Origin of the sequence: Pseudonocardia adelaidensis (assembly GCF_039543345.1) — a bacterium.
Lineage (GTDB): Bacteria > Actinomycetota > Actinomycetes > Mycobacteriales > Pseudonocardiaceae > Pseudonocardia > Pseudonocardia adelaidensis.
In genome coordinates, this window is sequence record NZ_BAABJO010000008.1 from 112,866 (window position 1) to 167,748 (window position 54,883).

General features: G+C 74.2%; 59 protein-coding genes (2 of these 59 only partly in view). 39 read left to right on the forward strand and 20 right to left on the reverse strand.

Annotated elements, in window-relative coordinates:
- On the reverse strand, positions 1-65 hold the 5' portion of the coding sequence (locus ABEA81_RS12585; protein WP_345605167.1) for a sensor histidine kinase. Its footprint begins 1,255 nt before the window's first position; only the first 65 of its 1,320 coding nucleotides appear in the window; it begins with the start codon at positions 63-65; its stop codon lies beyond the left edge, outside the window.
- A gap of 159 nt (positions 66-224) precedes the next feature.
- Here ABEA81_RS12585 and ABEA81_RS12590 point away from each other — a divergent pair, with 159 nt between their 5' ends.
- The 7 genes from ABEA81_RS12590 to ABEA81_RS12620 all read left to right on the forward strand — a co-directional run bounded on the left by ABEA81_RS12590 (position 225) and on the right by ABEA81_RS12620 (position 7,058).
- The gene (locus ABEA81_RS12590) at positions 225-1,718 is read left to right on the forward strand and encodes a potassium/proton antiporter (protein ID WP_345605168.1); all 1,494 of its coding nucleotides are present in this window, start codon (positions 225-227) and stop codon (positions 1,716-1,718) included.
- An 8-nt stretch (positions 1,719-1,726) separates the two neighbouring features.
- Positions 1,727-2,353 (forward strand): signal peptidase II, encoded by a 627-nt coding sequence (gene lspA / locus ABEA81_RS12595; protein WP_425570533.1) that lies wholly within the window; start codon positions 1,727-1,729, stop codon positions 2,351-2,353.
- Between the two features lie 37 nt (positions 2,354-2,390).
- Entirely contained in the window at positions 2,391-3,275 is an 885-nt protein-coding gene (locus tag ABEA81_RS12600; protein WP_345605363.1) for an RluA family pseudouridine synthase, read from the forward strand.
- 73 nt (positions 3,276-3,348) lie between these two features.
- Positions 3,349-4,029 (forward strand): hypothetical protein, encoded by a 681-nt coding sequence (locus ABEA81_RS12605; protein ID WP_345605169.1) that lies wholly within the window; start codon positions 3,349-3,351, stop codon positions 4,027-4,029.
- 88 nt (positions 4,030-4,117) lie between these two features.
- Positions 4,118-4,828 (forward strand): DUF998 domain-containing protein, encoded by a 711-nt coding sequence (locus ABEA81_RS12610; protein WP_345605170.1) that lies wholly within the window; start codon positions 4,118-4,120, stop codon positions 4,826-4,828.
- Positions 4,825-5,838, forward strand: a complete 1,014-nt coding sequence (locus tag ABEA81_RS12615) for a DMT family transporter (protein WP_345605171.1) — start codon at positions 4,825-4,827, stop codon at positions 5,836-5,838. The genes ABEA81_RS12610 and ABEA81_RS12615 overlap by 4 nt, the downstream gene beginning before the upstream one ends.
- 41 nt (positions 5,839-5,879) lie before the next feature.
- A complete protein-coding gene (locus tag ABEA81_RS12620; protein ID WP_345605172.1) occupies positions 5,880-7,058 on the forward strand; it encodes a glycosyltransferase in 1,179 nt (392 codons plus the stop codon).
- 61 nt (positions 7,059-7,119) lie between these two features.
- Here ABEA81_RS12620 and ABEA81_RS12625 read toward each other — a convergent pair whose 3' ends face one another.
- On the reverse strand, positions 7,120-8,187 hold the full coding sequence (locus ABEA81_RS12625) for a glycosyltransferase family 4 protein (protein ID WP_345605173.1): 1,068 nt from the start codon (positions 8,185-8,187) through the stop codon (positions 7,120-7,122).
- Positions 8,188-8,197: 10 nt separating this feature from the next.
- Positions 8,198-9,088: an alpha/beta fold hydrolase gene (locus tag ABEA81_RS12630; protein WP_345605174.1), complete on the reverse strand. Its 891-nt coding sequence runs from the start codon at positions 9,086-9,088 to the stop codon at positions 8,198-8,200.
- 461 nt (positions 9,089-9,549) lie between these two features.
- Here ABEA81_RS12630 and dnaE point away from each other — a divergent pair, with 461 nt between their 5' ends.
- Positions 9,550-13,092 carry a DNA polymerase III subunit alpha gene (dnaE, locus tag ABEA81_RS12635; protein ID WP_345605175.1) on the forward strand — a complete coding sequence of 1,181 codons (3,543 nt, stop codon included), beginning with the start codon at positions 9,550-9,552 and terminating at the stop codon, positions 13,090-13,092.
- The gene (locus ABEA81_RS12640; protein WP_345605176.1) at positions 13,089-13,334 is read left to right on the forward strand and encodes a hypothetical protein; all 246 of its coding nucleotides are present in this window, start codon (positions 13,089-13,091) and stop codon (positions 13,332-13,334) included. The genes dnaE and ABEA81_RS12640 overlap by 4 nt, the downstream gene beginning before the upstream one ends.
- 156 nt (positions 13,335-13,490) lie before the next feature.
- On the opposite strand, the gene ABEA81_RS12645 is transcribed toward ABEA81_RS12640, so the two are convergent.
- The 8 genes from ABEA81_RS12645 to ABEA81_RS12680 all read right to left on the reverse strand — a co-directional run bounded on the left by ABEA81_RS12645 (position 13,491) and on the right by ABEA81_RS12680 (position 24,157).
- Positions 13,491-14,867 (reverse strand): amidase, encoded by a 1,377-nt coding sequence (locus ABEA81_RS12645; protein ID WP_345605178.1) that lies wholly within the window; start codon positions 14,865-14,867, stop codon positions 13,491-13,493.
- A 175-nt stretch (positions 14,868-15,042) separates the two neighbouring features.
- Entirely contained in the window at positions 15,043-16,416 is a 1,374-nt protein-coding gene (locus tag ABEA81_RS12650; RefSeq protein WP_345605179.1) for an acetyl-CoA carboxylase biotin carboxylase subunit, read from the reverse strand.
- Positions 16,413-16,979 (reverse strand): acetyl-CoA carboxylase biotin carboxyl carrier protein, encoded by a 567-nt coding sequence (locus ABEA81_RS12655; protein ID WP_345605180.1) that lies wholly within the window; start codon positions 16,977-16,979, stop codon positions 16,413-16,415. Before ABEA81_RS12655 ends, ABEA81_RS12650 begins: the two co-directional genes overlap by 4 nt.
- 1 nt (position 16,980) lies before the next feature.
- Positions 16,981-18,513 (reverse strand): hypothetical protein, encoded by a 1,533-nt coding sequence (locus ABEA81_RS12660; protein WP_345605364.1) that lies wholly within the window; start codon positions 18,511-18,513, stop codon positions 16,981-16,983.
- Positions 18,514-18,518: 5 nt separating this feature from the next.
- Positions 18,519-19,946 carry a 3-oxoacid CoA-transferase gene (locus ABEA81_RS12665; protein ID WP_345605181.1) on the reverse strand — a complete coding sequence of 476 codons (1,428 nt, stop codon included), beginning with the start codon at positions 19,944-19,946 and terminating at the stop codon, positions 18,519-18,521.
- Positions 19,947-19,975: 29 nt separating this feature from the next.
- Positions 19,976-21,628: an ABC transporter substrate-binding protein gene (locus ABEA81_RS12670; protein ID WP_345605182.1), complete on the reverse strand. Its 1,653-nt coding sequence runs from the start codon at positions 21,626-21,628 to the stop codon at positions 19,976-19,978.
- Positions 21,629-21,781: 153 nt separating this feature from the next.
- Positions 21,782-22,999: an MFS transporter gene (locus ABEA81_RS12675; protein WP_345605183.1), complete on the reverse strand. Its 1,218-nt coding sequence runs from the start codon at positions 22,997-22,999 to the stop codon at positions 21,782-21,784.
- Between the two features lie 306 nt (positions 23,000-23,305).
- Positions 23,306-24,157 (reverse strand): PaaX family transcriptional regulator, encoded by an 852-nt coding sequence (locus ABEA81_RS12680; protein ID WP_345605184.1) that lies wholly within the window; start codon positions 24,155-24,157, stop codon positions 23,306-23,308.
- A 298-nt stretch (positions 24,158-24,455) separates the two neighbouring features.
- On the opposite strand from ABEA81_RS12680, the gene ABEA81_RS12685 reads away from it, so the two are divergent.
- A complete protein-coding gene (locus ABEA81_RS12685; RefSeq protein WP_345605185.1) occupies positions 24,456-26,771 on the forward strand; it encodes a SulP family inorganic anion transporter in 2,316 nt (771 codons plus the stop codon).
- Here the strand turns inward: ABEA81_RS12685 and ABEA81_RS12690 are convergent.
- A complete protein-coding gene (locus tag ABEA81_RS12690; protein ID WP_345605186.1) occupies positions 26,714-27,628 on the reverse strand; it encodes a Dyp-type peroxidase in 915 nt (304 codons plus the stop codon). The two genes, ABEA81_RS12685 and ABEA81_RS12690, sit on opposite strands and share 58 nt — an antisense overlap.
- The gene (locus ABEA81_RS12695) at positions 27,625-28,302 is read right to left on the reverse strand and encodes an HAD-IA family hydrolase (RefSeq protein ID WP_345605187.1); all 678 of its coding nucleotides are present in this window, start codon (positions 28,300-28,302) and stop codon (positions 27,625-27,627) included. Before ABEA81_RS12695 ends, ABEA81_RS12690 begins: the two co-directional genes overlap by 4 nt.
- A gap of 36 nt (positions 28,303-28,338) precedes the next feature.
- Between ABEA81_RS12695 and ABEA81_RS12700 the strand changes: the two genes are divergently transcribed.
- From ABEA81_RS12700 to ABEA81_RS12730, 8 genes are read left to right on the forward strand one after another with little or no spacing between them, the layout of a single operon-like run.
- Positions 28,339-29,487, forward strand: a complete 1,149-nt coding sequence (locus ABEA81_RS12700) for an 8-amino-7-oxononanoate synthase (protein ID WP_345605188.1) — start codon at positions 28,339-28,341, stop codon at positions 29,485-29,487.
- Positions 29,484-30,176 carry a dethiobiotin synthase gene (bioD, locus tag ABEA81_RS12705; protein ID WP_345605189.1) on the forward strand — a complete coding sequence of 231 codons (693 nt, stop codon included), beginning with the start codon at positions 29,484-29,486 and terminating at the stop codon, positions 30,174-30,176. The genes ABEA81_RS12700 and bioD overlap by 4 nt, the downstream gene beginning before the upstream one ends.
- Positions 30,173-31,180, forward strand: coding sequence for a biotin synthase BioB (gene bioB, locus ABEA81_RS12710; protein WP_345605190.1), 1,008 nt, complete (start codon positions 30,173-30,175; stop codon positions 31,178-31,180). The genes bioD and bioB overlap by 4 nt, the downstream gene beginning before the upstream one ends.
- Complete coding sequence (gene bsaP / locus ABEA81_RS12715; protein ID WP_345605191.1) at positions 31,180-31,359, forward strand: biotin synthase auxiliary protein BsaP; 180 nt, start codon at positions 31,180-31,182, stop codon at positions 31,357-31,359. The genes bioB and bsaP overlap by 1 nt, the downstream gene beginning before the upstream one ends.
- A gap of 13 nt (positions 31,360-31,372) precedes the next feature.
- Positions 31,373-31,582 (forward strand): GNAT family protein, encoded by a 210-nt coding sequence (locus tag ABEA81_RS42655; protein ID WP_425570543.1) that lies wholly within the window; start codon positions 31,373-31,375, stop codon positions 31,580-31,582.
- The gene (locus ABEA81_RS12720; RefSeq protein WP_345605192.1) at positions 31,513-31,701 is read left to right on the forward strand and encodes a GNAT family protein; all 189 of its coding nucleotides are present in this window, start codon (positions 31,513-31,515) and stop codon (positions 31,699-31,701) included. Before ABEA81_RS42655 ends, ABEA81_RS12720 begins: the two co-directional genes overlap by 70 nt.
- Before the next feature lie 41 nt (positions 31,702-31,742).
- Complete coding sequence (locus ABEA81_RS12725; RefSeq protein WP_345605193.1) at positions 31,743-32,009, forward strand: type II toxin-antitoxin system Phd/YefM family antitoxin; 267 nt, start codon at positions 31,743-31,745, stop codon at positions 32,007-32,009.
- 1 nt (position 32,010) lies between these two features.
- Positions 32,011-32,412 (forward strand): PIN domain-containing protein, encoded by a 402-nt coding sequence (locus tag ABEA81_RS12730; protein ID WP_345605194.1) that lies wholly within the window; start codon positions 32,011-32,013, stop codon positions 32,410-32,412.
- A gap of 6 nt (positions 32,413-32,418) precedes the next feature.
- Here ABEA81_RS12730 and ABEA81_RS12735 read toward each other — a convergent pair whose 3' ends face one another.
- The gene (locus tag ABEA81_RS12735) at positions 32,419-32,616 is read right to left on the reverse strand and encodes a CGNR zinc finger domain-containing protein (protein WP_425570535.1); all 198 of its coding nucleotides are present in this window, start codon (positions 32,614-32,616) and stop codon (positions 32,419-32,421) included.
- A gap of 24 nt (positions 32,617-32,640) precedes the next feature.
- On the opposite strand from ABEA81_RS12735, the gene ABEA81_RS12740 reads away from it, so the two are divergent.
- Complete coding sequence (locus tag ABEA81_RS12740; protein ID WP_425570536.1) at positions 32,641-33,078, forward strand: EamA family transporter; 438 nt, start codon at positions 32,641-32,643, stop codon at positions 33,076-33,078.
- Here the strand turns inward: ABEA81_RS12740 and ABEA81_RS12745 are convergent.
- Both ABEA81_RS12745 and ABEA81_RS12750 read right to left on the reverse strand, forming a co-directional pair.
- The gene (locus ABEA81_RS12745; protein WP_345605195.1) at positions 33,051-33,740 is read right to left on the reverse strand and encodes an LON peptidase substrate-binding domain-containing protein; all 690 of its coding nucleotides are present in this window, start codon (positions 33,738-33,740) and stop codon (positions 33,051-33,053) included. The two genes, ABEA81_RS12740 and ABEA81_RS12745, sit on opposite strands and share 28 nt — an antisense overlap.
- A gap of 4 nt (positions 33,741-33,744) precedes the next feature.
- The gene (locus tag ABEA81_RS12750; protein WP_345605196.1) at positions 33,745-34,464 is read right to left on the reverse strand and encodes an NUDIX hydrolase; all 720 of its coding nucleotides are present in this window, start codon (positions 34,462-34,464) and stop codon (positions 33,745-33,747) included.
- Positions 34,465-34,616: 152 nt separating this feature from the next.
- Here ABEA81_RS12750 and nadA point away from each other — a divergent pair, with 152 nt between their 5' ends.
- From nadA to nadC, 3 genes are read left to right on the forward strand one after another with little or no spacing between them, the layout of a single operon-like run.
- On the forward strand, positions 34,617-35,624 hold the full coding sequence (gene nadA / locus ABEA81_RS12755; protein WP_345605197.1) for a quinolinate synthase NadA: 1,008 nt from the start codon (positions 34,617-34,619) through the stop codon (positions 35,622-35,624).
- Positions 35,621-37,207 (forward strand): L-aspartate oxidase, encoded by a 1,587-nt coding sequence (locus tag ABEA81_RS12760; protein WP_345605198.1) that lies wholly within the window; start codon positions 35,621-35,623, stop codon positions 37,205-37,207. The genes nadA and ABEA81_RS12760 overlap by 4 nt, the downstream gene beginning before the upstream one ends.
- Entirely contained in the window at positions 37,204-38,064 is an 861-nt protein-coding gene (gene nadC, locus ABEA81_RS12765) for a carboxylating nicotinate-nucleotide diphosphorylase (RefSeq protein ID WP_345605199.1), read from the forward strand. Before ABEA81_RS12760 ends, nadC begins: the two co-directional genes overlap by 4 nt.
- A gap of 48 nt (positions 38,065-38,112) precedes the next feature.
- On the opposite strand, the gene ABEA81_RS12770 is transcribed toward nadC, so the two are convergent.
- Together ABEA81_RS12770 and ABEA81_RS12775 are read right to left on the reverse strand one after the other, a co-directional pair.
- Positions 38,113-38,376 carry an SDR family oxidoreductase gene (locus ABEA81_RS12770; protein ID WP_345605200.1) on the reverse strand — a complete coding sequence of 88 codons (264 nt, stop codon included), beginning with the start codon at positions 38,374-38,376 and terminating at the stop codon, positions 38,113-38,115.
- Entirely contained in the window at positions 38,298-38,918 is a 621-nt protein-coding gene (locus ABEA81_RS12775; protein WP_345605201.1) for an SDR family NAD(P)-dependent oxidoreductase, read from the reverse strand. Before ABEA81_RS12775 ends, ABEA81_RS12770 begins: the two co-directional genes overlap by 79 nt.
- 151 nt (positions 38,919-39,069) lie before the next feature.
- On the opposite strand from ABEA81_RS12775, the gene ABEA81_RS12780 reads away from it, so the two are divergent.
- The 12 genes from ABEA81_RS12780 to hisH all read left to right on the forward strand — a co-directional run bounded on the left by ABEA81_RS12780 (position 39,070) and on the right by hisH (position 50,218).
- Entirely contained in the window at positions 39,070-40,077 is a 1,008-nt protein-coding gene (locus ABEA81_RS12780) for an Lrp/AsnC family transcriptional regulator (RefSeq protein ID WP_345605202.1), read from the forward strand.
- Positions 40,074-40,973 carry a polysaccharide deacetylase family protein gene (locus ABEA81_RS12785; RefSeq protein WP_345605203.1) on the forward strand — a complete coding sequence of 300 codons (900 nt, stop codon included), beginning with the start codon at positions 40,074-40,076 and terminating at the stop codon, positions 40,971-40,973. The genes ABEA81_RS12780 and ABEA81_RS12785 overlap by 4 nt, the downstream gene beginning before the upstream one ends.
- Positions 40,970-42,262, forward strand: coding sequence for an MFS transporter (locus ABEA81_RS12790; RefSeq protein ID WP_345605204.1), 1,293 nt, complete (start codon positions 40,970-40,972; stop codon positions 42,260-42,262). The genes ABEA81_RS12785 and ABEA81_RS12790 overlap by 4 nt, the downstream gene beginning before the upstream one ends.
- The gene (locus ABEA81_RS12795; RefSeq protein ID WP_345605205.1) at positions 42,259-43,269 is read left to right on the forward strand and encodes a ketopantoate reductase family protein; all 1,011 of its coding nucleotides are present in this window, start codon (positions 42,259-42,261) and stop codon (positions 43,267-43,269) included. The genes ABEA81_RS12790 and ABEA81_RS12795 overlap by 4 nt, the downstream gene beginning before the upstream one ends.
- Positions 43,266-44,441 (forward strand): M20 family metallopeptidase, encoded by a 1,176-nt coding sequence (locus tag ABEA81_RS12800; protein ID WP_345605207.1) that lies wholly within the window; start codon positions 43,266-43,268, stop codon positions 44,439-44,441. Before ABEA81_RS12795 ends, ABEA81_RS12800 begins: the two co-directional genes overlap by 4 nt.
- Before the next feature lie 36 nt (positions 44,442-44,477).
- Positions 44,478-44,759 carry a FitA-like ribbon-helix-helix domain-containing protein gene (locus tag ABEA81_RS12805; protein WP_345605208.1) on the forward strand — a complete coding sequence of 94 codons (282 nt, stop codon included), beginning with the start codon at positions 44,478-44,480 and terminating at the stop codon, positions 44,757-44,759.
- Entirely contained in the window at positions 44,759-45,199 is a 441-nt protein-coding gene (locus ABEA81_RS12810) for a type II toxin-antitoxin system VapC family toxin (protein ID WP_345605209.1), read from the forward strand. The genes ABEA81_RS12805 and ABEA81_RS12810 overlap by 1 nt, the downstream gene beginning before the upstream one ends.
- A 146-nt stretch (positions 45,200-45,345) precedes the next feature.
- Complete coding sequence (gene hisD, locus ABEA81_RS12815; protein ID WP_345605210.1) at positions 45,346-46,680, forward strand: histidinol dehydrogenase; 1,335 nt, start codon at positions 45,346-45,348, stop codon at positions 46,678-46,680.
- Complete coding sequence (locus ABEA81_RS12820; RefSeq protein ID WP_345605211.1) at positions 46,677-47,807, forward strand: histidinol-phosphate transaminase; 1,131 nt, start codon at positions 46,677-46,679, stop codon at positions 47,805-47,807. Before hisD ends, ABEA81_RS12820 begins: the two co-directional genes overlap by 4 nt.
- Positions 47,804-48,403: an imidazoleglycerol-phosphate dehydratase HisB gene (gene hisB / locus ABEA81_RS12825; protein ID WP_345605212.1), complete on the forward strand. Its 600-nt coding sequence runs from the start codon at positions 47,804-47,806 to the stop codon at positions 48,401-48,403. Before ABEA81_RS12820 ends, hisB begins: the two co-directional genes overlap by 4 nt.
- A gap of 17 nt (positions 48,404-48,420) precedes the next feature.
- Positions 48,421-49,269, forward strand: a complete 849-nt coding sequence (locus ABEA81_RS12830) for a PHP domain-containing protein (RefSeq protein ID WP_345605366.1) — start codon at positions 48,421-48,423, stop codon at positions 49,267-49,269.
- A 313-nt stretch (positions 49,270-49,582) separates the two neighbouring features.
- Entirely contained in the window at positions 49,583-50,218 is a 636-nt protein-coding gene (gene hisH / locus ABEA81_RS12835; RefSeq protein ID WP_345605213.1) for an imidazole glycerol phosphate synthase subunit HisH, read from the forward strand.
- A gap of 10 nt (positions 50,219-50,228) precedes the next feature.
- On the opposite strand, the gene ABEA81_RS12840 is transcribed toward hisH, so the two are convergent.
- On the reverse strand, positions 50,229-50,804 hold the full coding sequence (locus tag ABEA81_RS12840) for an HD domain-containing protein (protein ID WP_345605214.1): 576 nt from the start codon (positions 50,802-50,804) through the stop codon (positions 50,229-50,231).
- A gap of 182 nt (positions 50,805-50,986) precedes the next feature.
- On the opposite strand from ABEA81_RS12840, the gene priA reads away from it, so the two are divergent.
- The 4 genes from priA (at position 50,987) to ABEA81_RS12860 (ending at position 53,731) form a co-directional block, all read left to right on the forward strand.
- On the forward strand, positions 50,987-51,754 hold the full coding sequence (gene priA, locus ABEA81_RS12845; RefSeq protein ID WP_345605215.1) for a bifunctional 1-(5-phosphoribosyl)-5-((5-phosphoribosylamino)methylideneamino)imidazole-4-carboxamide isomerase/phosphoribosylanthranilate isomerase PriA: 768 nt from the start codon (positions 50,987-50,989) through the stop codon (positions 51,752-51,754).
- A complete protein-coding gene (gene hisF, locus ABEA81_RS12850; RefSeq protein WP_345605216.1) occupies positions 51,754-52,527 on the forward strand; it encodes an imidazole glycerol phosphate synthase subunit HisF in 774 nt (257 codons plus the stop codon). The genes priA and hisF overlap by 1 nt, the downstream gene beginning before the upstream one ends.
- 8 nt (positions 52,528-52,535) lie before the next feature.
- Positions 52,536-52,889 carry a phosphoribosyl-AMP cyclohydrolase gene (gene hisI, locus ABEA81_RS12855; RefSeq protein WP_345605367.1) on the forward strand — a complete coding sequence of 118 codons (354 nt, stop codon included), beginning with the start codon at positions 52,536-52,538 and terminating at the stop codon, positions 52,887-52,889.
- Positions 52,890-53,002: 113 nt separating this feature from the next.
- Entirely contained in the window at positions 53,003-53,731 is a 729-nt protein-coding gene (locus ABEA81_RS12860; RefSeq protein ID WP_345605217.1) for an alanyl-tRNA editing protein, read from the forward strand.
- Between the two features lie 48 nt (positions 53,732-53,779).
- Here the strand turns inward: ABEA81_RS12860 and ABEA81_RS12865 are convergent, their stop codons facing one another.
- Entirely contained in the window at positions 53,780-54,694 is a 915-nt protein-coding gene (locus ABEA81_RS12865) for a hypothetical protein (protein ID WP_345605218.1), read from the reverse strand.
- Between the two features lie 108 nt (positions 54,695-54,802).
- On the opposite strand from ABEA81_RS12865, the gene ABEA81_RS12870 reads away from it, so the two are divergent.
- On the forward strand, positions 54,803-54,883 hold the 5' end (the start) of the coding sequence (locus tag ABEA81_RS12870) for a sensor histidine kinase (protein WP_345605219.1). Its footprint extends 1,149 nt past the window's final position; the window shows 81 of its 1,230 coding nt (coding positions 1-81); it begins with the start codon at positions 54,803-54,805; its stop codon lies off the right edge, out of view.

A 54,883-nucleotide genomic window follows, 5' to 3' on the forward strand; every position in this document is an offset into this window, starting at 1 on the left:
CGCAGCGGGTCGCTGTGCGGCGGGCGTGCCGCGGGGGCGCCCTCCACGGGCGGCGCGATCACCATGCGAGCAGGCTAAGGAGCCGCGTCCGGGGTACGCCATCCCGTTGGTGCCCCGCCCGGGGTGGGGCCAGCCCCCCGCCCCCGGCCCGCCGTCGCCCGGTAGGGCGGGTTACGGCAGGGCCCACGACCTGCGCCGATACCGTGTGCGGGGCGGAGGTGGGCATGGCGAGCCTGGAGATGGCGCTCGGCGTCGCGGCCGCCGTGGTGCTGCTCGGGGTGTTCGCCGTGCGGATCTCGGTGCGGCTCGGCCTGCCGTCGCTCCTGCTCTACCTGGCGATCGGGATCCTGCTCGGCGAGTCGGTGCTCGGCATCCAGTTCTCCGACGCCCGGCTCACCGAGTCGCTCGGGCTCGCCGCGCTGGTGCTGATCCTCGCCGAGGGTGGGCTCACCACGCGCTGGTCCGCGGTGCGGCCCGCGACCGGGGTGGGGATCGCGCTCGCGACGGTCGGGGTGGCCGTCAGCATCGGGGTGGTCGGCGTGGGACTGCACCTGCTGCTGGGGCTGGACTGGCGCGCGGCGTTCCTCTGGGGTGCGGTGCTCTCGTCCACCGACGCCGCCGCGGTGTTCTCGGTGCTGCGCGGGGTCGGCGTCTCCCCGCGGGTGGCCGGGGTGCTGGAGCTCGAGTCCGGCTCCAACGACGCGCCCGTCGTGCTCGCGGTGGTCCTGCTGGCCTCGGCCGACCCGATCACGTGGCTGACCCCGCTGCTCGTCGGCTACGAGCTGGTCGCGGGCGGCCTCGTCGGCGGGCTCTTCGGGATCGCCGGGGCGTGGGCGCTGCGCCGGGCGGCGCTGCCCGCCACCGGCCTCTACCCGCTCGCCACGCTCGCGGTGTGCGTCCTCGCCTACTCGGCCGCGCAGCTCGCCCACGCGTCCGGCCTGCTCGCCGTGTACGTGGCGGCGCTGGTGCTCGGCAACGCCGACCTCCCGCACCGCGGCGACGTCCGCTCGTTCGCAGAGGGGATGGGCTGGCTGGCGCAGATCGGGCTGTTCGTCCTGCTCGGCCTGTTCGTGTCGCCGCCGAGGCTGGTCGATGCGATCGTGCCGGCACTCGTCGCGGGGGTGGTGCTCATCGTCGCCGCGCGCCCGCTCTCGGTGCTGGCGGCGGCGGCGCCGTTCCGGGTGCCGTGGCGCGAACAGGCGTTCCTGTCCTGGGCCGGCCTGCGCGGGGCGGTGCCCATCGTGTTCGCGCTGGTCGCGTTGATCGAGGGGGCGCCCACCGGACGGGCGCTGGTGGACGTCGTGTTCGTGCTGGTCGTCGGGCTCACCCTGATCCAGGGCACCACGCTGCCGTGGGTCGCGCGGCGGCTGCGCGTGTCGCGGGCGGCGCAGCCGCGCGAGATCTCCGTGGACGCAGCCCCGCTCGACGAGCTCTCCGCCGACCTGCTGCAGGTCCAGGTTCCGGTCGGGTCGCTGCTGCGCGGGGTGTACCTGCGCGAGCTGCGCTTGCCGCGGGGTGCCATGGTCAGCCTCGTCGTGCGGGACGGCCAGGGTTTCACCCCCACCGAGGACACCCGGCTGCGCGAGCACGACCAGCTGCTCGTCGTCACCACGGCCAAGGCGCGGAAGGCCGCGGAGGCCCGGATCCGGGCCGTCGACCAGCACGGGCGCCTCGCGCGGTGGCACTCCGGACGGGAGGCGAGCGACGGTAGGGGATGATGGACGGTGTGAGCGAGCAGGCGAGTCAGCGACCGGGGCCCGGATCGGGACCGGGACCGGAGCCGGGTGAGGCGCCGGCGAACCCGGCCGCGCCCACGGTTCGGCTGCTGTCCCTGATCGCCGTCGCCGTGCTCGCCCTCGACATCGTCACCAAGGCGGTCGCGGTCGCGCAGCTCGAGAACAGGGCGCCGGTCGAGATCCTCGGCGGCCTGGTCTACCTGCAGCTCGTGCGCAACCCGGGCGCGGCCTTCTCCCTCGCCACCGGCTACACGTGGGTGCTCACGATCGTCGCGATCGCCGTGGTCGTGGTGATCGTGCGGGTGGCCCGGCGGCTGCGGTCCACGGGGTGGGCCGTCGCGCTCGGGCTCGTGCTCGGCGGCGCGCTGGGCAACCTCACCGACCGCCTGTTCCGCGCGCCCGGGCCGCTGCACGGGCACGTCGTCGACATCGTGTCGCTGCTCGCCCCGAACGGGCGGGTGTGGCCGGTGTTCAACCTCGCCGACTCCTCGATCGTCACCGGTGGCGTGCTGCTCGTGCTGCTCGCATTGCTCGGTAGGGAGCTCGACGGCACGCGCAGCGCAGCCGAACGCCGCGGCCGCGAGCAGGCCGGGAAGGACGAGCCCGCCGGTGAGTGACACCCGCCAGCTGCCGGTGCCCGACGGGCTCGACGGCATGCGCGTCGACGCCGGCCTGTCCCGCCTGCTCGGCCTCTCCCGCACGGCGGTGGCCGCGCTCACCGAGGACGGTCGGGTGGCCGTCGACGGGCGCGCGGCCGGCAAGTCCGACCGGCTGACCGCGGGCGCGTGGCTGGAGGTGCGGCTGCCCGACCCGGAGCCGGTCACCCCCATCACCGGGCCGGAGGAGGTGGTGGCCGGGCTCACCGTGCTGCACGCCGACGACGAGATCATCGTCGTCGACAAGCCGGTCGGCGTCGCGGCGCACCCCAGCCCCGGCTGGACCGGCCCCACCGTGCTCGGCGGGCTCGCCGCGCTCGGCTACCGCGTCTCGACGTCGGGCGCCGCCGAACGGCAGGGCATCGTGCACCGGCTGGACGTCGGCACCACCGGGGTGATGGTCGTCGCCGCCGCCGAGCACGCGTACACCGTGCTGAAGCGCGCGTTCAAGGAGCGCACGGTCGACAAGCGCTACCACGCCGTGGCCCAGGGCCACCCCGACCCGTCGAGCGGCACCATCGACGCCCCGATCGACCGGCACCCGCGCCACGACTACAGGTTCGCGGTCGTGGCCGGCGGGAAGCCCAGCATCACCCACTACGACACCGTCGAGGCGTTCCGCGCGGCGTCCCTGCTGGACGTGCGTCTGGAGACCGGGCGAACGCACCAGATCCGGGTGCACCTCGCGGCCCTGCGGCACCCCTGCGTCGGCGACCTCACCTACGGGGCCGACCCGGTGCTCGCGAAGCGGCTCGGACTGCAGCGGCAGTGGCTGCACGCCCGCTCGCTCGGATTCGAACACCCGGCCGACGGGCGCTGGGTGGAGTTCACCAGCCCCTACCCGCCCGACCTGGAGCATGCCCTCGATCTGCTGCGTGACTAGGAGCCCGAACCCCCGGCGGTGCCCGTCCGCCGCGCCGTGGACACTGGATGGCCGAACGGCGTCGTGGACAGGGGTGAGCGTGACCGGGCGGGCCAGGACGGGGGTGCTGCTGGCGTGCGCCGCAGTCGTGCTGGTCACGGCCTGGTACGCCGGGTCGCGGGTGCCTGCCTCCGCGCCCGCGCCCGCCCCCGGATCGGTGCGACTGGGCCCGGAGCCGGGGGAGGAGGTCGCCGCGTACCTGCACCGGCTGCCCGTGGAGCTGCCCGCGCCCGGGGTGGAGGCGCTCGCGCTCGTCCAGTTCGCGGCCGAGCTGCCGGCAGCTGCCGCGGTGCCGGCGGTCGCGGGCACGGTGCCCGTGACGGCGGTGCTGCGGGTGCCGCTGCCCCGCGTGCAGACGGCCCTGCGCTTCGAGCCCCTCGAGCAGGGTGCACCGGTGCGGGCCGCCCTCGACGCCGCGCGGCAGCGGGCCCGGGAGACGGCGGCCGCCGACGCGCAGCGGCAGACCGGACGGGCGGCGCAGGTGGCCGCGGCGGAGGCCACGGCGCTCGCCGACCCGGCAGCGCCGTGCGTGCTCGCGGTCGTCGTCCGCGCGCAGCGGGCGGGCCTGGACGCGGTGGCCGCACGGCCGGGGGTGCGCGCGGTGCAGGCGGCGCCCGCCGGGGTCACCGCTCGCGAGCTGGCACTCGCCCCGCTGCTGCCCGAGCAGGTGGAGCGGGCCGACCCGCCGCCCGACGACGGACCGGTCCCGTCATGAGACCGACGGGCGGGTGGGGGATTACCCCCGGATGGACTCGGTGGAGATCCTGATGTCCGTCTCGGAGCTGGGCTGGCACGGTATGCCCATGACGTCGACCGGGGGGCACGGGCGCGAGCCCGCGGGAGTCGCGTGGCCGGGGGAGTCGATCGTGACCGCGGCTGTGATCGTCGCGCTCCTCCCCCTCGGGTTCCTGCACGTGAGCAGCATCGGGTCGCTCGACCCGCTCACGGCCGTGATCAGCGACTACGTCTTCCAGCCGGGTGGCTACGCGCTCCTCGGGGCCGCTGCCATCAGCATGGCCGTGGCGTGCACCGTGCTCGCCACCGGTCTGCGTCGCGCCGGCCTGCCGGCCGCGCGGGTTCCCACCGCGTTGCTCGTCAGCGCCGCGGTGGCGCTCGTGCTCGTGGCGCTCTTCCCGACCCACACCCCGGGCACCACGCCCGGTCTGGTCTCCACCGTGCACCGCGTCGCCGGCGGGTGGGCGTTCACGGCGCTGCCGCTCGCGGCGTGGCTGGTGGCGGTGCGCGCCCGGACGGCGGCGCCGTGGCAACCCGCGGCCGCACCACTGACCTGGGCGGCCGGGATCGCCGGCGCCGTCAGCGGGTTCTTCCTGCTGAATCATGTTCCGATCGTTATCGCCGGTTCACCGTTTTCACCCTTCCTCGGCGGCGTGCAGCGTGTTCTCTGTGTAGCGGTGATGGTGGTGCTGGTGATGACGGCCCGGGCGACCCGGCTCGCGACGGAGAGCGTCGAGAGCCCGGTGCCCGCCGCCGGGAGCCTGCGAGGTGCCGCATGATCGGCATGTTCGGCGATCTCGCCGGACCGGGTCTCGCGATCGTCCTCGCCCTCCTCGGCGCCGTGTGCTTCGCCGGGGCGGCGGTGCTGCAGCACAGCGCGGTCACCGCGGGCTCCCGCCCGGACGAGGACGACCAGCCCGGCAAGGTGCTGTCCCTGCGCGGCCTGCGCGAGATCACCCGGAGGCCCGGTTGGCTCGCCGGCCTCGCCCTCGCCGGCGGCGGCTCCGTGCTGCACGCCACGGCGCTCGTGCTCGCGCCGCTGTCGGTGGTGCAGCCGCTGGGCGTGCTGGCCGTCCCGATCGCGGTGCTGCTCACCGCCATGCGCACCGACCGCAGGCCGGCTCCGGGTGTGGTCGTGGGCGTGCTGCTCAGCGTCGCGGGCGTCGCCGTGTTCGTCGGCGCCGCGGCCGGCACCGCCGTCAGCTCGCCGCCGCCCGACCAGTCCACCATGATCGCGAGCCTCATCGTCGCCGCCACCGTGCTCGCGCTCGCCGCGCTGGGCCTCGCCCGCTCCGGCTGGGTGCGCTGCGTGGCATGCGCGATGGCGGGGGCCACGGCGTTCGGCCTGGTCTCGGCGCTCGTGCGGGCCGTGTCGCAGTCCGTCGTCGCGGGCGACGTCGGGCCGCTCGAGCCGCCGGTGCTCGCTGCGGTGGCGGGGATCGCTGCCGCCGTGCTCGTCGGCGGGTGGCTCGTGCAGCAGGCGTTCGCGGCCGGCCCGCCCGAGGTGGTCATCGCCTGCCTCACGGTCGTCGACCCGATCGTCGCCGTGCTGCTCGGTGCCGTGCTGCTGGGCGAGGGGGTGGCCACGCCGGCCGAGACGTGGTTCCTGCTGGCCGGGGCCGCGATCACCGCCACCGCCGGCGTGATCGCGCTCGCCCGCCACCACCCCGACGCCGCGGCCGCTCGCGCCGCCCGTCTCGGTCCGGGGGCGGCGGCGTCGCCGCTGCCGGCCCCACCGTCCCCGCCGGCCGCGCCGCTGCGCCCGGCCGACCCCGTGCACCGCCGGTGATCCCCAGCGCCGGCCCTTTCCACTCGAGAGGACACAATCCCGTGAAGCCGCTTCGGATCCTGATCGGCGCGGAGACCTACCCGCCCGACGTCAATGGCGCCGCACGCTTCGCCGAACGCCTCGCCACCGGGCTCGTCGGGCGGGGACACGAGATCCACGTCGTCGCCCCGTCGCCCACCGGTCCCGCGTCGCGCGAGGTCCGCGACGGCGTCGTCGTGCACGGTGTGCGCTCGCACCGCTACTACCAGCACGACGGCTTCCAGGTCTGCATGCCGTGGGAGGCGTTCCCGGCGACGGCGGCGCTGATGGGCGAGATCGACCCCGACGTCGTGCACACCAACGCGCACATGGTCGTGGGGCGCGGGATCGTGCGGGCCGCGCACCGCACCGGCCGCCCGCTCGTGGCCACCAACCACCTCATGCCGGAGAACCTCATCGGCTACAGCCCGATCCCGCGGCCGCTGCGGCGCGCCTTCAACAAGTGGGCGTGGCGCGACCTCGGCCGGGTCTTCGGGAAGGCCCAGGTCGTCACGGCGCCCACCCCGCGCGCGGTCGAGCTGCTCGTGCGCCACGCCGGGCTCGTCGACGCGTTCCCGGTGTCGTGCGGGATCGACGCCGACCGCTACCGCACCATCCCGCACACCTCCGGGCCCGTCCCCACCGTGCTGTTCGTCGGCCGCCTCGACCAGGAGAAGCGGGTCGACGAGCTGATCAGGGCGTTCGCCGCCCTGCCCGACGGCGTGCCCGGCCGCCTGGAGATCGTCGGCGACGGCGCGCGCCGCGAGGAGTGGAGCGCGCTCGCCGCCGGCCTGGGCCTGGAGGAGCGCGTGCGCTTCCGCGGCTTCATCTCCGAGCAGGAGCTGCTCGAGGCGTACGCGGGAGCCGACCTGTTCTGCATGCCCGGGATCGCGGAGCTGCAGAGCCTCGTCACGCTCGAAGCGATGGCCGCGGGCCTGCCGGTGATCGCCGCCAACGCGATGGCACTTCCCCACCTCGTGCGCCCCGGCCGCAACGGCTGGCTCTACACCCCGGGCGACGTCCCGGAGCTCACCACCCGGCTCGCCGCGCTGCTGGGCGACGCCGCCACCCGGCGCCGGATGGGTGCCGCGAGCCGCGAGATCGTGGCGGCCCACGGGTCCGAGGCCACCCTCGACCGGTTCGAGGGCATCTACGCCCGGGTGCTCGGCCGCGAGGCGGTGGGGATGCGCCGGGCGGCTTGACCCCCTTGCCGCAAATGCCACTTCCGTGCAAAGAGGTGGCGTGGAAGTGGCTTTGCTGCGATCAGCGCCGGGACGGGGCCACGCGTTCCAGGAGCGCCAGGAGGATCCTCGCCGAGGCCTCCCAGCTGTAGTGCTCCGCGCGGGCACGGGCGGCCGCGGAGCGCCGCTGCCAGACCTCCGGGTCGTCGAGCTCCTTCACGGCGCGGACGAAGCCGTGCACGTCGTCCGGGTGGACGTACGCCGCGGCGTCCCCGCCGACCTCCCGGAACACCGGGATGTCGCTCACCACCAGCGGCGTGCCCAGCGCCATCGCCTCGACCAGCGGGATGCCGAATCCCTCGTCACGTGATGCGGAGACGAGCGCGGTGGCGCCGCGCAGCACGTCCCGGTAGGTCTCGTCGCTCGCGCCGTCGTGGAACACGATCCGGCCGCCGGGCGCGAGCGCGGTGAGCCGGGCGCGCTCGTCCGGGCCGATGCGGCTCATGAGGTGCAGCTCGTGGTGGGGGAGCGCCGGCATCGCGCCTGCGAGGGTGCCGACGTTCTTGTAGGGCATGAACGAGCCCATGTAGACCAGCGCACCGGTGCGCGGGAGGCGCGGGAGGTCGGGAGCCGGGTCGGGCGCGTTCGGCACCACCGTGACGGGCCGGCGGGTCAGCCGGTGCTGCGCCATCAGGGCCGCGGTCGTCTCCGAGACGGTGACGACCGCGTCCGCGCGGTTCAGCAGCACCCGCTGCGGCCACCACGCGAGGTGGTAGAGCCGCCACAGCAGCCGGATCGGCAGCGCGAACTCCGGCGGCGGGGTGCGGTTGCGGTAGTAGATGAGGTCGTGCAGCGTGAGGACCAGCGCGTAGTCGCGGCCCCAGCTCCCCATCGTCTGCATCGGGGAGAACACCACATCGGCCCCGAGCCCGCGCACCTGCCGGGCGACGAGGGGCTCCCGGATGCTCGTCGGCGCGCTCACCCGGTGCCACGGCAGGTCCGGCAGCGCGGCGAGCTGGCGTTCGTCGCTCACGAGCAGCTCGACGCCCGGGTGCAGCCGCGCGAGCTCGGCGGCAAGGCCCACCGTGTAGCGGCTGATGCCGTCGTGGTGGCCGGTGCGCACGTACCGGCAGTCGAAGAGGATCTTCACGGCGGCATCGTCAGCGCAGTGCCGCGATGAAGGCGTCGATCTCACGCGCGACGGCCGAGGGGGCCTCGTAGTGGGCGAGGTGCCCGGTGGCGGGCACCACCGCGAGGCGGGCGTCGGCGAACCGTGCGGCCAGCGCCCGCTGGGCGGCGAGCGGCGCGATGTCGTCGCGCTCGGCCGCGACGAGCAACGTCGGCACGCCGACCGCCCGCGCCGACTCGGCGACGTCGTGGCGCACCGACGCGTGGAACGCCTCCAGGAGCGTGCGCCGGTCGGCGAACGTGGAGAAGTACCGGCCGTGCTCGGCGTGGATCCACCGGCGCAGCGCGGCGTCCGGGGTGGTGGCCATGGCGACGCTCGCGATCCGCGTCATCAGCGGGTGGCGCAGCAGCCACGTGCCGGCAGCCTCCGGGAGCGCCCCGGCGAACCGGTGGTAGAGCACGGTGAGCCCGGTCAGGAACCGGCGTGGACCCGCGAGCGCCGACGCCGCGATCGGGTTGACGAGCACCAGGCCCCGCACGGTCGCACCGCCCGCGACGGCGGCGGCCGTGACGATCGAGCCGAAGGAGTGGCCGGCGAGCACCGCGTCGCCTCCCGGCGCGACGGCGGTGAGCAGGTCGCGCGTCCACGCCGAGTAGCCGGCGATGTCGTGCCGGTCGGACGGCAGCGGCGGGGACGCCCCGAACCCCGGCAGGTCGGGCACGACGACCTGGACGCCGTCGAGGTGGGCGACGATCGGTTCGAGGCCGTGGTGGTCGCCGCGCAGCCCGTGGACGAACACCACGCGGTGGGCGGCGTCGTCGGGCCCGTACACCCACAGCCGCGTGCGCCCGCCCCGCAGCTCGAGCTCGTCGGGGCGCACCGGTACGCGCGCGACGAGCTCGGCGTAGGGAGAGGCGGACATCGCGCACGAGTCTAGAGAGGGCTTGCACCCGTAGGCGCTCCCGCACCGGGGCTTGATCACGTGCGGCGCACTGGACGAGCGGCGCTCTCGTCCGATGGGTATGGACGAACGTGCCGCTCGTGCGATGTGCGGTGAACCGGCACCGCCTCCGGTGGCGCCGCGCGCCCCATCGGGCAGGCCCCGGCCAGCCCGCCCAGCCTGCCGGAGGGGTGGCCCCGCATCATGGGCGGCCGCCGGAGGCCCTCGAGGCGGGCGGGGTGGGGCCGACACGCCGGTCGGCGGGGTGAGCAGGGGGTTCGGTGGGGGCGGGGACCGGGTTCTCGGAACTGTCGGGGACCGGAGCTAATCTGAGCCGTCCCCAGCGTCCTCGTCGCCCGGCGGGTCCGAGGCCGGGCGACGAAGGTCAGGTCCTGCGTGTTCGCGCGTCGCCCCGGCGGCGCCAGGAGGGAGCTCCCCACCCCATGGCGGCCAGCAGCACCGACAGCTTCGTCCACCTGCACACCCACACCGAGTTCTCCATGCTCGACGGGGCGGCGCGGCTGGACGACCTGTTCACAGAGGCCGCGCGGATGGAGATGCCGGCGCTGGCGATGACCGACCACGGCAACGTGTACGGGGCCTACGAGTTCTGGCGCAAGGCCAAGGCCCACGGCGTCAAGCCGATCATCGGGATGGAGGGCTACCTCTCGCCCGGCTCCCGGCACGAGCGCAAGCGCGCCACGCTGGGTGGGCAGCAGGTCAGCGACGACAACCCGGGTGAGATGTACACCCACATGACGTTGCTGGCCGAGAACACCGAGGGGATGCACAACCTCTTCCGGCTCTCGTCCCTGGCGAGCCTCGAGGGCTACTACTACAAGCCCCGCATGGACCGGGAGCTGCTGGAGACCTACGGCAAGGGGATCATCGCCACCACCGGCTGCCCGTCCGGCGAGGTGCAGCGGCTGCTGCAGCAGGACCGCTTCGACGATGCCTGCCAGGCCGCGAGCGACTACCGCGACATCTTCGGCAAGGACAACTTCTTCTGCGAGCTGATGGACCACGGCATCGCGATCGAGAAGCAGGTGCAGGAGGACCTGTTCCGGCTGAAGAAGCTGCTCGACCTGCCCGGCCTCGCCACCAACGACCTGCACTACACCTACGCCGAGGACGCCAAGCCGCACGAGGTGCTGCTGTGCGTGCAGACCGGCAAGACCCTCGCCGACCCGGGCCGGTTCAAGTTCGACGCGCAGGACTTCTACCTGAAGTCGGCCGCGGAGATGCGCGCCCAGTGGGACCCGCAGTTCCCCGAGGCCTGCGACAACACGCTGCTGGTCGCCGAGCGGGTCGACGTCGGGTTCACCGAGGGCCAGGACCTCATGCCGCGCGCGCCCGTCCCCGAGGGGGAGACGGAGGAGAGCTGGCTGGTCAAGGAGGTCGAGCGGGGCCTGCACCGGCGGTTCCCCAACGGGATCACCGACCGGTACCGCAAGCAGGCCGAGTACGAGGTCGGCGTCATCATCCAGATGGGTTTCCCCGGCTACTTCCTCGTGGTGGCCGACCTCATCCAGCACGCCAAGTCCGTCGGCATCCGGTGCGGCCCCGGCCGCGGCTCGGCGGCGGGCTCGCTGGTGGCGTACGTCCTCGGGATCACCGACCTCGACCCGATCGAGCACAAGCTGATCTTCGAGCGGTTCCTCAACCCCGAGCGCATCTCGATGCCCGACATCGACATGGACTTCGACGAACGCCGGCGCGGCGAGATGATCCGCTACACCACGGAGAAGTACGGCGAGGACCGCATCGCGCAGATCATCACGTACTCCACGATCAAGGCGAAGGCCGCGATCAAGGACTCCGCGCGGGTGCTCTACGGCCAGCCGGGCTACGCGGTGGCCGACCGCATCTCCAAGGCGATGCCGCCCGCGGTGATGGGCAAGGACATCCCGCTCTCGGGCATCTTCGACCCGTCCCACAAGCGGTACTCCGAGGCCACCGAGGTTCGGGCGCTGTACGAGGCCGATCCTCAGGTCAAGGAGATCATCGACACCGCGCGGGGCCTCGAGGGCCTGAAGCGGCAGTGGGGCGTGCACGCCGCCGGCGTCATCATGTCGAGCAAGCCGCTGATCGACGTCATCCCGATCCAGCGCCGCGAGGCCGACGGCGCCATCATCACGCAGTTCGACATGGGCGCCTGCGAGACGCTCGGGCTGCTGAAGATGGACTTCCTCGGCCTGCGCAACCTCACGATCATCGACGACGCGCTGGACAACATCGAGCTCAACGGCAAGCCGAAGCTCGAGATCGAGAGCGTGCCGCTCGACGACCCGAAGACCTACGAGCTGCTCGGACGCGGCGACACGCTCGGAGTGTTCCAGCTCGACGGCGGCCCGATGCGCGACCTGCTGCGGCGCATGGCGCCCACCGAGTTCGACGACATCTCCGCCGTCGGCGCGCTGTACCGGCCCGGCCCGATGGGCGCCAACGCCCACAACGACTACGCCGACCGCAAGAACGGCCGGCAAGAGGTCACCCCCATCCACCCGGAGCTGGCGGAGCCGCTCAAGGACATCCTCGGCGAGACCTACGGCCTGATCGTCTACCAGGAACAGGTCATGGCGATCGCCCAGAAGCTCGCGGGCTACACGCTCGGCAAGGCCGACCTGCTGCGCCGTGCCATGGGCAAGAAGAAGAAGGAGATCCTCGACAAGGAGTACGAGGGTTTCGCCCAGGGCATGAAGGACCACGGCTACTCGGCCGACGCGGTCAAGACGCTGTGGGACATCCTGCTGCCGTTCTCCGACTACGCGTTCAACCGCGCCCACTCGGCCGCGTACGGCGTGGTGTCGTACTGGACGGCCTACCTCAAGTCCAACTACCCGGCCGAGTACATGGCCGCCGTCCTCACGTCCGTCCGCGACGACAAGGACAAGGCCGCGGTCTACCTGGCCGAATGCCGGCGCATGGGCATCACGGTGCTGCCGCCGGACGTCAACGACTCGGTGCGCAACTTCGCACCGGTCGGCGACGACATCCGGTTCGGCCTGGGTGGCATCCGCAACGTCGGCGAGAACGTGGTCGACGCGATCGTGGCGGCGCGCAAGGAGAAGGGCGCGTTCACCGACTTCTCCGACTTCCTGCGCAAGGTCGACGCGGTGGTCTGCAACAAGAAGGTCATCGAATCGCTGATCAAGGCCGGGGCGTTCGACTCGCTCGGCCACCCGCGCAAGGGCCTGCTCCTGGTGCACGCCGATGCGATCGACGCGGTGATGACCACCAAGAAGGCCGCCTCGATGGGCCAGTTCGACCTGTTCGGGTCGATGGACGGCTCGGCGCCCTCCGAGCTGGACGCCGTGTTCGACGTGAAGGTGCCCGACGACGAGTGGGACAAGAAGCACCGGCTCGCCGTGGAGCGGGAGATGCTGGGGCTCTACGTGTCCGGCCACCCCCTGCACGGGGTGGAGCAGGTGCTGCTGTCCAAGTCGGACATGTCGATCTCCACGATCCTGGAGGGCAACGTCCCGGACGGCCACCAGGTCACCATCGGCGGCATTCTCACGGGCGTGAACCGGCGGGTGAACAAGAACGGCGAGCCGTGGGCGTCGGCGCAGCTGGAGGACCTCGCGGGCGGCATCGAGGTGCTGTTCTTCCCGCGGTGCTACCAGGTGGTCGGCGTCGACGTGGCCGAGGACGCGATCGTGCTGGTCAAGGCCAGGGTCAACAAGCGCGACGACCGCCTCTCGCTGATCGTGGCCGACCTCGCGGTCCCCGACCTCTCGGCCGGGGCGGGCGGTGCCGGCGCGCCGGTGAAGGTGAGCATCCGCACCGAGCTCGTCACCCCGCAGCGGGTGTCGAAGCTCAAGGAGGTGCTGTCCCACCACCCCGGCACGTCCGAGGTGCACCTGAACCTCGTCTACGGCAGCAAGACCACCACGTGGAAGCTCGACGACGGCCTGAAGGTCACCCACTCCTCGGCGCTGATGGGCGACCTGAAGGCGCTGCTGGGGCCGGGGTGCCTGGGATGAGTGGTCCGTTCGGCCCGCCGGACCCCCAGCAGGGGATGAACGCCGACGAGCACTTCCGCAACGCCCACCGCTACCTGGCGGAGGCGAAGCGGCGCACGTCGCAGCTGGGGAAGGACGACCACGGCGCGGCCGAGGAGATCCAGATCCTGCTGGGGATCGCGCAGGTGCACGCCACGCTCGCCGCGGCGCCGCAGGCGCAGCGGATCCCGCCGTCGCCCGGGCAGCCCGGCGCGCCGCGGTAGGCGCGAGCCCAGACCTCGGCGAGGGTGCGCGCGGTTCTGGTGGTGGCACACCAACAGCGGCGCTGACACACGAACTGCAGTTGGTGTGTGGGCGCCACGGTTGGTGTGTCGCGGTCGGGCCCACCACGGTCGTATTCGGGCAGCGGGCTGGGCGGGTCAGGGCGGCGCCGGGCTGAACCCGACGAGGCGCTCCACCACCTCGGCCACGGCGAGCAATCCGAGGTCGTCGTGGTCGCGGCCGACGAGCTGCAGGCCCATGGGCACGCCCGCTGCGCGGCCCATCGGCAGGCTGATCGCGGGGTGCCCGGACTGGTTCACCACCGCGGTGTTGCGGGGGAGCGGGGCCACCGCGGGGGAGCCGGGCTCGCAGTCGGCGAGCAGCGGCGGCAGCACCGGGAGCGTCGGCATCGCGAGCACGTCCGCCTCGCTGAGCGCGGCGCGCATCGCCTCGACGACGAGCCGGCGGGCGCGCAGCGCCCGGATGTAGTCCTGCGCGAGCACGTACCGCCCTGCGAGCAGCCGGTGCCGCAGCTCGGGGGAGTAGCGCTCGGGGTGGGCGTCGAGCGTCGGCTGGTGGAACACGTAGGCCTCGGCGAACATCGCCACCCGCAGGAGCGGCACGAGGTGCCCGACACCCATCGGCACCGGCACGAGCCGCGCCCCGGCGCCCGCCGCGAGATCGAGCGCGTCGCGGGCCGCCTCCTCCACCCGCGGGTCGAGGTCGGACCAGAACCAGTCCGCCGGCACGCCGATGCGCACGCCGCGCAGGTCGGCACGGGCGGCCGCGGGTGCGGCCCGCCGGGAGGACGAGTGCGGGTCGTCCGGGTCCGGCCCGGCGAGCACCTCGAGCACCGCGCGCGCGTCGGCCACGGTGCGGGCGAGCACCCCGACGTGGTCGATGTGCTCCATGCTGGTCGGCGCGACCCCGCGCAGCGGCACCAGCCCGTGGGTCGGTTTCAGACCGACCAGCCCGCAGCAGCTCGCCGGCATGCGCACCGAGCCCGCGGCGTCGGTGCCGAGGGAGGCGTACCCGACGCCGAGCGCGACGGCAGCGGCCGAGCCGCCGCTGGAGCCGCCGGCGATCCGGTCGGGGCACCACGGGTTCGGCACCGTCCCGTGGAACGGGTTGATCGACGTGGAGCCGAAGGCCAGCTCGTGCAGGTTGGTCTTGCCGAGCACGATCGCCCCGGCGGCCTCGCTGCGGGCCACCGCGGGCGCGTCGGCCACTGCGACCCGGTCGGCGAGCACCGGCGACCCCGCGGTCGTCGTCAGGCCGGCCATGTCGATGTTGTCCTTGACGGTCACCGGCACGCCGTGCAGCGGGCCCGGCGGTGCGCCCGCCGCGAGAGCCCGGTCGGCGGCCACGGCGGCCTCCCGCGCCCGGTCGGCGAGCGGGGTGACGAACAGGTTCGATCCGGCGAACCGGTCCGCGCGCTCCAGCGCCGCGTCGACCACCTCGGTGGCCGAGACCTCCCCGGCCGCGAGCGCGTCGCGGATCCCGACCAGCGGGAGGTCGGCGAGCTCGCCCGTCACTTCCGGCCGCCGGCGGCGAGCACCAGCGCGTTCGGCACCTCGCCGAGCGGAAGGGCCCGCAGCGCGTCGGCGACATCGCGGTTCTCCCGCACGTACGGGAGCAGGGCGTCGAGCTCGTCGTCGGGCGGGAGGTCCCCGAAGAGCAGTGTGTGCAGGACGCGCAGGTCGTCGCGGGTCAGCTCGCCACCTCCAGGCCGGACGTGTACTCGCCGAGCACGTCGGCGATCAGGTGCGTGGTGACCGCGCCCGAGCCGAACTCGGGCCGGCCGACGAGGAACCCGAGCACGTCGACGGTCGTCTCGATGCCCTCCACGCGGAACCGGTGCAGCGCGCGGCGCATGCGCTGCACCGCCTCCTCCCGGGTGGAGCCGTAGACCACGACCTTCGCCAGCAGGGAGTCGTAGTACATCGGCACGAGGTAGCCGGGATAGCAGTGCGTGTCGACCCGCACGTTGGGGCCCGCGGGCGGCTCCCAGCACGTGATCCGCCCCGCGTTCGGCCGGAACCCCTCGGCCGCGACCTCCGCGGTGACCCGGCACTCGACGGCGTGGCCGCGGAACACGACGTCGTCCTGCCCGAACCGCAGCGGCTCGCCCGCCGCGATCCGGAACTGCTCCTGGACCAGGTCGATGCCGGTGATCAGCTCCGTGACCGGGTGCTCGACCTGGATGCGCGTGTTCATCTCCAGGAAGAAGAACTCGTGGGTGGCGGCGTCGTAGAGGAACTCCACCGTGCCCGCGTTCTCGTAGCCGATGCCGGCCGCGAGCCGCACGGCCGAGTCGCGGATCGCCGCGCGCACCGGCTCCGGGATCCCCGGTGCCGGGGCCTCCTCGACGACCTTCTGGTTGCGCCGCTGCAGCGAGCAGTCCCGTTCGCCGAGGTGGACGACGCTGCCGTAGCGGTCGCCGAGCAGCTGCACCTCGACGTGGCGGGCGTCCGCGACGAACCGCTCCACGTACAGGGTGGGGTCGCCGAACGCGGCCTTCGCCTCCGCCGCGGCCGCCGCGAGCACGTCCGGCAGGTCGGCCGCGTCGGTCACGATCTTCATCCCGCGCCCGCCGCCGCCCGCCGACGCCTTGACGATCAACGGCAGCCCGATGCGGTGCGCGGCCGCGACGGCGTCCTCCGGCGAGTCGATCCGGCCCGATCCCGGCAGCGTCGGCACGCCCGCCGCCCCCGCCTGCGCGCGGGCCCGGATCTTGTCGCCCATGCGGCGCATCTGCTCGGCGGTGGGGCCCACGAACACGATCCCCGCGGCCGCGCAGGCCTCGGCGAGCGCGGGCGACTCCGCGAGGAACCCGTAGCCGGGGTGCAGGGCGTCGCAGCCGGTGGCGGTGGCCGCCGTCACGAGCGCGCCGACGTTCAGGTAGCTGTCGGTCGCCCGGGCGGGGCCGATGCAGACCGCCCGGTCGGCGAGCCGGGCGCCGAGCGAGTCGCGGTCGGCGTCGGACACCGCGAGCACGGTCTCCAGCCCGAGCTCGTGGCACGCGTGCAGCACCCGCACCGCGATCTCGCCGCGGTTCGCGACGAGCACCCGCGAGACGCTCATGCCCCGGGGTCCACCCGGAAGAGGACCTGCCCGAACTCGACGAACTGCGCGTCGGACACGCAGACCTCCACCACCGTGCCGCGCACGCCGGCCGCGACCGCGTGGAACGTCTTCATGACCTCCACCAGCGCCACCGTCGTCGACTCCTCGACCAGGGTCCCCGCCGTCACGAACGGTGGCTTCCCCGGCTCGGGCTGGGCGTAGAAGATCCCCATGGTCGGGGCCGTGATCTCCCGCAGTGCCGGGGCAGCCGGTGCCGACGCCGGCGGGGCTGCCGGTGCCACGGCCGGAGGGGCCACCGCCGGGGCCGTCACGGCAGGCGGCGCGACCGACGGCGCCGCGACCTGCGGTACGGGCGCCGGAGCTGGGACGGCCGCCGTCGCCGGTGCCGTCGCCGGGGGCTCGCCCTTGCCGATCGTCACCTTCAGCTCGCCGACCTGTACCTCCAGGAAGTCGAAGCCGGACCGGTCCAGGCTCTCGACCAGCCGGACCACCTGCTGGACGTCGGCATCGCTCAGCGCGCCCGCTACGGATCCGTTCGTCGTCCCGGTCGTGTCGGTCATGTCAGCTGCCCCCTGTCGTGGCTGCCCGGTTGCCCACGAGCACCGAGTCGTTCCCGCGCTGCACGCGGACGTACCGGATCGCCGAGGTCTCCCGCAGCCGCTCCACGAGGGTGAGCAGCGGCAGGCCCGCCGAGTCGTAGCGCCGCGGCGGGCCCGCGGCGCGCATCGTGTCGATCTCGCTGGTGCCCTGCATGATCGCGCGCAGCAGGAGCTCGTCGTCGCTGATGCCCGGAGCTCCGTAGGCCTGCCGGGCCTCGGAGAGGGTCATATCGTCGACGGCACGCCGGTCGAGCTCCTCGAGCTCCCTGGCCCGCGGCAGGGACAGGAACCGGTCGCGGAGGTTCTCGTCCATCCACGTGTAGCCGGAGTCCTCGCCGTACGCCCCGCGGGCGAGCCGGACGAGCTCGTCGATGACGACCCCGTACCGCTCACCCGACGCGACGTTGATCGCCGCCTGCGTGGCCACGTACTGCGAGTACGGGGTGATCATGATCGGGTAGCCGAGGTCGGCGCGGATCTGCACGCACTCCTCGAGCACCTCGTCGAGGCGGTGCTCCATGCGGATCTCGGCGAGCTGGAACCGCAGGTTCGAGATCACCCCGCCCGGGATCTGGTGGCGGTAGTGGCCCCGGTCGTAGTGCAGCGGCGCACCCGCCGGCAGCCCGTCGGCGGCCGCGAAGCCGGCCAGCCGCTGCGACACCGACGCCACCAGCTCCTCGTCGACCACCGGGGTGAAGCCCATCAGCCGGGCGTTGCGCGCCACCTCGAGCACGGACGGCTGCGCCGACCCGTTCGCCAGCGGCGGCACCCCGCAGTGCACGGTGCGCACCCCCAGCTCCAGGGCCTCCAGGTAGACGAGCGGCGCGAGCCCGGTGGTGCAGTGCGAGTGCAGCTCCACCGGGATGTCGCCCGCCTCCCGCAGCATCGCGGGCAGCAGCGTGCGGAGCCGGTCGACGGTGAGCAGGCCGCCCTGGTCCTTGAGGTAGATGGCGTCGGGGCGGAACGCGGTGCACTGCCGGGTCGTCTCGGCGAAGTGTTCGTCGGTGTGGCGGGGGGAGATCGTGTAGGCGACGGCGATCGCGACCTTCAGCCCAAGCTCACGGGCGAACGGGACGGCCGTGGGGAGCATCCGGGTGATCTGGTCGCCGGTGTTGGCCATGAGCTGGGCCCGGTTGAGCACCCCGATCTCGGCGAGGCAGCGGGAGTACAGCCTGTTGAGCACGGCGGGGGTCGGCGTGCCGAACCCGTTGAGGCTGCCGCCGGCGCCGCCCATGCACGCCTTCGGGGTGCGGGTGATCGTGCGCGCGAGCATGCGCATGGTCTCCCACGGGTCCTCCTTGAGGTCCCGCACCATCTTCTTGAAGAAGATCGGGTTCGCCGGCACCTCGATCACGTCGAAGCCGGCCCGGTCGAGGTCGCCGCCGAGGGCCTCCATCATCCCGTGGCGGATCCCCATCGCCCACAGGCTCTGCGACCCGTCGCGGAAGGTCGTGTCGAGGAACCGGACCTCGCCCCTGCCGGTCGGGTCGGTCATCGCGTTCACCAGGCCTCCTGCATCACGCCGACGTGCTCGGCCACGTCCACCCGCATGTCGGTGAGCGCCAGCACCTCGTCCACGGTGAACCCGCGGGCGATCTCCTCGAGCCGGAAGCGGCCCCCCGGCGCGCGCCGGAGCATTGCGAGGTCGGTGACGACGACGTCGACGCAGCCCGGGGCGGTGAGGGGGTAGCGGCAGGTCTCGACGAGCTTCGGGCGGCCCGCGCTGTCGACGTGCTCCAGCATCGCGATCACCTGCTTCGCGCCGACCGCGAGGTCCATCGCGCCGCCGATGCCGCCTCCCGGCCGTCCGGGGACGGCCCAGTTGGCGAGGTCGCCGCGGCCGCTCACCTGGTAGGCGCCCAGCACCACGGCGTCGAGCAACCCGGAGCGGGCGATCTCGAACGAGGTGACGCTGTCGAAGAACGACGCGCCCGGCTCCAGCGCGATGAAGTTGCCGCCCGCGTCGTGCAGGTCCGGGTCGCGCTCGCCGTCGGTGACGAACCCGCCGTAGCCCAGGACCCCGTTCTCGCCGTGCAGCACGACGCCGCGGCCGCCGAGGAAGTTGGCGGCGAGGTTGGGCAGGCCCGCGCCGAGGTTCACGAGGCCACCGGGCGGCAGCAGCAGCGCGACCCGGTGCCCGATCTCCTGGCGGGCCAGCGCGGGCTTGCCCCCGTACTCGCGGGCGGTGTCCGCGGGCCGGGCGGCGCGCCGGGGGAGGCCGGCGACGTCGATGTGGACCGTGGTCGGCACGACCCGCGCGACGAAGGCGGCCGGCAGGTCGACGTCCTCCGGCGCGATCTCCCCGACGTCCACGATCTCGTCGACCTCGACGATCGCCACCCGGGCGGCCTTCGCGAAGCTGTCGTTGAAGTTGCGGCTCGCGCCCCGGAAGGACACGTTCCCGATCCGATCCGCCCGGTGCGCCCGCAGCAGGGCGTAGTCGGTGCGGATGCCGTGCTCCAGGATGTGCGGGACCCCGTCGAACTCCCGCACCTCCTTGCCCTCGCCGACCACCGTGCCCACCCCCACCGGGGTGTAGAACGCCGCGATGCCCGCGCCGCCCGCCCGCATCCGTTCGACGAGCGTGCCCTGCGGCACGATCTCGAAGTCCAGCGTGCCGGCGAGGATCTGCTCCTCGGACACCGTGGGCGGTCCCGGCCGCGACGAGAACGACGCCACCAGCCTCGCGATCTGCCCGTTCTCGGCGAGCATCTGGGCGGTCGGGTGGCCGGGCTGTCCGAGGCCGTTGCAGTAGACCGTGAGCCCCTTGGCGCCCTGGTCGCGCAGGGCGGTGATCAGGCTCGACGGGAACCGGTGGGTGACGCCGAAACCGGCGATCGCGACCTTCGCGCCGTCCGGGATGTCGGCGACGGCCTCGGCGGGCGACGGGTAGACCTTGTCGGCGTGCGGGTCGGCGTGCGGGACCACGTTCCTCCTCGGCGGGACGGCGGGGCGGATCAGGGAGCGAGCCAGGTGCCTCCCCAGAACAGCTCGCTGGACAGGTACCGGGAGACGCCCCTGACGTTCGGGCGCGCGATCGCCGCCTTGGCCGCGCGGGCCAGCCAGACGACGGCGAGGTCCTGGTTGAGCAGCAGCTGGGCCCGCTGGTAGGCGGCGGTGCGCCGGGCCGGGTCCGTGGTGCTCGCGGCCTCGTCGAGCGCTGCGTCCACCTGCGGGTCGGAGTAATCGCCGTAGTTGTTGATCCCGCCCGTGTGGAACTGGTTGTACATGAACGGGTAGGCGTTCTCGTACGGCCCGCTGATCCAGTGCAGCATCTGGAAGTTGCCGCCCTGCACGATCTGGGTGACGACGGTCGCGATGTCGTCGAGCTGGAGCTTCACGTCCAGGCCGACCGCGGCCCACTGCGCCTGCAGGAACGTGGCGTACTGCACGTTGTTGGGCGAGTTGGCGTCCTGGAACGTGAAGTTCGGGTCGCCGCCGGACGCGCGGTACTCGGCGATCAGCTGCCGGGCCCGTTCCGGGTCGTAGGACGGGTAGGCCTGCGCCGCCTCGGCGCTGTAGAGGGGGTCGCCCTCGGCGAAGGCCGTGGTGGCCCCGTCCATCGCGCCCCGGTACTGGGTGGCGGACAGCGCGGCGGGGTCGATCGCGCGGATCACGGCCTCGCGCATGCGCGGGTCGTCGAACGGCGGGCGGGTGAAGTTGAAGTAGAGGAACTCGCCGTCGCCGCCGGGTCCGTAGTACGTCTCGAGCTGCGGGTTCTGGGAGGAGCGGTGCACCTCGGTGTGGAACCCGGCGATGTCGAGGTCGATGTCGCCGTTCGCCACGGACGCGTAGCGGGTCTCGGTGTCGGGGAGCGGGCGGAACTCGATGCCGTCCAGGTAGGGCTTGCCCTGCTGCCAGTACCGGTCGAACCGCTTGACGACGATCTTGTTGTTCGGGATCCACTCGTCGAACGCGAACGGGCCTGCACCGACGGGGTGGCGTCCGTAGTCGGCCCCCCACTTCTGCACGGCGGCAGGCGAGGCGATCGCGCCGAGGTTGCCGGAGGAGAACGGCAGCGCGAACGACATCGGGAACGATCCGGTCGGACGCTTCAGCGTGAACTCGACGGTCAGCGGGTCGACCGCGCGCATGCCGGCGATGGGCTCGGTGTAGAGGTTCCCGAGCGCGGTCGGCCGGTCCCGCTGGCGGGACACGTTGAAGATCACCGCGTCGGCGTCGAGCGGGGTGCCGTCGTGGAAGGTGACGCCGGGCCGCAGCGTGAGCAGCCACGTGGTGCCCTCGTCCGGAGTGGTCATGGACTCGGCGAGGTAGGGCTGGGGCTCACCGCGCTGGTCCAGCTTCAGCAGCGAGTCGTACACCGCCGACGCGATGAGGTTCGACCCGATGGTCGGGTCGAACGAGCGGGCCTCGGTGTACATGCCGACCCGCAGGATTCCGCCGGTGGCGGGGGTGCCCTCGGTGGAGGGGTCGCCGCCGAACGGCTGCGAGGTGTCGAGGGCCGTCGGGGCCTCGTCGATGCCCGGGCCCGCCGTGCCGCACGCGGCGGCGGCGATGAGGGCCGCGGCGAGGGCGGCCGCCCACAGGGGCCGGCGTCGAACTGGCGGGTGGCCGGTCCCGGTGGGGGTCGTGCTGCCGGACGTGAACACGTGACCTCGCTGGATGTCCGATACCGCGCTGTACGGAACGACCCGACCGGGCTGGGTGGGCTCAGCTGCTGGTGAGTGGTGCTGGTGAACGGGGGCGCTGGGCCAGCCTAACCTTCTACGAGATTGTGCACAATTATGTCGGCAATAATCGGCTCACCACTCCGGTGAGCGCTCCTGGCGCACGGGCGTCACGGCCGTGGCGATGACGGGTGCGACGGCGGCGAGGAGGAAGCCCGCGGCGTAGCCGACCGTCCCGATCACCGCACCGAGCACGGGCGGGGTCAGCGCGGAGAACACGTTCTGGCCGGTGTTCTGCACGCCCAGCGCGCGGCCCGACCACGCGGGGCCGGCGATCTCGGCCGTCGCCGTGTAGCCGAGCCCGTTGTGCGCGACGGTCACGAGGCCGCCCACGACCAGTGCCGCGACAGCGAGCCACGGTGCGAACAGATCGCCGACGGCGAACGCGGCGAGCACGGCCACGGTGGCCACGGAGATCTGGCGCATCGGGCGCATGCGGGAGCCCACGCGGTCGGACCACCAGCCGATGCCGATCCGGCCCGCGGCCCCGACGAACTGCACCACGCCCACGAGGACGCCCGCGCCCGCCACGGCGAACCCCTGCTCGCGCACGAGGTACTCGACCGTGAAGGCGCTGACCGCGAACTGGGGCATCACGAGCAGGGCGCTCGCCGCGTGCACCCGCCACAGCAGCGGCGTGCGGTACGGCGACCCCGCCGCGGCCGCCGCGGCGAGCCCCGCCCGTGGCGGGTCGGCGGCGAACGCGGCGACCAGCACGCCCATGACCAGGCAGAGCGCGGCCGGGAGCGCGAGCGAGGCGAACGTGCCCGCGGACGCGGCGAGGGTGGGGAGCGTGAACCCCGCAACGGCCACCCCCAGCGGTTGCGCGGTCTGCCGGACTCCCATCGCGACGCCCCGCTCGTGGCGGGGGAACCAGCCCATGACCAGCCGCCCGCTGGCCGCGAACACCGACGCCGCCATGGCGCCGCCGAGCGCGAGCAGGAGCAGCCGCGCCACGGAGTCGCCGACCGGGGCCAGCGCCGCCGCGCCCATCGCCGCCGACCCGAGCAGCAACCCGGTCGACATCACGCGGCGCTCGCCGAACCGGTCGGCGGCCGCGCCCCAGGCCACGAGCGCCAGCAGCAGCCCGACCACGGGCGCCGCGACGTACCGGCCGACGGCGGCGAGCGACAGCCCCAGCGTGTCGCGCAGCTGCGGCACGAGGAAGGGGGCGCCGTAGACGAACGCGCAGGCCGAGGCCTGTGCGCACACCCCGATCGCGAGGACCACCCAGCGGCGGCTTCCCGCGGTGGCGGCCGGGGTGCCGGCCGTGGCGTCAGGTGGTGAGGTCATGCGGGGGGGCTCCGTGATCGGTGTCCGGACGCGTCCGACTTTAGCCTTGCTAAGGACTGGTGGTCCCCGCCGTTCGGGCCGGTCAGGTGAGCCGCACCAGCATCTTCCCGATGTCGGTCGCCGCGCAGGACGCCGGTCAGCGCCTCCGGGGCCGCCTCGACCCCGGTCGACGACGGTCTCGGCGGTCCGCAGCCCGCCGGCGGTGAGGAGGCGCGCGGCGTGGGGGGATCCAGCCGGGACGCGGCCCGGCCTCACCGGTGTGGATGTGCTCCTGCCGGCCGACCGCGTCCCTTCGACGGAGGTCCGTCAGGCGCCGGTGAGCCGGTGCCACTCCTGCTGCGCGACGGGCCGCCACCGCTCGTGCAGGCGTTCGAACAGGGCCGCCGCCCTGGCTCCCGCCCACCCGTCGGGGAGCAGCTCGCCGGGCAGCTTCGGGTCGAGGAACGGGAACCGCCGCCAGGCGTGGACGAGGTGGATCTGGTGGGCGAGGGTTTCGGCCGGGCCGTCCGGGGTGGAATCGGAGAAGGTGGTGAGGAACTCCTCGTAGGCCGCCTCCACCTCGGCGAGGTCCCAGGCCAGCTCCACCAGCTGCCGGGGCGTGCCGATCGCGCCGAAGGGACCGACGAAGGAGCTCGTGGCGGCGGTGAGGTCGAGATCGGCGATCACGTCGGCCGCCTCGGCCTGCTTGCCGGGGTCCGGGGTGAGCCAGACGCCCGGCGCGGGTGAGCCGAGGCCTGCCCACGCGAGCCGGGTGCGCAGGCGGTGTCGCAGCCGCCGCCGGGCCTCCGGCACGCTGACGAGCAGCACCAGCCAGCGCCCGTCCCACGGGGGCACGGTGGTGCCGAAGCCGTAGATGCGGGCCGCGCCGTCGGAGAGCAGCGTGCGGCCCTGCTCGGTGAGCGACCAGCGGACGCGCCGACCCGCCCGGTCGGATGCGAGCAGGCCCTCGGCGGCGGTGCGCGCGAGCGCCTGCCGGGCCGACTTCGGTTCCACGCCGAGACCGCCGAGCACGTCGATGAGCACCTGGGTCCACACCGGTTCGTCGCGGGGGAGCACGAACTCGCCGAGCACGGTGAGCAGCAGCGAGCGGGCGCTCGTGGCGCCGAGCTCGCGGCGCCGGGAGAGCGCCGGGTGATCGGTGTCGGCGGCGGTGCTCATGGCGGCTGAGGGTAATGGGGTCGATCCGGTCGGTCCCACGAGCGCGCACCTCACCGGAGGATCACCGGATCGCGTGGTTCGCAAGTACCCACGAAAGGGGCAAAGCGGGCCGCTGGTGGGACCGAACGGGCGAGCCTCCGACCAGGATGGATCACACGCTTGCAGATCAACATGAATGGCGGGTTACGCCGGGCGGGGCCGGCGAGAGCCGGACAAATCTGACGGAACGGACAGCGGGAGGAGGTCGTTCCCCGATCACTGCGGTCCCTGTCCCGACGTCGACTGCTCGGAGCGCCCGATGACCACCTCGCTGCCCCGCCCCGTCCAGCTCGCCCCGCCGCGCCGCACCGACGCGGTGCGGGCCGACGTGCTCGCCTCGCTCGTCGTGTTCCTCGTCGCCGTACCGCTGTCACTCGGCATCGCCCTCGCGTCGGGCGCGCCGCTCATGGCCGGGCTGATCGCCGCGGTCGTGGGCGGCGTGGTCGCGGGCCTGCTCGGCGGCTCCCCGCTGCAGGTCAGCGGGCCCGCCGCCGGGCTGACCGTCGTGGTGTCCGAGCTCGTGACCCGGTTCGGCTGGCAGGCCACCTGCCTGATCACCGCGGGCGCCGGGCTGCTGCAGATCGCGTTCGGCTGCGCCCGGATCGCCCGGTTCAGCCAGGCCATCCCGGCGGCCGTCGTGCACGGGATGCTCGCCGGGATCGGCATCACGATCGCGGTCTCGCAGCTGCACGTCGTGCTGGGCGGGAGCCCGCCGACGGGGGCGGTCCGCTCGCTCGCCGAGCTCCCGGCCCAGGTCGCGGCGGCCCGTCCGGACGCGGTGCTGATCGGCGCAGCCACGATCGCGCTGCTGCTGCTCTGGCCGCGGCTGCCCCGCCGGGTGCGCCTGCTCCCCGGCGCGCTGGTCGCCGTCATCGCCGCCACCGCGATCGCCCTGCTGATCCCCGGCGTCCCACGTGTCGAGCTGCCCGGCAACCTGCTCGGGGCGATCGCGCCGCCGGCGTTGCTGCCGGATCTGCCGTGGATGGGGATCGTCGGCGGGATGCTCACGATCGCCCTGATCGCGAGCATCGAGAGCCTGCTCTCGGCCGTCGCGGTGGACCGCATGCGCCGCGCCCGGGGCCGGCAGGCTCCGCGCTCGAACCCGAACCGCGAGCTGATCGGGCAGGGCGCCGCGAACACGATCTCGGGCCTGCTGGGCGGGCTGCCCGTCACCGGCGTCATCGTGCGCAGCGCCACCAACGTCGAGTCCGGTGCGCGGACCAGGGCGTCCGCCGTGCTGCACGGCGTGTGGGTCGCGGTGTTCGGGATCGCGCTCGTGGGGGTGGTCGAGCTGATCCCGCTCGCCGCGCTCGCCGGGCTGCTCGTGGTGGTCGGCGCGCAGCTGGTGAAGCCCTCCGACATCCGGGCGGCCCGCTCGCACGGGGAGCTGGTCGTCTACGTCGGCACGGTGGCGGGCGTGCTCGGGCTGAACCTCCTCGAAGGCGTCGCGATCGGCGTCGTGCTCGCGGGCCTCGTGATGCTGCGCCGCGCGGTGCGCGCCCGCGTCCGCGTCGTCGAACCCCGCGTCGTCGAACCCCGCGTCGTCGACCCCCGCGTCGTCGAACCCCGCGTCGTCGAACCCCGCGTCGTGGAGCCCGGCGTCGTGGAGCCCGGCGTCGCACCCGACGGTGCCGAACCCGGTGGAACGGCGCCGTGGCGCGTCGTCGTCGAGGGCACGCTGAGCTTCCTGTCGGTGCCCGCGCTCTCCCGCAGGCTCGCGACCGTGCCGGCCGGCGCGCCGGTCCGCGTCGAGCTGGTCGTCGACTACCTCGACCACACGGCGTTCGACCACCTGGACGCGTGGACGGCGATGCAGCGCGCCGGGGGCGCCGAGGTGGTCGTGACCGAGCCGGGGGCGCGCGTGCAGGGCGACCGGCCGCGGCACGGGTACGCGACCTGGTCCCAGTGGCAGGAAGTCGATCACACGCCCCACGCGCCGTTGCTCGCCGGTGTCGCGGCCTACCACGCGCAGGCGGCGGAGCTCATCCGGCCGACCTTGCAGGAGCTCGCCGACGGCCAGGCGCCCAAGGGCCTGCTGCTGTGCTGCGCCGACTCGCGGGTGCAGCCCCACCTGATCACCCGCAGCGGCCCCGGCGACCTGTTCACCGTGCAGAACGTGGGCAACCTCGTGGCCGGCACGTCGATGCGCGCTGCGCTGCACTACGCCACCGAGGTGCTGCACGTCCCGCTGATCGCCGTGTGCGGCCACTCGGGGTGCGGCGCGATGCGCGGGCTGCTCGACGGGGCGCGGCGGCCCGGCGACCCGCTCGGCGACTGGCTCGCCGCGGGGGCGCGCAGCCTGGACGCGCTGCGCGCCGGGCATCCGGTCGGGCGGGCCGCGCTCGGCGCAGGCTACGGCGAGGTCGAGGCGCTGGCCATGGTGAACGTCGCCGAGCAGCTGGCGGCGTTGCAGGAGCAGGGCGTCGACGCCGCGCTGGTCGGCCTGTTCTTCGACATCCCGACCGCACGGGTCCTCGTGCTCGACGAGGACGCGCAGGAGTTCCGCAGGCCGGACGGTCAGTCCTCCTCGGGCGGCGCGAACCGGGCGAGGGCATCGACCGAGGGCACGGTGTAGTAGGCCCCCGTCACGGGCTGGGTGTAGCGGGTCAGCCCGTCGCGCACCCCGTCGCCGACGCCGGCCATCCGGCGCAGCATCTCCTCCAGACGCCACTGGTCGCGGCTGAAGCCGACGAACGCGGTGCCGTGGTGGGAGACGCTGCCGAAGGCCACGTTCCGGCGGAAGATCGGCAGCTCCTCGCCGTCGATCTCGAGGGCGGTGCGGGCCACGTGGCTGTCGGCGGGCTTGGTGTCGTCGTCCATCTCGATGCTGTCGGGCTTGCTGCGGCCCATCACGTTCTCCTGGGCCTCGACGGGGAGGCTCTCCCAGCCGTCGCCGTCGTGGTCCCACATCTGCACGAGCACCACGCTGCTGCCCGCACCCGGCTCGCCCGCGGGCACGAGCGCCGCCCCGGGCGCCTCCAGCAGCGACGGGTTCTCGGTGCCGTCGATGAAGCCGGTGAGGTCGCGATCGTGGCGGTACAGCCACCCCGTGGCCTCCCGGCGCAGCCGAGCGACCGACGCCATGCCCGTGACGATGGCGCGCCCGTTGTCGAACACGGCCGTCCGGTCACCGCCCGCCACCCACATCCACGCATCGTGCTGCGTGGCGGGCATCGTCCAGCCGCCGGCGCCGACGAGCGGCCGGTCGAAGCCGCGGGCCGACTCCGGTACGTCGGCCGGGTCGGCCACCTCGGCCCACAGCTCGGGCCGGAACCCGACGACGAGGTTGACCCCGCCCGTGGTCGACAGCGGCTCGACGAGCCCGGCGGCGGCGGACACGAGCGCGACCGGCTCGGCGCCGGGCGCCAGGTCGAACTCCAGGTAGCCGTGCTCCGGCGTGCCCAGCGCGAAGATCCCCGGTTGCGCGTTCACGCCCGTGCGTTCCGGTTCACGCTCTCGACCGTCTCGACCACGGCGGACAGGTCGGGCAGAACGGCGTCGGCGATCGAGGGGTCGCGCACGTCGGAGTAGCGGTTGATCCACACCCGTGGTACGTCGAGGGCCTTCGCCGGCTCCATGTCGTGGAAGTAGCTCTGCGCCACGTGGACCCAACGGTCGCGAGTGGCCCCGAACGACTCCTCGAAGCGGGTGAAGTGGTTGTGGTTCGGCTTGTAGGAACCGACCATCTCCGCGGTCACGACCGTGTCGACCGGGGCGCCGAGCCGACGCTGGGTCTCCCCGATGATGTCCTGGTCGCAGTTGGTCAGCAGGGCGATCCGCCAGCCCGCCGCGCGCAGTTCGGTCAGGTTCGCCGCGACGTCCGGGAAGACCGGCCAGTACGCGATCGTGTCGCCGAGGACGTGGGTGTCGTCCGGGCGCAGGTCGAGCCGCGCGTCGCGGGCGGCGCGGCGCAGCGCCTCGGCCATCACGTCGCGGTAGCGCATGCCGGGGGACTCGGTCTGCACCGCGCGCTCGTGGCCGTTGTAGGCCTCGACCAGCGTCCGGCCCTGCCCGGGGAACAGCAGGTCGATGCCGTTCGCGATCCCGTGCCGCCAGTCCACGAGGGTGCCGAAACAGTCGAACGTCGCCCAACGGATCACAGCCATGCGCTCATCCTCGTACGCGGGTTACCGTCTCCGCTCGTGACGTCCCCCGATCCCGCGCACCCGCTCGCCTGGCTCGAACCGCACGCCGCCCGCCGCCGCGCTGCCGGGCTGCGCCGCGAGCTGCGGCCTCGGACCCCGCGCGAGCCGCTGCTCGATCTCGCCGGCAACGACTACCTCGGCCTCGCAGGCGACCCGCGGGTGGTCGAGGGCGCGGTGCGGGCGGCGCGGACCTGGGGGGCCGGCTCCACCGGCTCTCGGCTCGTCACCGGCACCACGGACCTGCACGCCGAGCTGGAGGCGGAGCTCGCGGCGTTCTGCGGGGCCGAGGCCGCCCTCGTGTTCTCCTCCGGGTACGCCGCCAACCTCGGCGTGCTCACCGCGCTCGCCGGCGCGGACGCGCTGGTCGTGTCGGACGCGGCCAACCACGCCTCGCTCATCGACGGCTGCCGGCTCTCCCGCGCCCGCGTCGCCGTCGTCCCGCACGACGACCCCGACGCGGTCGACGCCGTGCTGGCGTCCCGGACCGAGGAGCGGGCGCTCGTCGTCACCGAGAGCGTGAACAGCGTGGACGGCGGCCTGGCGCCCCTGGCGCGGCTGCACGCGGTATGCCGCCGCCGGGGCGCGCTGCTCGTCGTGGACGAGGCGCACGGGCTCGGCGTGGTGGGGCCGGGCGGGCGCGGGCTGCTCGCCGCCGCCGGTCTGGCCGGCGCCGACGACGTGGTGGCCACCGTCACGCTGTCGAAGTCGCTCGGGGCCCAGGGCGGTGCGGTGCTCGGGCCGGCCGCCGTCACCGCGCACCTGGTGGACACCGCGCGCTCGTTCATCTTCGACACCGGGCTCGCGCCCGCGTCCGTCGGCGCGGCGCACGCGGCGCTGGCCGTGCTGCGGGCCGAGCCGGAGCGGCCGGGCGCCGTCCTGCGGGTGGCGGCCGCGCTGGCGGACGCCGCCGGGGTGCCCGCGCCGCCGTCCGCGGTGGTGGCCGTCGTGCTCGGCGAGCCGGACGTCGCCGTGGGTGCGGCGCGCCGGTGCGCCGAGCGGGGCCTGCGCGTCGGGTGTTTCCGGCCGCCCTCGGTGCCGGAGGGCACCAGCAGGCTGCGGCTCACCGCCCGCGCCACCGTGACCGACGCCGAGCTCGCGCACGTCCGCGCGGTGCTCGCCGACGTGCTCGCCCCGGTGAACGCGTGATCCTGATCGTCACCGGCACCGGCACCGAGGTCGGCAAGACGATCGTCACGGCCGCCATCGCCGCGGTCGCCGCGGCCCGCGGCGACCGGGTTGCCGTGCTCAAGCCCGCGCAGACCGGCGTGGCGGACGGCGAGCCGGGCGACGTCGCCACCGTCCTGCGGCTCGTGCCCGGCACCACCGGCTGCGAGCTCGCCCGCTACCCGGAGCCCCTCGCGCCCGCCACCGCCGCCCGCCGCGCCGGGGTGGCCCCGGTCCCGCCGCGGGCCGCGGCCGATGCCGCCGAGAAGCTGGCTGCCGACCACGACCTGGTGCTCGTCGAGGGGGCGGGCGGGCTGCTGGTGCGGATGACCGACGACGGCACGTTGGCCGACGTTGCCGCGCTCCTCGCGGCCCCGGTGCTGGTGGTCGCCGCAGCCGGGCTGGGGACGCTCAACGCCACCGAGCTCACCGTCGAGGCGCTGCGGCGCCGCGGGCTCACGTGCCCCGGGGTCGTCGTCGGCGCCTTGCCCGCCGAGCCGGACCTCGCCGCCCGCTGCAACCTCGGCGACCTGTCCGCCACCAGCGGTGTCCCGCTGCTCGGGGCGCTGCCCGACGGCGCGGGCGCGCTCGATCCGGAGCGGTTCGGGGCCGTCGCGCGTCACAGTCTGGCGCCCGATCTGGGTGGCGGATGGCAGACTCCCGACGCGTGACGACGACGCAGTTCGCCATCCTCGACACCGCCCGCTCCCAGGTACTGGGGGAGGGCGTCGGCCTCACGGAGGCGCAGGTGCTCGACGTCCTGCGGCTCCCCGACGAGGCCCTCGAACCGCTGCTCGAGCTGGCGCACGAAGTGCGGATGCGCTGGTGCGGGCCGGAGGTCGAGGTCGAGGGGATCATCTCGCTGAAGACCGGTGGGTGCCCCGAGGACTGCCACTTCTGCTCGCAGTCGGGCCTGTTCGACTCGCCCGTGCGCTCGGCGTGGCTCGACGTGCCGTCGCTCGTGGAGGCCGCGAAGCAGACGGCGAAGACCGGGGCCACCGAGTTCTGCATCGTCGCGGCCGTGCGCGGCCCGAACGAGCGGCTGATGGCGCAGGTGGCCGCCGGCATCGCGGCGATCAAGGACGAGGTCGACATCAACATCGCCTGCTCGCTCGGGATGCTCACCCCCGAGCAGGTCGACGAGCTCGCCGCGATGGGCGTGCACCGCTACAACCACAACCTGGAGACCGCCCGCTCGCATTTCCCGAACGTCGTCACCACGCACACGTGGCAGGAGCGGTGGGAGACGCTGCGGCTGGTGCGCGACGCCGGGATGGAGGTCTGCTGCGGCGGGATCCTCGGGATGGGGGAGACCGTCGAGCAGCGCGCGGAGTTCGCCGCCCAGCTGGCCGCGCTCACCCCGGACGAGGTGCCGCTCAACTTCCTCAACCCCCGCCCCGGCACGCCGTTCGGTGATCTGGAGCCGCTCGACGCGCGCGACGCGCTGCGTGCGGTGGCGGCGTTCCGGCTGGCCCTGCCGCGCACCGTGCTGCGGTTCGCGGGCGGCCGGGAGATCACGCTCGGTGACCTCGGGGCCCGCCAGGGCCTGCTCGGCGGCATCAACGCGGTGATCGTCGGGAACTACCTGACCACGCTCGGCCGGCCGGCGGAGTCGGACATCGACCTGCTCGGCGAGCTGCAGATGCCGATCAAGGCGCTCAGCGAGACCATCTGATGTTCTGCGACCAGTGCGGCAAGCCCGCGGCGGAGGGCGGGCACGCCCGCTGCGCCGAGCGGCGCGTGCTGGAGCCGCCGCGGTTCTGCCCGGACTGCGCGCGGCGCATGGTGGTGCAGGTGACGCCGACGCGCTGGACGGCGCGCTGCAGCCGGCACGGTGAGCGCACGAGCCGCTGAGCCCGCCTGGGCGGTGGCCTGGGAGGACGACCTCGCGGACGACGAGCACGGCAGGCTCGCCGGCCTCCTCGGGGAGGCCTTCCCCCACCCCAGAGCCGACTTCTCGGGGACGCGCAGCTGGTCCAGCGGCCGTCCGGAGCTGCGACTGGTGGCGTGGCGCAGCACGTCGCGCCGTACTACGAGCGCTGCGATCGGGTGCGCGTCTCCGGCGGGACCCGGATGATCCGTGCCGACGGCCGGGTGCAGGTCTACGGCGGGGCGTCGATGGTGCGGGAGGTGCGCGCGCCGCTCGCCGAGTGGCCCGACGGGTGCCTGGTGGACCGCAACGGTCTGGAGGTCTGACGTGTAGCAGTATCGTAGCACGAGACTGCTACGGTTGGTGCGTGCCCGAGACCATCCCCCAGCGGCAGTTGCGCAACGAGAGCGGCGAGATCATGCGCCGGGTCGAGGCGGGGGAGAGCTTCGTCATCACCCGCAACGGCAGGCCCGTGGCCGACCTGGTGCCGCACGCACGGGAACCGAAGCGGCGGAAGACCCTGAGGGAGTTCCAGGAGGACGTGCGGAAGCTCCCGCCCATCGACGTGGATCAGTGGTATCGCGACCGCGAGGCGGATGATCTGATCTTCGGCGACGACCGCATCGAGTACTGACGTGATCACTGCGGCGTTGCTCGACACCTCGGTCGTCATCGATGCCGGTGAGCTCGACTTCGAGGGCCTGCACGATCTTGCCCCGGTGATCAGCGCGATTACGATGGGAGAGCTCGCCTTCGGCGCCGATCTCGGCGCGAACCCGGACGCACGGCGTGCCCGCCTGCGTCGGATCCTCGACCAGTACGAGGTCATCCCCTATGGCGTCGAGGAGGCGAAGCTCTACGGCGCACTCGCCACGCTCGTCAGGGCCGCGGGCCGCAACCCTCGCCCTCGTCGGCTCGACCTGCAGATCGCCGCGACCGCGGCAGCAGCGCGGATGCCGCTGCTGACGAGCAACCCGGACGACTTCGTCGGCATCGGCGCCCTCGTCGACGTCGTACCGGTGAAGCGCTCCGGCTGACGCGGATCACCGGAGCCGACGGCGCTTCCGGTGATCGGCGACATGGGTGCTGTTGGCGCAGCGGGCGCTGCAGAACCGGCGCCGGCCGTTGCGGGAGGTGTCGACGAAGACGGTGCCGCAGCGGTCGCACCGGCCGATGCGCCCCGGGTCCTCGCAGAGCGGGTGGGCGAGCCCGCCCGCCGTGTAGGCCTTGATGCGGTGCACGAGCGGCGCGTTGTGCTCGGCGTAGTGGAAGTGCGGGGCCCGGCCGTCGTGCTGGGAGATGTAGGGCGGGGCGGCGACCTCCGCGAGCAGCTCACGGGTCTGTGGTTGGCACTCGGCGCCGCGCTGGCGATGGGGAGCGCGGCCGCGGCGCTGAAGGCGATGGCGAGCACCGGGCTGCCGGCGGCGAACGTGGCGCAGGGGCGCATGCTCGTCGCGGCAGTGGCGCTCATGACCGTGGCGGTGGTGGTGCGGCGGGGTCGGATGCGGATCGCTCGGCGGGACTGGTGGCTGGTCGGCGCGTACTGCGTGATCAGCCTCGCGGCCAACCAGATGGTGTTCACGATGTCGGTGTCGCGGTTGTCGGTCGGGGTGGCGCTGTTGCCGGAGTACCTGGCCCCGGTGCTGATCGCGCTGTGGGTGCGGTTCGTGCGGCCTCAGTTGACGCTGTGGTCCACCGCGTAGGTGGTGATCGGCGCGGGGACCGCGCGGAGCTGGGCGAGCAGGCTGGTCTCCCGGGCCAGGAGCGCGCGCACCAGCCGTAGCCGTTCGACGGGCGAGGTCAGCTCGAGCAGGCGCTGGCGGTCGCTGATGGGCAGCAGGCAGTCGGCGGCGAGGACGTGCGGCAGCGTGCCCGGTTCGACGTCGGGTTCCGGTTCCGCCCAGTCGCCCGTCTTCCACGCGGTGCTGCAGTAGCGGCGGTGGGCGGCACGCGCGGCCGTGGACAGGACGCGGGTGAGCTCGCCGACCGCGTCGTCGGCGTCGTCGTCGGCGTCGTCGGGGAGCGGCTCCACCGAGCCCACCAGGTACGGCTTGGAGTCGGCGTCGAGGTCGATCAGCCGGAAGCGGCGGGCGCCGCGCGTGACGAGGTCGAAGCGGCCGTCGGGCAGCCGCCGGACGTCGTCCAGGACCGCCGTACAGCCGATGGCGTGCAGGCCAGCCATGCCGTCGTCGTCGGGGGCCCAGCCCTCCCTGACCGCGACGACGCCGAACTCCCGGTCGGGCACCGCACCGGTGACGAGGTCGACCGTGAGCTGCCGGTATCGCGGTTCGAAGACGTGCAGTGGCAGCGTGGCTCCCGGGAGTAGCACCGTGCCCAGCGGGAACAGCGGGAGCGTCTCGGCCACGGCGTTACGGTACGACGACGCGGGTGGCTTCGCCGGGTCCGCTCGGCGGTCCGGTGGGTGGGCGCAGCACCGCGAACGCATCGGTGACCCGCAGGACGTGGTCGGTGAAGCGGAAGAGCGCCGCCGGCCGGCCGCCCGCGGGTCCGGGCGGGGCCACCGCACCCGTCGGTTCGAGGACCTGGCGCCGGGTCAGCACGCGTTGCAGGTTGGTGGCCGAGACCGGGTGCCCGAGCGCGGCGACGTACAGATCGCGCAGCGCGGAGATCGTGAACTCGCGCGGGGCGAGCGCGAAACCCAGGTTGGTGTAGGAGAGCTTCGCCCGGAGCCGGTCGTGGGCGTCGGCGACGATCGCGGCGTGGTCGAAGGCCGTGGGCGGGAGCGCTGCCAGCGGATGCCACTGCGTGTCCGGGGGCACGGCCGGGTCGGCGTCGGAGGGCACGAGCCCGAGGAACGCGGTGGCGACCCGCCGCACGTCCGGCACCCGGTCCGGCCTGCTGAAGACCCCGAGCTGCTCGACGTGGGTGACCTCGCCCAGATCGACCTTCTCGGCGAGCTGGCGGCGCACCGACTGCTCGACGTCCTCGTCGTCGCCGAGCAGGCCACCGGGCAGGGACCAGCGCCCCGAGTCGGGGGGTAGTGCGCGCTGCCAGGCGAGCACCTGGAGCGACCCGCAGCGGATCTGGAGCACCGCGGCGAGCACCTCGTGCTCCGTCGGGCGCGCCATGGTGCGGATCGTAGGGTGCCCGCCCCTGTGCGCGGCGTGAACACCGGGTTGCGCCGGGGTGAGTTCCCGGTCACGAGCGGGGGGTGTGGTCGCGGTCCCGCTGTTAGTATCCGACCTGTTTCCGACTGAGAGTCGAAAACTAGGGAGGGGTCATGACCGCAAGCCCGACGATCGCCGAGTCCTCGCTCGGCAGGTCGCTCGAACCCGGGTGGGCCGACGAGGTGCGCGCATTGGCCCGCCGCCGCGACGCCGTCCTGCTCGCGCACAACTACCAGCTGCCGGATATCCAGGACGTCGCCGACCACACGGGCGACTCGCTCGCGCTCTCGCGGATCGCGGCCGAGTCGGACGCGTCGACGATCGTGTTCTGCGGCGTGCACTTCATGGCCGAGACCGCGAAGATCCTCAGCCCCGGCAAGACGGTGCTGATCCCGGACGCCGCCGCGGGCTGCTCGCTCGCGGACTCGATCACCGTCGACCAGCTGCGGGAGTGGAAGGCCGAGCACCCGGATGCCGTCGTCGTGAGCTACGTCAACACGACCGCCGCGGTGAAGGCCGAGACGGACATCTGCTGCACGTCCTCCAACGCCGTCGAGGTCGTCGCCTCGATCCCGGCGGACAAGGAGGTGCTGTTCCTGCCCGACCAGTTCCTCGGCGCCCACGTCCGCCGCGTCCTGGGACGGGAGAACATGCACGTCTGGGCGGGGGAGTGCCACGTGCACGCCGGCATCAACGGCGCCACCCTCACCGCGCAGGCCCAGGCCAACCCGGACGCCGAGCTCTTCGTCCACCCCGAGTGCGGCTGCGCCACCTCGGCGCTCTACCTCGCCGGCACCGGGGCGGTGCCGGCCGAGCGGGTCAAGATCCTCTCGACCGGCGGGATGCTCGACGCCGCCCGCACGTCGCGCGCGAGCTCGGTGCTCGTCGCCACCGAGGTCGGCATGCTCCACCAGCTCCGCCGCGCCGCGCCAGAGATCGACTTCCGTGCCGTCAACGACCGCGCGTCCTGCCGCTTCATGAAGATGATCACTCCCGAGAAGCTGCTGCGCGCGCTGCGCGAGGGCCGGGACGAGGTGCACGTCGACCCCGAGCTCGCCGCCCGCGGCCGCGCCGCGGTCCAGCGGATGATCGAGATCGGGAAGCCCGGGGGTGGCGAGTGAACGCGACCTGGGAGGCCGCTGCGGACCTCGTCGTCGTCGGGTCCGGGGTCGCCGGGCTCACCGCCGCGCTGGACGCCGCGGAGCTCGGCCTGCGGGTGGTCGTCGTGACCAAGGACACGGTTGACGCGGGCTCCACCCGCTTCGCGCAGGGCGGCGTCGCCGTGGTGCTGGGGGACGTGCCGGGCGACAGCGTCGAGGCCCACGTCGCCGACACGATCACCGCGGGCGCGGGCCTCTCCGACGCCGCGGCCGTCACGGAGATCCTCACCGACGGCCCGGCCGCCGTCGCCCGGCTCAGGGCCCGGGGCGCGGTGTTCGACCGGCGGGCGGACGGGGCGCTCGCCCGCACCCGTGAAGGCGGGCACTCGGCGTTCCGCGTGGTGCCCGCGGGCGGTGACGCCACCGGTGCCGAGGTCGAGCGGGCCCTCGTCGCGGCGGCGACCGACCGCAGGCTCCCGCTGCTCACCGGACACGTCGCCGTCGACGCGCTGCGCGACGACCGCGGGGCGGTCACCGGGCTCGCCGTGCTCGACGACGCGGGCCGCCCCGGGGTGCTGCGCGCACCCGCGGTGCTGCTGGCGAGCGGCGGGTACGGGCAGCTGTACGCCAGCACCACGAACCCCGCGACGTCCACCGGCGACGGCGTCGCGCTCGCGCTGCGGGCCGGCGCCACGGTGGCCGACCTGGAGTTCGTGCAGTTCCACCCCACCGTCCTCTACACCGGCCCCGCGGTGGGCAGGCGGCCACTGGTCACCGAGGCCGTGCGCGGCGAGGGCGGGGTGCTGCTCGACCGCGCGGGCCGCCGGTTCATGACCGGCGTGCACCCGCTCGCCGACCTCGCCCCGCGCGACGTCGTGGCGAAGGCGATCACGCGCACGCTCACCGCCACCGGCGCCGACTGCGTGCACCTGGACGGCACAGCGATCCCGGACTTCGCCCACCGGTTCCCCACCGTCCACGCCGCCTGCCGGGACGCCGGGATCGACCCGGCGCGTGAGCCGATCCCCGTGGCCCCGGCCGCGCACTACGCGTGCGGCGGCGTGGTCACCGACCTGCACGGGCGCACGTCCGTCCCGGGGCTCTACGCCGCCGGTGAGGTCGCGCGCACCGGCCTGCACGGGGCCAACCGGCTCGCCTCCAACTCGCTGCTGGAGGGGCTCGTGATCGGGGCGAGGGCGGCGCGTGCGGCGGCCGCCGACCGGGGGGCGGTCCGGTCCGCGGCCGCGTGCCTCGTCGCCTCGCCCGCGGTGCCGATCGCGCCGCGCGCGGTCGTGCAGCAGGCGATGACGGTCGCTGCCGGCATCGGTCGCGACGCCGCGGGCCTCGCCGCGGCGTCCGACCGGGTCGAGTGCGCCACCGCGGTGGCCGTACCGGAGGACCGGGCGGCCGTGGAGGACGCCGCGCTCACCCTGGTCGCCCAGGCGGTCCTCGCCGCGGCAGGCACCCGCACCGAGAGCCGCGGCTGCCACGTCCGCACCGACTTCCCGGAGCGCGACGACCGCTGGCAGCGGGCGAGCCTCGAACTCACACTCGACACGGCCGGCCGACCGGTCGTGCGGACCGGAACGGTGGTGGCGGCATGACCGGGGTGCTGAGCGGCCCTGACCTGGACGACCTGCAGCGCGTGGTCGCGACGGCCCTCGCCGAGGACCTGCGCTACGGACCGGACGCCACCACCGCGGCCACGGTGCCGGCCGACGCCGTGGCCGTGGCGGCGTTCGCCGCGCGGGAGCCGGGCGTGCTGGCCGGGCTGCCCGCGGTGCGCGCCGTCCTCGACGAGGTGGTGGGCGAGCACGAGGTCCTGGAGACCCGGGCCGACGGCGACCGGCTCGCGGCGGGTGAGCCCGCCCTGGTCGTCCGGGCCCCGGTGCGCGGGCTGCTCACCGCCGAGCGCACCGCGCTCAACCTGCTCTGCCACCTCTCCGGCGTCGCGACGGCCACCGCCGCCTGGGTGGACGCCGTGGCCGGCACCGGCGCCCGCATCCGCGACACCCGCAAGACGCTGCCCGGGTTGCGGCTGCTGGAGAAGTACGCCGTGCGCTGCGGAGGGGGCGTCAACCACCGGCTCGGGCTCGGCGACGCCGTCCTGATCAAGGACAACCACGTGGCCGCCGCGGGCTCGGTGGGTGCCGCGCTGGCCGCGGCCCGCTCCGCCGCCCCCGACCTCCCGTACGAGGTGGAGGTGGACACGCTCGACCAGCTCGACGATGTGCTCACGCTCGGGGCCGGGCTGGTGCTCCTGGACAACTTCGACGTCGAGGAGACGCGGGAGGCCGTGCGGCGCAGGGGCGAGCGGCCCACGCTGCTGGAGTCGTCCGGCGGGCTGGCGCTCGCGAACGCGCGGGCCTACGCCGAGACCGGGGTGGACTACCTGTCCGTCGGCGCGCTCACCCATTCCGTGCGCGCCCTCGACCTGGGGCTGGACCTCCGGTCCTCGTGAGTGGATACGAGTGCTGGAGCACTCGTTCCCACTCACGGCCTCAGGGGGTCACCGCAGCCGCAGGACGCTGCCGTTGAGCAGGCGGGCCTCCTCGGAGACGACCCAGGCGATCACCTCGGCCACCTCCTCGGGCGCGGCGACGTGGGTGTGCTCGGTGCTCGCGGCGACACCGGCGCGGACCTCGTCGTCGACCCAGCCCGTGTCGGTGACGGGCGGGTAGACGATGTTGGCCGTCACGCCGTGGGCCGCGAGCTCCACCGACGCCGACATCGTGTAGTTCTCCTGCGCCGCCTTGGCGGCGCCGTAGGACACCTCGTCCGGGAACCCGTGCTGCCCGCCGGAGGTGAGCCGACGATCCGCCCCCACGTGGCGCCGCGGGCGCGGTGGCGGCGGGCGAACTCCGCGATCAGGAGCGCGGGCGCCATCGCGTCGACGGCGAACTGCTGCCGGAACGTCTCCGCGGTCACCGGCCGCATCGGCCGGCCGAACTTGTCCCTCTCGGCCGGGGTGAAGGTGTCCTGCACCCAACCGCTGGCGTTGTTGACCAGGATGTCCACCGGGCCGAGCCGCTCCTCGGCTGCGTCGAACAGCAGGGCGGGGCTCGCCGGGTCGCGCAGGTCGGCCTCCACCGCGCGGGCCCGCCCGCCTGCCCGCTCGATCTCCGCCACGACGTCGGCCGCGTCGCCGCGGCGCAGGCGGTTGTACTCGGCGGGCTGGCCCTCGTCGTCGCCCGGGCGGAAGTAGGCCACGAGCACCGCGGCGCCCCGGCGGCCGAGTACGACGGCGGTGGCGGCGCCGATGCCCTGGTTGGCGCCGGTGACGAGGGCGACGTGCGGGGAGCCGGTGATCGTCATGCCCGCACCCTGACGCACCAGGGGGTTGCAGCAAAGCCACTTTCCTGCCACCTCGTTGCATGGAAGTGGCTTTGCTGCAACGCTCCGGGCTGCCTGGTTTTCCCATCGCCGCCGCTTGACATGAGGGATTCTCTCAACTGATAGTGGCACTGTGGGTGAGACAGTCAGCCTGACCGAGCTGGACCGCCGGCTGGTCGCCGCGCTGCAGCTCGACGGCCGCGCGTCCTGGACGCAGGTCGCGCGTGCGCTCGGCGCGCCGGAGTCCACCGTGGCGCGGCGCGGTCAGCAGCTGATCGACTCCGGGCTCGTCGGCGTCACCGGCGTGCTGGACCACCTGCGGTGCGGGCTCGGGATCTCGCTGATGGTCCGGATGCGGTGCCGGCCCGGCAGCGCCACGGCGGTGGCGGCCGCGCTCGCCGACCTGCCGGAGGCCCGCTTCGTCACGGTCGTCACGGGCAGCGCCGACGTGGCGGCCGAGATCGTGGTCCGCGACCACCACGACGTCACCCGCGTGCTGGTGGACGGCCTGCCGCGCGCGGGCGACATCACCGACACCGAGTCGATGATGGTCGTCCGCAAGTTCTCCGCCGTGGAGGAGTGGGACACCGGCCTCCTGCCGCCGGAGGCCGTGGCGCGGCTGCGCCCGCCCCGGGCGCGCACCGGGCACCGGGAGTGGAGCGAGCCGGAGCGGCTCACCGAGCAGGAGTTCGCGATCGCCCGGCTGCTCGCCGCCGACGGCCGGGCGAGCTACGCGCAGCTGGCGGCCGCGTCCGGCGTGTCCGAGTCGACGGCGGCCCGCCGGGTCGAGTCGCTCGTGCGCCGCGGCTGCCTGCGGTTCCGCACCCTGTTCGAGACGCCGCTGATCGGGCTCGGCATCGAGTTCATGCAGTGGCTCGAGGTGGAGCCGGGCGAGCTGGAGAACGCGGGCGCGCAGCTGGCGAAGCAGCCGTCCACGCAGTACGTCAGCGCGACTACCGGCCGGTTCAACCTGTGCCTGCACGGCGTGCTGCCCGGCTACGGCGACCTCTACCGGTACCTGACCGACGTCGTCGGTGCGCTCCCCGGTGTGCGCGCCGCCGACATGACGCTGCAGACCCGCACCCTCAAGCGGGCCTACGTGCGCATCAACCCCGACGGAACGAGGGAGCGGAGCTCATGACGGAACCCTGGCAGTGGGACGAGCCCACGTGGCGCGGTCACGTCGAGCGGGTCCGGGCGGGGCGGCGGCTCGTACCCGCGAGCTGGCCGGGAGGCGCGCGGGTGGCCGTCGCGCTCTCGTTCGACTCCGACCACGAGACGATCCCGCTGCGCGACGGCGAGACCCGGCCGGGCAAGCTCGCCCAGGGCGAGTACGGCGCGCGGGTGGCGGCGCCCAAGATCCTCGCGCTGCTCGCGGAGCACGGTGCGCGCGCCAGCTTCTTCATGCCCGCGGTGTCGGCGCTGCTGCACCCCGGCGAGGTGGAGGCCTACGCCGCGGGCGGGCACGAGGTGGCCGTGCACGGCTGGATCCACGAGCGGAACATGCTGCTCGAACGCGGTGCCGAGCTCGACCTCACCGGCCGGGCCGTCGAGACCCTCGAGAAGCTCTCCGGCACGCGCCCGGTCGGCATCCGCACCCCGAGCTGGGATTTCTCCGACAACACGCTGTCGATCATCGAGCAGCTCGGGCTCCGGTACGACTCGTCGCTGATGGCCGACGACGAGCCCTACGAGCTGCTTGCGGAGGGCAGGCGCACCGGCATCGTCGAGATCCCGGTGGAGTGGATCCGCGACGACGCCCCGTACCTGATGATGGAGCGCTACGGCGCGCTGCGCCCCTACACGCCGCCGCGGGCGCTGTTCGAGATCTGGCGCGACGAGTTCGACGCCGCCCGCGCCGAGGGCGGGCTCTTCCAGCTCACCCTGCACCCGCACGTCATCGGCCACCGGTCCCGCCTGGTGGTCCTGCGCGACCTGATCGCGCACATCGCGGGCCACGGCGACGTCTGGTTCGCCACGCACGCCGAGATCGCCGCGCTCGCCGCCGACCTGCTCGACCAGGAGAACCGACCATGACCGAAGCAGTCATCGGCACCCGGCTCACGCCCGCGCAGCGCAAGGCGATCCTCGCCGGCTCGATCGGCAACACCGTCGAGTGGGTGGACTGGGCGGTCTACGCCACGCTCGCGCCCGTCTTCGCCGGCCAGTTCTTCGCGCCGGGCGACGAGACCGTCGCGTTGCTGTCGACGCTCGCGGTCTTCGCCGTCGGGTTCGTGATGCGCCCGATCGGCGGCGCCCTGCTCGGGGCGTACGCCGACCGGCACGGCCGCAAGAAGGGGCTGATGCTCACGATCAGCCTGATGGCGGGTGCCGCGTTCGTCATCGCGATCACCCCGACCTACGCGGCGATCGGCGTCGCCGCGCCGCTGGTCCTGCTGCTCGCCCGGCTCGTGCAGGGCTTCTCCGCGGGCGGGGAGTTCGGCTCGTCCTCGTCGTTCCTGGTGGAGTCGGCCGCGCCGCGCCGGCGGGCGTTCGCCGGGTCGTGGCAGCAGGTCTCGGTCGGCGCGGGGGCGCTGATCGCGTCGTTGATGGGCTTCGTGCTCACCTCCTCGCTCAGCGAGGCGGCGATGCAGGCGTGGGGCTGGCGCGTCGCCTTCGCCGTCGGCGGCCTGCTCGGGCTGGTCGGGCTCTGGCTGCGGGTGAGCGTGGACGAGACCGAGAGCTTCCGGCGCGCGAGCGGCGAGGGCCGCACCCGGGCCCGGCACCCGATCGTCGGCATGCTCACCGAGCACCCGGTCGCCGCGCTGCGCGTCGTCGGCATCACGATCGCGGGCACGCTGACCTACTACGTGTGGATCAGCTACATGCCCGGTTACGCCAAGTCCGCGATCGGCATCCCGATCACGCAGGCGCTGCTGGCCAACACGATCGCGATCGCGTACTTCCTGTGCCTCCTGCCGTTCGTGGCACTGCTGTCCGACCGCTACGGCCGCAAGCCCACCCTGCTCGCGTTCGCGATCGGCTTCGTCGTGCTGTCCTGGCCGCTGTTCCAGCTGCTCGCGGTCGGCGGGTTCTGGGCGCTGCTGGTGGTGGAGCTGATCGGCGTCACGCTGATCGCCGGTTACTCGGCCAACTGCGCCGTGGTGATGGCCGAACAGTTCCCCGCGGAGGTGCGCAGCACCGGCATCGGGCTGCCGTACGCGCTCGCCGTCGCGATCTTCGGCGGCACCGCGCCGTACATCACCACGTGGATGAACGCGAACGGGCTCGGCGGCTACGTGTGGCTGTACGTGGCGCTCGCCGCCCTCGTCGGCGTGGCCGTCTACGCGACGATGCCCGAGACGAAGGGCGAGGAGCTCGTATGAAGCAGGGTTACGTGATCGTCGGCGCCGGGGCCATCGGCGGCACCCTGGGCCACCACCTGGCGCGGGCCGGGCACGAGATCACCGTCGTGGACGCCGACCCCGAGCACGTGCGCGCCGTCCGCGAGCACGGGATCGTCGTGCGTCGCGGCGACGAGCGCACCGCCGCGCCGGTGGCCGCCGCGTTCACCCCCGACGAGGCGGGACCGGAGCGGGTCGAGCGCGTCCTGCTGGCCGTGAAGGCCCAGGCCACCGGCCGGGCGCTGGACTGGATCGCGCCCCGGCTGGCACCGGACGGGTTCGTCGTCTCGCTGCAGAACGGGCTCAACGAGCAGGCGATCGCCACGCGCGTCGGGACGGAGCGGACCGTCGGCGCGTTCGTCAACCTGTTCGCCGACGTCGTGGCGCCGGGGGAGATCCGGGACGGCGGGCTCGGCGCACTGGTCGTCGGCGAGCCGGACGGCCGCGAATCGGCCCGGGTGCGCGAGGTCGTGGCGGACCTGCAGGCGTGGGGACCCGCGCGCGCCACCGCGAACGTCTCCGGGTACCTGTGGTCGAAGCTCGGGTTCGGCGCGATGCTCGTGGCCACCGCGCTCGCCGACGCGCCGATGGCCGAGCTGATCGACCGGCACCGCGGTGTGATGCACGCGCTCGCGGGGGAGGTCTACGCCGTGGCCGCGGCCGAGGGGATCGCACTGGAGCCCTTCGACGCGTTCGACCCGGCTCCCTACGCCGGTGCCGACCCGGCCGCGGCGGACGCCGCCACCGACGCCCTCGTGGCCTGGCTGCGGACCCAGGCCAAGGACCGCAGCGGCATCTGGCGCGACATCGCCGTGCGCCACCGTCCCACCGAGGTGCCCACGCACTACCGGCCGGTGCTGGAGCGGGCCGGGCGGCTGGGGATCGCCGTTCCCGGGCTGGAGCGCCTCGTCGCGCAGATCGGCGAGCTGGAGGCCGGGGCCGCCATGTCCGAGCAGCGCATCGCCGACCTCGCGGGGGCGCTGCGATGACCGTGCCGGGTCCGTCGGTGCTGGCCGCGGTCGACGTCCCCGCGGTGCACCGGCTGCTCGCGGGGTGGCGCGCCGAGATCGTCGCCGACCTCGTCGCCTACGCCGAGCGGGAGACGCCGAGCGACGACCCGGGGCTGCTGGCGAAGGGCCTCGCGCACCTGGAGGCGTGGCTGGCCGACCGGCTCGGTCCGCCGTCCGCGCGGGTCCACCACGAGGCCACGGCGCACGGGGACGTCGTGGTGCTGGACCACGACGGCGTGGGCGCCCCGCTCACCCTGCTCGCGCACTACGACACCGTGTGGAGCGCAGGCACGCTCGACGCATGGCCGGTGCGCGTCGAGGGGGACCGGGTCAGCGGCCCCGGCGTGTTCGACATGAAGGCCGGGCTCGTGCAGGCCGTCTGGGCGGTACGGGCCCTGCGCGCGGCCGGGGTGGCACACCCGCCGCTCCGACTGGTGCTCACCGGTGACGAGGAGATCGGCAGCCCGTTCTCCCGCCCGCACATCGAGGCTGCGTGCGCGGGCGCGGCGGCCGTGCTCGTGTTCGAGGCGAGCGCAGGGGGCGCGGTGAAGACCGCGCGCAAGGGCGTCGGGCTGTTCGACGTGCACGTGCGCGGGGTCGAGTCGCACGCGGGCCTCGACCCGGCGGCAGGGGCGAGCGCGATCGACGAGGCCGCCCGCGCCGTCCGCGTGCTGCACGACGCCACCGACCTCGCCGAGGGCACCACGGTGAACGTCGGGGTGCTGCGGGGCGGCACCCGCCCGAACGTCGTCGCGGGCTCCGCGGAGGCGCGGATCGACGTGCGTGTGTCGTCGCTCGCGGCGCAGCGGCGGATCGACGCGGTGCTCGCCGGCCTGCGCGCGCACGACCCCCGCGCCGCCGTCACCGTGACGGGCGGCTGGAACCGGCCGGTGATGGAACGCAGCCCCGCGATCGGCTCGATGTACGCCCTCGCACGTGCGTCGGCCGCGCAGCTCGGGGTCGACCTGCCCGAGACCGCCGTGGGCGGGGCGAGCGACGGCAACTTCGCCGCCGCTCTCGGCCTCCCCGTGCTCGACGGCCTCGGCGCCGTGGGGGGCGGGGCGCACGCGCGGCACGAGCACGTCAGCGTCGACGGGATGGTGGAGCGCGCCGCCGTGGCGGCGGGGGTGATGGCGGCCTTCGCGGTGTGATAACACGAAGTCCCCCAAGCCGATATCATCGTCGTCGTGAAGCAGCTGATCGCCCGGATCGACGACGATCTGCACCGCAGGCTCAAGCAGCGTGCAGCGGAGCAGGACCGTTCCCTGAACGACCTGGTTGCGAGCGTGCTGGCCGCTGCGGTGGAGGACGACGCGGAGTCCGTCCGGCGCCGGATCGAGCGATCCGGGCAGCGGGTCGTGCCGCCCCGGCCCACCGCGATGCGCTCCCGGCAGGACGTGATCCGTCGTCTGGAGGGGCTGGGGACGCCGGTGAGCGATGCGCTCACGGCCGACCGCGACGGCCGTTGATGCTGCGCTACGTCGACACCTCGGCGCTCGTGCGCTGCTACTTCCCCGACGAGCCGGACCACGAGGAGCTGCGCGCGCTGCTGCTCGAGGCGGTCGAACCGGTCGTGACGAGCGAGCTGACCAGGCTGGAGGTGGCGAGCGCGGTGCACGCCGCGCACCGGGCGGGCCGGCTGCGGGACCCGGCGGAGCTGCTCGACGTGGTCGACACCGACTGCGGCGAGGACGGCCCGATCGCCCTGCTGCGCCTGCAGCCCGAGGTCGTGTTCGGGCTCGCCGCCGACCTCGTGGCGAAGCACCCGCTCCGCAGCCTGGACGCGCTGCACCTCGCCGTGGCGCGCAGCACCGCTGCGGAGCTCGCAGCAGGTGAACCCGTCGTGCTCGTCACCCGGGACCACAGGCAGGCCGCCGCCGCGGCGGCGCTCGGGATGCCGGTGGAGTAGCCGGCCTCGTCCCTCGCGGGAACGCGAGCTGGTCGACGTGGAGCGCCACCACGCAGGCGACCGACGCGTGATGCTCCCCACCCCAAGGCCAGGAGCGGCAGTGCAGCTGCGAGGTGCTGGTTTCGGGGCGGATTACGCTGGACCTCATGCTTCGGCGACTCGACCTGCGTGGTGCACCCCTGCCTCGTACCGCTCGCCTGCGCGGCCTGCTGCCGCGGGCCGAGCAGGACGTCGACGCGGCGCTGCACCAGGTGCGGCCGATCGTGGACGCGGTGCACGAGCGCGGCGTCGAGGCGGTGCTGGAGTTCGCGGAGCGGTTCGAGCGGGTGCGCCCGACCGTCGTCCGGGTGCCGGCGCAGACCCTGCAGGGCGCGCTCGCCGCGCTCGACCCGGCGGTGCGGGCGGCGTTGGAGACCGCGATCGAGCGGGCCCGCCTGGTGCATACCGACCAGCGGCGCGCCGACCTGGTCACGCAGGTCGCGCCCGGCGGCACGGTCACCGAGCGGTTCGTGCCGGTGCAGCGGGTGGGTCTCTACGCCCCGGGCGGGCTGGCCGTCTACCCGTCCAGCGTGGTGATGAACGTGGTGCCCGCGCAGGCCGCGGGCGTCGGGTCGATCGTGCTGGCCTCGCCGCCGCAGGCCGAGCACGGCGGCCTGCCGCACCCCACGGTGCTGGCCGCGGCGGCGCTCCTGGGGGTCGAGGAGGTGTGGGCGGTCGGTGGCGCGCAGGCCGTCGCGCTGCTCGCGTACGGCGGCACCGACACCGACGGCGCCGAGCTGGAGCCGGTGGACATGGTCACCGGGCCGGGCAACATCTACGTCACCGCCGCGAAGCGGCTGCTGCGCGGGCTGATCGGGATCGACGCGGAGGCGGGCACCACCGAGATCGCGGTGCTCGCCGACGACACCGCCGACCCGGTGCACGTGGCGGCCGATCTGATCAGCCAGGCCGAGCACGACCCGGCCGCGGCGTCGGTGCTGGTCACCCCGTCGCAGGAGCTGGTCGACGCCGTCGAGCGTGAGCTGGAGCTGCGGGTGGCGGCCACCAAGCACGGCGAGCGGATCCGCACCGCGCTGGGCGGCCCGCAGTCCGGTGTCGTGCTCGTGGACGACCTCGACGCCGGGCTCACCGTCGTCGACGCCTACGCCGCCGAGCACCTGGAGATCCAGACCCGCGACGCCCGTGAGATCGCGCTGCGCGTCCGCAACGCGGGGGCGGTCTTCGTCGGCCCGTACGCGCCGGTGTCGCTCGGCGACTACTGCGCGGGCTCCAACCACGTGCTGCCCACCGGCGGGTGCGCGCGGCACTCGGCGGGCCTGTCGGTCCAGACGTTCCTGAAGGGCGTGCACGTGGTCGAGTACACCGAGGACGCGCTGCGCGCCGTGGCCGACCAGGTGGTCACCCTCGCAGGCGCCGAGGACCTGCCCGCACACGGGGAAGCGGTCACGGCACGGTTCGACACCGCGAGGTCCACCCGATGACGGCGGTTCACGACACCGTCGGCGGAGACGTCACGCTCGACGACCTGCCCCTGCGCGAGGACCTGCGCGGCCGCAGCCCCTACGGCGCCCCCCAGCTGGAGGTCGCGGTCCGGCTCAACACCAACGAGAACCCGTACCCGCCGCCGCCCGAGCTCGTCTCCGACATCACCAAGGCCGTGCACACGGCGGCGGAGGAGCTGCACCGCTACCCCGACCGGAACGCCGTCGGCTTGCGCACCGACCTCGCCGACTACCTCACCGCGTCGACGGGCGTGCCGCTGACGTGCGCGAACCTGTGGGCGGCCAACGGCTCCAACGAGGTGCTGCAGCAGATCATGCAGGCGTTCGGCGGGCCGGGGCGCGTCGCCGTCGGGTTCGAGCCGTCGTACTCGATGCACCCGATCATCGCCTCGGGCACGCGCACGGAGTGGCTGCCCGCGCCCCGGCGTTCGGACTTCTCGCTCGACGTCCGGGAGGCCGCGTCGGTGCTGCGCGAGCACGCCCCCGACCTCACGTTCATCACCAGCCCGAACAACCCCACCGGGCAGAGCATCGAACCGGACGAGCTGGCCCTGCTGGTCGACGCGGCCCCCGGGATGGTGGTCGTCGACGAGGCGTACGCCGAGTTCTCCGACCGGCCCAGCGCGATCTCCCTGCTCGGCACGCACGGCCACAAGCTCGTGGTGTGCCGCACGATGAGCAAGGCGTTCGCGTTCGCCGGAGGCCGCCTCGGCTACCTCGCGGCGGCGCCCGCCGTCGTCGACGCGCTCCAGCTCGTGCGGCTGCCCTACCACCTGTCCGCGCTCACCCAGGCCGCCGCGCGCGCGGCGCTGCGCCACGCGGGCGCCACCCTCGGCTCGGTGGCGCTGCTGCGCGCCGAGCGCGACCGCGTGGTGCCGGCGCTCGCCGCCGCCGGCTACGACGTCGTGCCGAGCGACGCCAACTTCGTGCTGTTCGGCCGGTTCGCCGACGCGCCGCGCGCGTGGCGGGCCTTCCTCGACCGGGGGGTGCTGATCCGCGACGTCGGGATCCCGGAGCACCTGCGGGTCACGATCGGCACGCCGGAGGAGAACGACGCGTTCCTGCAGACCGCCGCCGACGTACTAGACCAGGAGACCAGCCGGTGACCCGCAACGGCCGCGTGGAGCGGACCACCAAGGAGTCGAAGGTGCTCGTCGAGATCGACCTCGACGGCACCGGCACCACCGAGATCTCGACCGGGGTGCCGTTCTACGACCACATGCTCGACGCGTTCGGCAAGCACGGCGCGTTCGACCTCACCGTCCGCGCCGAGGGTGACGTCGAGATCGACGTGCACCACACCGTCGAGGACGTCGCGATCGTGCTCGGCCAGGCGATCCGGCAGGCGCTCGGCGACAAGGCGGGCATCCGCCGTTTCGGCGACGCCTGGATCCCGATGGACGAGGCGCTCGCCCAGGCCGTCGTCGACGTGTCCGGCCGCCCCTACACCGTGCACACCGGGGAGCCGGACGTCATGCAGGGGTTCGTCGTCGGCGGCCACTACCCGACCGTGCTCAACCGGCACGTGTTCGAGTCGCTGGCCTTCCACGGCCACCTCGCCCTGCACGTGCGCGTCCTGGACGGGCGCGACCCGCACCACGTCACCGAGGCCGAGTTCAAGGCGATCGCCCGTGCGCTGCGGGCCGCCGTCGAACCGGACGCCCGGATCACCGGGATCGCGTCGACGAAGGGCACCCTCTGAGGTTCCGGCGCGCGTCCCTGCCGCCCGACAACCACGTCCACACCGAGTGGTCGTGGGACGCCGTCCACGGCGCGATGGAGGCCACCTGCAGGCGGGCCGCGCGGCTGCGGCTCCCGTCGGTGGCGTTCACCGAGCACGCGGATCTCACCCCATGGGTCGTGCGGGCCGAGGACCCGATGTCCGACGTGCTGCGCCGCTGGCTGCGCCCCGACGGCCGGATCGCGCCGCGCGAGCTGGACGTCGAGGGCTACCTGGACTGCGTGCGGCGCTGCCGGGAGCGATACCCGGGGCTGCGGATCCTGTCCGGCGTCGAGCTGTCCGAGCCGCACTGGCATCCCGAGCGGACGGCCGCGTTGCTCGCGGGCGGGCGGTTCGAGCGGGTGCTGGGGTCGGTGCACTCGGTCGGTGGGCGGGACGAGCCGCGGCTGGTCGACCACGCCATGCGCGCCCGGTCGCCCGCCGACGTCCTGCGCGACTACCTGGCCGAGGCCCGCCGGATGGCCGCGTCCGACGCGCCGTTCGCGGTGCTCGCCCACATCGACTACCCGGTGCGGCACTGGCCGGCGTCCGGGCGGCCGTTCCGGCCCGCCGACTTCGCGGACGAGTTCCGCGAGGTGCTCACCGCGCTCGCCGCGAGCGGCCGTGCCCTGGAGATCAACACGCGGGTTCCGCTCGCCCCGGAGCTGGTGCGGTGGTGGGCCGACGCAGGCGGTGACGCGGTGTCGTTCGGCAGCGACGCGCACCGGCCGCGCGACCTCGCGAAGCGCTTCGCGGAGGCTGCGGAGACGGCCATGGGCTGCGGGTTCCGGCCCGGCGACGACCCGACGGACTTGTGGTCCCGGCCCCGGGAACCCGACCAGGTGTAGCGCGTTGGCCCGCACCGGTCGGACCACCGGTACCCCGGAACGGGCCCCTGCTCGGACACCTGTTCGAGGCTCGGGTGGTGCTCGGCGTGCGCGCCGACCACCGGGTGGTGGCGATCGAGGTCACGTTGAACGCCGTGGTCGACGACGGTGAGGTTCGCCATCTCCGCCGGCTGCAGGGGGCGCTCGGCTCCGACGTGCTCGATGCGGTGGTGGTGGCGACGGGAGCGGAGGCCAACCGGCGGGCCGACGGCATCGCCGTAGGCCCGCCGGCGCTGCTCGGGCCCCGACCCGCGGGACGCATATCCTTGACCGCGTGTCGAGGATCGTCGTGCTGGACTACGGATCGGGGAACCTGCGTTCCGCGGAACGCGCGCTGCAGCGCGTGGGCGCCGACGTCGCGGTCACGGCCGACCCGCATGCCGCGCTGGAGGCCGACGGGCTCGTCGTCCCGGGCGTGGGCGCCTTCGCCGCCTGCATGGCCGGGCTGTCCGGCGTCGACGGGCCGCGGATCATCGAGCGCCGGCTCGCGGGCGGCCGCCCGGTGCTGGGGATCTGCGTGGGCATGCAGGTGCTGTTCGACCTCGGCGTGGAGTGGGGCGAGCGCACGGCGGGGTGCGGGCAGTGGCCGGGCACCGTCGAGCGGCTCAAGGCCGACGTGCTGCCGCACATGGGCTGGAACACCGTGCGCGCCCCGGCCGGCACCACGCTGTTCGCCGGCCTCGACGCCGACACGCGCTTCTACTTCGTGCACTCCTTCGGCGTCCGGCGCTGGGAGCTGGAGGAGTCGGACGTGCTGAAGCCGCCGCTCGTCACCTGGGCCCACCACGGGGAGGACTTCGTGGCGGCCGTCGAGAACGGCGCGCTGGCAGCCACCCAGTTCCACCCGGAGAAGTCGGGCGACGCCGGCGCCACGGTGCTGCGCAACTGGCTGCGCGACGTCGTCGGGTAGCCGCCCGGGGTCAGCCGAGCTGCGGCGCGAAGTGGGCGGCCCACTCGTGGAACCGCTCGCGGAAGTACGGCGAGCGGTCCGCCAGCGGGAGGAAGACCCGGACGGTCTCGGCGTAGTAGGTCCGCGCCTTCGCCGGCCGTGGATGGGTGTGCAGCCGCTGCACGTTGCTGTAGCGGTCGGCGAGCTTGACGGTGAGCACGTCCGCGGGGGCGGACGTGAAGCGCCCGAGGTAGCGCTCGCGAACCCCCTCGCCCTCGGGCTTGGTGACCCAGCCGACGAGCTCCGCGACCCGGTCGCCGAACTCCGCACGGACCTCGTCCAGCGTGCACGGGGTGTCCTCCACGACGTCGTGGAGCAGCACGGCCACGAGGACGTCGCGGTCCGTCGCGCCGGAGCGCACGGCGATCTCCAGCGCCTCGAGCAGGTGGTGGACGTAGGGCTCGCCCGCGGGCCGGGTCTGAGCCCCGTGGTGCCCCTCGGCGACGGCGTACGCGCGCGCGAGCGCGGAGACGGTGTCCGCGGGCAGGCGAGGGGCGAGCGCCGCCTCGGCGGCGGGCCAGCGGGTCCAGGATGCGAAGACCTCCATGCCCGGAGGGTAGTGATCGGACCGCCCGTCGCGCGGGGGACGCCGATCGACCGATCTGCGCGGCGGTGGCGCGGACGTGCGCCGATGCGTGCCGGGGCGGTGGGCTCACCCGCGTGGCCGCTGCGCGCACGCGCACGATGTGCAGGCGGAACGGTCCGTGCACGCTCGGTAGGCTCGTCGGTGTGAGTTTCACGCTCCTTCCTGCCGTCGACGTCGCCGACGGTCAGGCCGTGCGCCTGGTCCAGGGTGAGGCCGGCACCGAGACCGGGTACGGCGCCCCGCGCGATGCAGCGTTGCAGTGGCAGCGCGACGGCGCCGAGTGGATCCACCTCGTCGACCTCGACGCCGCGTTCGGCCGCGGTTCCAACGCCGAGCTGCTGGCCGGGGTCGTCGGCGAGCTGGACGTGGCGGTGGAGCTGTCCGGCGGCATCCGGGACGACGCCTCCCTGGAGCGCGCGCTGTCCACCGGCTGCGCCCGGGTGAACCTCGGCACGGCCGCGCTCGAGGACCCCGAGTGGTGCGCGCGGGCCATCGCCACGCACGGCGCCCGGATCGCCGTCGGGCTGGACGTGCGAATCGTCGACGGGGAGCACCGGCTCGCGGCCCGTGGCTGGACCCGCGACGGCGGCGACCTGTGGGAGGTGCTCGACCGGCTCGACCGCGACGGCTGCGCCCGCTACGTCGTCACCGACGTCAGCAAGGACGGCACCCTGCGCGGGCCCAACCTGGACCTGCTGCGGTCGGTCGCCGCGGCCACGAAGGCCCCGGTGATCGCCTCCGGCGGCATCGCGGAGGTGTCCGACCTGGTGGCGCTCGCCGAGCTGGCCGCGTCCGGGGTGGGCATCGAGGGCTCGATCGTCGGCAAGGCGCTCTACGCAGGCCGGTTCACCCTCCCCGAGGCCCTCGACGCGGTGCGGGCGGTGCGGCCGGCGGACCGGGCGGCGGGCTGATGGGGGTAGCTGTTCGGGTCATCCCGTGCCTGGACGTCGACGCCGGGCGGGTGGTGAAGGGCGTCAACTTCGTCGACCTGCGCGACGCGGGCGACCCGGTGGAGATGGCCAGGGTCTACGACGCCGAGGGCGCGGACGAGCTGACGTTCCTCGACGTCACGGCGTCGTCCGGGGGTCGCGCCACGATGCTGGACGTCGTGCGGCGCACCGCGGAGCAGGTGTTCATCCCGCTCACCGTCGGCGGCGGCGTCCGCTCCACCGAGGACGTCGACACGCTGCTGCGCGCGGGCGCCGACAAGGTCGGCATCAACACCGCGGCGATCCAGCGCCCCGAGCTGCTGCACGAGGCGAGCAGGCGGTTCGGCGCGCAGTGCATCGTGCTGTCGGTGGACGCGCGGAAGGTGCCGGAGGGCGGTCGGGCCACACCGTCCGGCTGGGAGGTCACCACCCACGGCGGGCGCCGCGGCACCGGGATCGACGCCGTCGAGTGGGCCGCGCGCGGCCAGGAGCTCGGCGTGGGGGAGATCCTGCTCAACTCGATGGACGCCGACGGCACGCAGGCGGGCTTCGACCTGGAGATGATCAAGGCGGTGCGGGCCGTCGTGGACGTCCCGGTGATCGCCAGCGGGGGAGCGGGGGCGGTGGAGCACTTCCCGCCCGCGATCGGCGCCGGGGCGGACGCCGTGCTCGCCGCGAGCGTCTTCCACTTCGGCCAGCTGCGGATCAAGGACGTCAAGGACGGGCTGCGGGCCGCACACGTGGAGGTCCGATGACGAAGGTCGTGGACTCGGCGCTCGACCCCGCGGTCGCCGCCCGGCTCAAGCGCACCCCGGACGGGCTGGTCTGCGCGGTGGTGCAGGAGCGCGGCACCGGCGACGTGCTGATGGTCGCGTGGATGGACGACGAGGCGTTGCACCGCACGCTCACCACGGGCCGCGCGACGTACTGGTCGCGGTCCCGGGAGGCGTACTGGGTGAAGGGCGAGACCTCGGGCCACGTCCAGCACGTGCACGAGGTGCGCCTCGACTGCGACGGCGACGCCCTGCTCGTGGTGGTGGACCAGACCGGCCCGGCCTGCCACACGGGCACCCACAGCTGCTTCGACGCCGACGTCCTGCTCGCCGCAGGCAGCTGACACACCAACGTCGGCGCTCGCACAGCAACTGCAGTTGGTGTGCCGGGCCCACAGTGGGTGTGTGAGCAGCGCCCGGTCCCCGGCGCCCCGAGCCGACGTCCTAGTGTCGGCCCGTGACCGAGGAGCTCTTCGCCACCGACGCCTACCTCCGCTCCTTCGAGGCCGCGATCACCGACGTCGACCGGGACGCCGGCCGCGTGGCGCTCGCGCGCACCGCGTTCTACCCCGGCGGGGGCGGCCAGCCGCACGATCTCGGGACGCTCGACTGGGGCGGCGGGCCGGTCGCCGTCACGAAGGTCAAGCGCGAGGCGGGCCGCATCTGGCACTGGGTCGACACCCCCGAGCTGCCCGGCGCGGGCACCGGGCTGGCCGGGGAGATCGACTGGTCGCGCCGGCACCTGCTCATGCGCACCCACACCGCCCTGCACGTGCTGTGCGGGGTGGTCTGGTCGGAGTTCGCGATCCCGGTGACCGGCGGGAACATGGAGCCCGGCTCGGGGCGCCTGGACTTCCCGCTCGAGTCGATCTCGGTCGAGCTGGGCAAGCGGCTCGAGGCCCGGATCAACGAGGAGCTGGCGGCGGCGCGGGCCGTGGTGGTCGACTTCCTGGGCCGCGACGCCGCCGACGCCGACCCGGCGCTGATCCGCACGGCGGCCAACCTCATCCCCCGGGAGATCGACCCGCTGCGCGTGATCGACATCGTGGGGCTGGACAAGCAGGCCGACGGCGGCACGCACGTGTCGAGCACCGCCGAGGTCGGCGCGGTCCGCGTCACGGGCACCGAGTCGAAGGGCAAGGGCAACAAGCGGGTGCGCATCCAGGTGATCGACGCGCCCGCATGACGGGGTCGCGTCCCGGCCACCCCCCTTCGCGGCCGGGACGCGCCCCCGTCACCCGCGCCGGCTCTCCCCGGTGCCGACGAGGGCGAGCAGGCAGGCCACCGCGAGGGCGAACCCGCCGAGCAGGCCGGTGACCTGCGCCGTTCCGGCGGCTGCTGCGTACGAGGTGAAGCCGCCCGCCGCCATCCGCACGACGACGGTGTAGAGGCCCCAGGAGAACATCGCGGCGGTACCCGTCCAGGCCGCCGCCACCGCGGCCCACCGCGACCCCCGTCGCCCGCGTACGAGCGCGACCGCCCCCGCGGCGCCCGCGATCGCGAGTGCGGCGCTCACCGCCTCGATGCCCGGCTCGACGGGCGACCCGCCGGAGAGCCCCACCAGCAGGTGCAGGAGCGCGCTCGCGGCGGCCATGACGCACCCGCCCGCGGTGAGGACGCGCAGCAGCGGGACCAGTGCGGGCACCGGCGGAGCCACCGCGACGACCACGCCCGACCAGCGCCGCACCGCGTGCGCGACGAACGCGGCGCACAGGAAGACGCCCTGCCACGCGAACCCGCCGTAGACCACCGGTTGCAGCCACGGTTCGAACCACGTCCCGCCGAGCCCGTCGGTGACCAGCAGGAACAGCGTTCCCGGCAGGACCGACACGACCATCGGGACGAGGAACCCGGTGCCCACCCACGTCGGCAGCAGCACCAGCCACGCGGGGAGCCGGTCGCCCCACCGGTGGGTCAGCGCGAGGGCGAGCCCGATGACGACGAGGTCCATCGCGAAGGTGACGGCGTTGGCCGCCACGACCGCGGGGTCCGCGAGGAACCCCGGCTCGCGGACGCCGGTCGTGCCGCCGGTGAGCCACCGGAACTTGATCGTCAGGTACGGCAGGGTGCCTGCGACGGCGAGCCAGCCGAGGACCCGCACGCCGGGCGGCGTCGGCACCTGCGGCGGGGCGGTCGTCGAGAACGTCATGCCGACCACGATGTCGGCGCCCGCGGCCCTCCGGCTCCCGCGCCGGGACGAGATCGCTCCCTCCCGCGGGGGAGGGGCGCGGGCCGGCCCCTCTGCGACGATCGTCGGGTGCTCCGGCGTCTCATGGCCCCGCTCACCGACGGGCTGACCTACCGCCGGTACGTGCACCTGCTCCTGGGCGCGGTGATC

What these genes read in the sequence shown, in the direction of transcription:
- ABEA81_RS12590 (WP_345605168.1), top strand. Translation starts at nt 225, where the DNA reads ATGGCGAGCCTGGAGATGGCGCTCGGCGTCGCGGCCGCCGTGGTGCTG.
- ABEA81_RS12600 (WP_345605363.1), top strand. Translation starts at nt 2,391, where the DNA reads ATGCGCGTCGACGCCGGCCTGTCCCGCCTGCTCGGCCTCTCCCGCACG.
- ABEA81_RS12610 (WP_345605170.1), top strand. Translation starts at nt 4,118, where the DNA reads ATGACGTCGACCGGGGGGCACGGGCGCGAGCCCGCGGGAGTCGCGTGG.
- ABEA81_RS12615 (WP_345605171.1), top strand. Translation starts at nt 4,825, where the DNA reads ATGATCGGCATGTTCGGCGATCTCGCCGGACCGGGTCTCGCGATCGTC.
- ABEA81_RS12630 (WP_345605174.1), bottom strand. Translation starts at nt 9,088, where the DNA reads ATGTCCGCCTCTCCCTACGCCGAGCTCGTCGCGCGCGTACCGGTGCGC.
- dnaE (WP_345605175.1), top strand. Translation starts at nt 9,550, where the DNA reads ATGGCGGCCAGCAGCACCGACAGCTTCGTCCACCTGCACACCCACACC.
- ABEA81_RS12640 (WP_345605176.1), top strand. Translation starts at nt 13,089, where the DNA reads ATGAGTGGTCCGTTCGGCCCGCCGGACCCCCAGCAGGGGATGAACGCC.
- ABEA81_RS12650 (WP_345605179.1), bottom strand. Translation starts at nt 16,416, where the DNA reads ATGAGCGTCTCGCGGGTGCTCGTCGCGAACCGCGGCGAGATCGCGGTG.
- ABEA81_RS12655 (WP_345605180.1), bottom strand. Translation starts at nt 16,979, where the DNA reads ATGACCGACACGACCGGGACGACGAACGGATCCGTAGCGGGCGCGCTG.
- ABEA81_RS12660 (WP_345605364.1), bottom strand. Translation starts at nt 18,513, where the DNA reads ATGACCGACCCGACCGGCAGGGGCGAGGTCCGGTTCCTCGACACGACC.
- ABEA81_RS12675 (WP_345605183.1), bottom strand. Translation starts at nt 22,999, where the DNA reads ATGACCTCACCACCTGACGCCACGGCCGGCACCCCGGCCGCCACCGCG.
- ABEA81_RS12680 (WP_345605184.1), bottom strand. Translation starts at nt 24,157, where the DNA reads ATGAGCACCGCCGCCGACACCGATCACCCGGCGCTCTCCCGGCGCCGC.
- ABEA81_RS12685 (WP_345605185.1), top strand. Translation starts at nt 24,456, where the DNA reads ATGACCACCTCGCTGCCCCGCCCCGTCCAGCTCGCCCCGCCGCGCCGC.
- ABEA81_RS12695 (WP_345605187.1), bottom strand. Translation starts at nt 28,302, where the DNA reads ATGGCTGTGATCCGTTGGGCGACGTTCGACTGTTTCGGCACCCTCGTG.
- bsaP (WP_345605191.1), top strand. Translation starts at nt 31,180, where the DNA reads ATGTTCTGCGACCAGTGCGGCAAGCCCGCGGCGGAGGGCGGGCACGCC.
- ABEA81_RS12750 (WP_345605196.1), bottom strand. Translation starts at nt 34,464, where the DNA reads ATGGCGCGCCCGACGGAGCACGAGGTGCTCGCCGCGGTGCTCCAGATC.
- nadA (WP_345605197.1), top strand. Translation starts at nt 34,617, where the DNA reads ATGACCGCAAGCCCGACGATCGCCGAGTCCTCGCTCGGCAGGTCGCTC.
- nadC (WP_345605199.1), top strand. Translation starts at nt 37,204, where the DNA reads ATGACCGGGGTGCTGAGCGGCCCTGACCTGGACGACCTGCAGCGCGTG.
- ABEA81_RS12775 (WP_345605201.1), bottom strand. Translation starts at nt 38,918, where the DNA reads ATGACGATCACCGGCTCCCCGCACGTCGCCCTCGTCACCGGCGCCAAC.
- ABEA81_RS12785 (WP_345605203.1), top strand. Translation starts at nt 40,074, where the DNA reads ATGACGGAACCCTGGCAGTGGGACGAGCCCACGTGGCGCGGTCACGTC.
- ABEA81_RS12790 (WP_345605204.1), top strand. Translation starts at nt 40,970, where the DNA reads ATGACCGAAGCAGTCATCGGCACCCGGCTCACGCCCGCGCAGCGCAAG.
- ABEA81_RS12795 (WP_345605205.1), top strand. Translation starts at nt 42,259, where the DNA reads ATGAAGCAGGGTTACGTGATCGTCGGCGCCGGGGCCATCGGCGGCACC.
- ABEA81_RS12800 (WP_345605207.1), top strand. Translation starts at nt 43,266, where the DNA reads ATGACCGTGCCGGGTCCGTCGGTGCTGGCCGCGGTCGACGTCCCCGCG.
- ABEA81_RS12810 (WP_345605209.1), top strand. Translation starts at nt 44,759, where the DNA reads ATGCTGCGCTACGTCGACACCTCGGCGCTCGTGCGCTGCTACTTCCCC.
- hisD (WP_345605210.1), top strand. Translation starts at nt 45,346, where the DNA reads ATGCTTCGGCGACTCGACCTGCGTGGTGCACCCCTGCCTCGTACCGCT.
- ABEA81_RS12820 (WP_345605211.1), top strand. Translation starts at nt 46,677, where the DNA reads ATGACGGCGGTTCACGACACCGTCGGCGGAGACGTCACGCTCGACGAC.
- ABEA81_RS12840 (WP_345605214.1), bottom strand. Translation starts at nt 50,804, where the DNA reads ATGGAGGTCTTCGCATCCTGGACCCGCTGGCCCGCCGCCGAGGCGGCG.
- hisF (WP_345605216.1), top strand. Translation starts at nt 51,754, where the DNA reads ATGGGGGTAGCTGTTCGGGTCATCCCGTGCCTGGACGTCGACGCCGGG.
- ABEA81_RS12865 (WP_345605218.1), bottom strand. Translation starts at nt 54,694, where the DNA reads ATGACGTTCTCGACGACCGCCCCGCCGCAGGTGCCGACGCCGCCCGGC.